Below are 56467 nucleotides of genomic sequence, written 5' to 3'. Positions count from 1 at the left end.
ATCAAGGACTGGCACCTGCGCATGACTTCATGGCCGCGCGCCGACTACGAGAAAGCTTCGGAACTTGGCGCGTTGATCGCCGATGGAGACCGTGCCGGAGTCGCCTCCCTCCTCCACGGATGGGAAGGCGACTTCGTTGCCCGCAACGGCCTCGAAGACATCTACGAACGCACACCCTTCCCGCTCGAACTCCAGCCCTGACGCCTCACTCCGCCGCCATGCGCGGCGGCGCCGGCTTCGACATCGCTTCCGCCGTCGCGATCGCGGGCGCCGCGTGCTCGTCGATCGGCTCCCACTGGCTCTCGTCTTCGGCCTTGCCGAAGAAGCGGCCGAAGAGCCAGCCCGTCCCCCGCGAGAGATCGTCCATCACCATGTAGAAGGACGGCACGAAGACGAGCGAGAGCACGGTCGAGACGATCAGGCCGCCGATCACCGCGATCGCCATCGGCGCGCGGAACTCGCCGCCGTCGCCGACGCCATAGGCCGAAGGCAGCATGCCCGCCGCCATCGCGATCGTGGTCATCAGGATCGGCCTTGCCCGCTTGCGGCCGGCCTCGATCAGCGCCGTGAAGCGGTCCTTGCCGCGCCCGACCTCCTCCACCGCAAAATCGACCAGCATGATCGCGTTCTTGGTGACGATGCCCATCAGCATGAGCAGGCCGATATAGACCGGCATCGAGACGGCGTTGTTGGTGGCCAGGAGCGCGATCACCACGCCGCCGAAGGAGAGCGGCAGCGAAAGCAGGATCGTGATCGGCTGGAAGACCGAGCCGAACAGCAGGATCAACACCGCCAGCACCAGCATCAGGCCGGTCGTCATCGCGGTGATGAAGCCCTGCACGACCTCGCCCTGGATCTCGGCATCACCGGTCGCGGCGATCCAGACGCCATCCGGCAGGCCGACCTCCCTGACGATCTCCTGGAACTTGTCCTGGGCCGTGCCGAGCTCGAAGCCGCGCTTGAGGTCGGCGCCGATCTGCGCGCGGCGGACACGGTCATAGCGGTCGATCGAGCTCGGCCCTTCGCCGAAGCCGATCTCGGCGACGGCCGTCAGCGGGATCGAGACGCCGTTCGTATTGGTCACGCGCAAAGCCGCGATATTGCGCATGTCGGTGCGGGCGGCCTCGTCGAGCTGGACGCGGATCGGCACCAGCCGGTCGCCCGCGTTGAACTTGGCGAGGTTCGGCCCGACATCGCCGATCGTGGCGACGCGCACGGCTTCAGAGATCGCCTCGGGCGTGACGCCGAGATTGGCCGCCTCCTCCAGCTTCGGCGTGACACGCAACTCCGGCCGGCTCAGCGAGCCCGCCGTCGCGACATTGAGATAGCCGTCGACCTGGCGCATCCGCGCCTCGATCTTGGCGACGGCCGCATCGAGCGCCTCGCCATCCTTCGACAGGATCGAGAAGGCCATCTCGCGTTCGCCGCGCTCGTTGACATACCAGGCGCGCACATCCGGCACGCTGGCGAGCTTCGCGGCGATCGTAACCTTGAGTTCCTTCTGGGCGATATCGCGCTCGGCCTTGGGCTTGAGCAGGATGAAGACCGCGGCGCGGCGCACCTCGCGCTGGCCGGTCGGCGACGCCCCGCCGAGCACGAAGACGTCGCGCACCTCGGGAATCGTCTTCAGGACATCGACGAGCTTGTCGGTGGTGACGCGGGTGTCTTCCAGCGTCGAGCCGGGCGGCAACTCCACCGAGGCGACGACGCGCGAGGTATCCTCGTCCGGGATGAAACCAGTCGGCAGCATCTGCGTCGCCTGGATCGAGCCGATCAGGAATAGGAAGCCGATCACCAGCGTCGCATAGGCCGTGTTGAACGGCATGCTGCGCCAGCGCCCGGTGCCGTCGAAGCGCGGGAAGAACGGGATGCGCCGCTTCTTCAGCGTGCCCTTCAGCAGGCCGACATAGCCGCGCATGACCCAGCCGTCCTTGGGATCGGCATGGTCGACCGGCTTCATCAAATAGGCCGCCATCATCGGCGTGATCAGGCGCGCGACCAGGAGCGAGAACAGCACAGCAACCGCAACGGTCAGGCCGAACTGCCGGAAATACTGGCCGGCGACGCCGCCCATGAAGGAGACCGGCGCGAAGATCGCGACGATGGTCAGCGTGATCGCGATGACCGCGAGACCGATCTCGTCGGCCGCTTCCATCGCGGCGCGATAGGGCGATTTGCCCATCTTCATGTGCCGAACGATGTTCTCGATCTCGACGATGGCGTCGTCGACGAGGATGCCCGTCACCAGCGTGATGCCGAGCAGGCTGACGAGGTTGAGCGAGAAACCCATCAGCTCCATCGCCCAGAAGGTGGGGATGGCCGAGAGCGGCAGCGCCACCGCCGTGATCAGCGTCGCCCGCCAGTTGCGCAGGAACAGGAAGACGACGAGGACCGCGAGGCCGGCGCCTTCCAGCAGCGTTTCCATCGCGGCCTTGTAGTTGCCGTAGGTATAGGCGACGGCGTCGTCGATCGGCGTGATCTTGATGTCGGGGAAGCGCTTGTTCAGCTCCGCCACGCGCTGCGCCACGACATCCTTGACCGACAATTCGCTCGAGCCCTTCGAGCGGAACACCGCGAAGGTCACAACCGGGCTCTTGTTCAGGCGACCGAAGGCGCGCGGCTCGGAATTCGAGTCCTCGACGCGACCGAGCTCCTTCAGGCGGACCTCGCGCCCGCCGGAGAGCGTGATCTTGGTCTCGGCCAAGTCCGCAACGGTCCGCGCACCGGCGAGCGTGCGGATCGCCTGCTCCTGCCCGCCGACCTCGCCGCGCCCGCCGGCCAGATCGACATTGGTCGCGCGGATCTGGCGATTGACCTCACCCGCGGTGATGCCGAGCGCGAGCAGGCGATCGGGGTCGAGCGAGATGCGGATCTCGCGATCGACGCCGCCATAGCGCTCGACGCGGCCGACACCCTTCAGCCCCTGCAATTCGCGCGCGACGACATCGTCGACATGCCAGGAGAGCTGTTCCAGCGTCATGCCGGCCGAGGCCGCGCCATAGGTCAGAATCGACTGGCCCTCGACATCGATGCGCTGGATGATCGGCTCGTCGATGGTGCGCGGCAGCTCCGCCCTGATCTTGGCGATGGCGTCCTTGACGTCGTTGACGGCGCGGTCGGTGTTGGTTTCGAGTCGGAACTCGATCAGCGTCAGCGACTGGCCGTCGGTCAGGGTCGAGGTGACATGCTTCACCCCGGTGATGTTGGCGACCGTATCCTCGACGCGCTTGCTGACCTGGCTCTCCAGCTCGGCCGGCGCCGCGCCAGACTGCGTCACGGTGACCGAGACGAGCGGCACGTCGATATTCGGGAAGCGCGTGACCGGCAGCTTCGAGAAGGCAAGCAGCCCGAGCACGCAGAGCACGACGAAGAGCAGGATGGCCGGAACCGGCTTCCGGATCGACCAGGCGGAGAAATTGACGTTCATGCTTTTGCCCGTCAGTTCGTCGCGACCGGCGTGACGATGTCGCCGTCACGCACGAAGGTTCCGGCACGCGCCACGACCGTCTCGCCCTCGGCAATGCCGCTCACGATTTCGGCGCGGCCATGGCCGACGAGCCCGAGCGTCACCGGCTTGGTGGTGACCTTGCCGTCCTTGACGGACTGAACGGTCGCGCCGGCCCGGTTATAGGTGATGGCCGAAAGCGGCAGGGTAACAGCGCGCTTGCGGCCGGTCTCGATGATCCCGCGCGCGAAGGAGCCGATGGCCACCGGCGGATTGCCGTCGAGCGCGACAAGGACACGGCCGAGCCGCGACGCCTTGTCGACCTCCGGCATGATCAGGCGGATCGTACCCGCCAGCGCGTCGTTGGCACCGGCCGGGGTCACCTCGACGCCCTGCCCGAGCTTGAGCTTGGGAAGCTCGACCTCGGCAACCTGCGCTTCGAGCTCGACCGCGCCGTCGGCGATGATCCGAAACAGCGGATCGGTCTGCGGCAGCACGCTCGCCATCGCGCCAAGCCGCGCCGTGCGTCGGCTGACGACGCCGGCACGCGACGCCTTGATCTCGGTGCGCGCCAGTTTCACCGCGATATCCTTGCCCTGTGCCTGGGCCAAGGCGAGGTCCGCACTGGCGATCGCCAGCGCTTGCCGGGCCGAGTTGGCGCGTGCTTGTCCGGAACGGGCAGCGGCGGCCCGCTGGTCAAACGTCTCGACACTGGTGTTGCCGCTCTCGCGCAGGGCCTTGGTCCGGTCGAAGGCATTGTTGGCCTGGACGAGATTGGCGTCGGCCTCTGCGATCTGGGCTCTGGCCTGCGCCATCAGCGCCTCGGCGCGCGCAATCTGCGCGTCGTTCTGCGCCTTCTGGACATCGAGCGTCACACGGCTCAAACGGGCCAGAACCTGCCCCTCCGCCACCTTGTCACCCTCCTGCGCCAGCAGCTCGATGATCGCGAGACCATCGACTTCCGGCGCGACCAGGATCTCATCGCGCGCGACGACCGAGCCGGAGACGACAACGCTCTGGACGATCTCGGTGGTCTGCGCCTGCGTCACCGAGACGGACGGTCCGGCCGCGGCTGGTGCGGCCTGCCCGGCGGTCTGCGCCTGCAACGGCAACGGCATCGTCAGCAGGGCGAGAGCGATCATCGCATTCAGCGGAACGATCGAACGAAGGGACATCGAAGAGAATCCTGTTGCGGCCATACGGTCGGACGGAAGCGGAGAAAGCCCGGCGGAAGCAGAGATCACGACTGCGTCTCCGTTTCGGGCAGGAGCATGGTCTGGGCGAGCTGGCGCATGCCGTCGAAGAGCGTGTCGGCCGCCGCGACGACATCGAAATTCGGGTCCATCGCCCGCCGGCAGAAGAAGCCGTCCGCCATCATCGAGATCGCCATCAGGAAGCGCCCCTCGTCGAGCCGCGGCGGCAATTCGCCATTGGACTTGGCCTCGCTGATCGCGGCGGCGAGACCTTGGATCACGGTGCCCTCGATATCCGCGCACATCCGCGCCATGCCCGGATTGCGCGCGGCCTCGGCCCAGATCTGCACGGCGATCACCGCCTTCTCGCGCGGCTGATCCACCAGATGCTTGCGGCCAAGCGCCTCGAGCTGGTCGAGCAGCGAGCCGTTATTCGGACAGAGCCTGCCGAAATCCTCGGCGATCAGGCTGCGATCGCGTTCGGTCATGCCCTCGATGATCGCGTCCTTCGAGGAGAAATAGCGATAGAGATTGCCTGGGCTCATGCCGGCCTCGGCCGCGACATCCTGCATCGTCGCCGCATGGAAACCGGCGCGCGCAAACACACGCTCGGCCGCGTCGAGGATGCGGATATGCCGTTCCGACAGGACGGACTCGGGCGACGAGGCGGGAACCACGGGTGACATTGGAACTCGAAACAATGAGAATGAATGTTCATTCTCATCTCAGATAAGGCGGCGAACGTCAAGCTGAACGCCCCTCGCGCCCTTGCCGCGGCGATAAGCAGATCGAAGATTGCCGGATGGTTGCCGCATGCCGGCGCAAAAATTGCTTGCTTCGTTCCGTCCGGAACCGCATGCTTGGGAGCGATCTGGCATGGCTTCGCGCGCTGTCGTTCCTAGACGTCACGCGCAAGCGACCTTGAAGTCCGTGATGAACGACCACGCCTTCCCCATGCGCCCGGCCCGCCGCACCCGCCCTACCTTTACCGCCCGCAAGCCAGACCCCGCGCCAAAGCCGGTGCTGGTCGTGCTGCATCAGGAGCATTCGACGCCCGGCCGCGTCGGCCGTCTGCTCCAGGCGCGCGGCCATGCGCTCGACATCCGCAGGCCGCGCTTCGGCGATTCCCTGCCACAGACCATGCGCGAGCACGCCGGCGCGGTGATCTTCGGCGGCCCGATGGGCGCGAACGATCCCGAAGACTTCATCAAGGCCGAGATCGACTGGATCGGCACCTGCCTGAAGGAGGATGCCGCCTTCCTCGGCATCTGCCTGGGCGCACAGATGCTGGCGAAGCATATGGGCGCGCGCGTCTATACCCATGGCGAGGGCCGGGCCGAGGTCGGCTATTATCCGCTCGCCGTCACCGATGCCGGCCATTCCCATGCAACGACGGCAGGCTTCACTTGGCCGAGCACGGTCTATCAATGGCATCGCGACGGCTTCGACTGCCCCAACGGAGCGGAATGCCTCGCGACCGGCGGGGATTTCCCGGTCCAGGCCATCCGCACCGGCAGCAAGGCCTATGGCGTCCAGTTCCACCCGGAGGTGACGCCAGCGATGATGTATCGCTGGTCGGTGCGCGGCTATGAGCGCACGCTGATGCCGGGCGCCCAGCTCGGCCATACCCATTTGCCCGGCTGGTTCCAGCATGACCCGGCGATCCGGCTCTGGCTCGACGCCTTTCTCGACCATTGGCTGAAGGAGCCGGCGGAAGCCGGAACAGCATCGCCTTGACCCGTACAGCTCTCGTCCTCGGCGCCGGCATGGTCGGCGTCTCCTGCGCGCTCGCGCTCCAGAAGCGCGGCATCGCGGTCACGCTGATCGACCGCAAGGCGCCCGGCCGCGAAACCTCTTATGGCAATGCCGGCGTGCTCGCCGCCTCCTCGATCCTGCCGCTCAACAACCCCTCGCTTTACGTCAAGATCACGAGCTATCTCGGCAACCGCCACCCGGCGCTGAACCTGAGCTGGGCTCGCGCTTTCAGCCGGCCGGCTTGGCTGCTGCGCTTCCTCTGGGAGGCACGGCCCTCGCAGGCGAAAGCCCGCATCGCCGCCTTGCAGGCGCTGACGGCGAGCACGGTCGAACGTCACCGCGCCCTGATGGCCGAGGCCGGCGTCTCGCACCGTCTGCGGGAGAATGGCACGCTCAAGCTCTGGCGCAGCGAGGCCGGCCATGACGCCGCCCAGGCTGAACATGATTTCCTGAAGAGCCATGGCATCGAGTCGCAGGTTCTCGACCGGCAGGGCATTTCCGGCATCGAGCCCGGCCTCAACCCGATCTTCCCGGCCGGGCTCCTGATCCCCTGCGTCGGCTCGGTCGATTCCCCCGGCGCCGTCACCGAAGCCTATGCAGCGCTCTTTGCCCAGCGTGGCGGCAGGATCGAGCAGGCCGCGATCACCGGCCTCGCCCGCAACGGCAATGGCTGGCGAGCCAGCAGCACTTCGGGCAGCTTCGACGCCGATATCGTGGTCGTCGCGCTCGGCCCCTGGAGCGGCGATCTGCTGAAGCCGCTCGGGATCGATCCGAAGCTCGATGTCGAGCGCGGCTATCACCGCCATCTCAAGCCGGAAGCCGGCACCGGCCTGTCGCGGCCGATCTACGATGTCGACGGCGCCTATTACATGGCGCCGATGGAGCAGGGCTTTCGCGTCACCAGCGGCGTCGACCTCTCCTTCCGCGATGCCCCCGACGAGCACCGCCAGATCGACGGCGCGACGGCGGCGGCGCGCGAAGCCTTTCCGCTCGGCGAGGTCGTCGGCGAAACCTGGCGCGGCGCCCGGCCGACCCTGCCGGATTCATTGCCGATGATCGGCGAAGCCCCCCGCAATCCCGGCCTCTGGCTCGCCTTCGGCAACCAGCATATCGGCTTCTCGACCGGCCCTATCACCGGCGAAATGATCGCCGCGATGGTCTGCGGGGAAAAGCCGCCGATCGATCCGACGCCGTTCCGGCCAGGGCGCTATATCCGCGGATGAAGCGTGTCATCCCGCACGCGCTGCGGCACGCAGTGCTGCTGCGCAGATGCGGGACCGCCCTCAGGACAACGCGCCTCTTCAACGAAAAGGCGCGCCCTCTGACGAGAACGCGCCCTTATCGGAAACCGGTCCCGTGTCTGCACCGCGGCATTGCATGCCGCAGCGCGCACGGGATGACGCCCTTCGTCAGACCTGACGGGCGACCATCATCTTCTTCACTTCCGCGATCGCCTTGGCCGGGTTCAGGCCCTTCGGGCAGGCATTCGCGCAGTTCATGATGGTGTGGCAGCGATAGAGCCGGAAGGGATCTTCCAGATTGTCGAGCCGGTCGCCGGTCGCCTCGTCGCGGCTATCGATCAGCCAACGATAGGCCTGCAGCAGCGCGGCCGGACCGAGATAGCGGTCGCCGTTCCACCAGTAACTCGGGCAGGAGGTCGAGCAGCAGGCGCAGAGGATGCACTCGTAGAGCCCATCGAGCTTCTCGCGATCGTCCTTGGCCTGGCGCCACTCCTTTTCGGGAGCGGGCGTCGTCGTCTTCAGCCAGGGCTCGATCGAGGCGTGCTGCGCGTAGAAGCGCGTCAGGTCCGGCACGAGGTCCTTGACCACGGGCATATGCGGCAGCGGGTAGATCGCGACCTTGCCCTTGGCCCCACACTCGTCGATGCCGGTGGTGCAGGCCAGACCGTTCTTGCCGTCCATATTCATGGCGCAGGAGCCGCAGATGCCCTCGCGGCAGGAGCGGCGGAAGGTCAGCGTCGGGTCGACCTTGTTCTTGATCCAGATCAGCGCGTCGAGAACCATCGGCCCGCAATCGTCGCGATCGACATAATAGGTGTCGGTGCGCGGATTCTCGGTATCGTCCGGGCTCCAGCGATAAACCTTGAACTCGGTCAGCTTCTTGGCGCCGGCCGGCTTCGGCCAGGCCTTGCCCTCGACGAGGCGGGAGTTCTTCGGGAGATTGAATTCAGCCATCGGAGTCCCTCAGTACACCCGTGCCTTGGGCTTGATGTACTCGATGTCGTTGGACATCGTGTAAGTGTGCACCGGCCGGTCATCGAGCGTGATCGTGCGCTTCTCGTCGTCGATCCAGGCGAGCGTGTGCTTCATCCAGTCCTTGTCGTCGCGGTTCGGATAATCCTCGCGGGCATGCGCCCCGCGGCTTTCCGGACGGTTCAGCGCCGAGTCCATGGTCACGACCGCCTGGGTGATCAGGTTGTCGAATTCCAGGGTCTCGATCAGGTCGGAGTTCCAGATCAGCGAGCGATCCTTCGTGCCGACATCGGTGATGCCGTTCCAGACCTCGTGGATGAGCTTGTGGCCCTCTTCCAGCGTGTCGCCCTCACGATAGACGGCGCAGTTGTTCTGCATCGTCCGCTGCATCCGGTCGCGCAGCACCGCGGTCGGCGTACCGCCCGAGGCGTTGCGGTACTTGTCGAGGCGGGTCAGCGCGAGATCGGACGAACCCTTCGGCAGCTCGGGCTGCTTCTCGCCCGCCGTCACCGTGTCGGCGCAGCGCAGGCCGGCCGCGCGGCCGAACACCACGAGGTCGATCAACGAGTTCGAGCCGAGGCGGTTGGCGCCATGCACGGAAACGCAGGCGGCCTCGCCGATCGCCATCAGGCCAGGCACCACCGTGTCCGGATCGCCGCCGACCTTGGTCAGCACTTCCCCGTGATAGTTCGTGGGGATGCCACCCATGTTGTAGTGCACGGTCGGCAGGACCGGGATCGGCTCGCGGGTCACGTCGACGCCGGCGAAGATCTTGGCGCTCTCCGAGATGCCGGGCAGGCGCTCGTGCAGGATCTTCGGGTCGAGATGGTCCAGATGCAGGTAGATGTGGTCCTTGTCCTTGCCGACACCGCGGCCGGCCCGGATCTCCATCGTCATCGAGCGCGAGACGACGTCGCGCGAGGCGAGGTCCTTCGCTGACGGGGCATAGCGCTCCATGAAGCGCTCGCCCTCGGAATTGGTGAGATAGCCGCCCTCGCCGCGCGCGCCCTCTGTGATCAGGCAGCCCGAACCGTAGATGCCCGTCGGGTGGAACTGCACGAACTCCATGTCCTGCAGCGGCAGGCCGGCGCGCAGCACCATGCCGCCGCCGTCGCCGGTGCAGGTATGGGCCGAGGTCGCCGAGAAATAGGCGCGGCCATAGCCGCCGGTCGCCAGGATGGTCTGCTGCGAACGGAAGCGGTGCAGCGTGCCGTCATCGAGCTTGAGCGCGATCACGCCACGGCAATGACCGTCCTCGTCCATGATCAGGTCGATGGCGAAATACTCGATGAAGAACTCGGTATTATAGCGCAGCGCCTGGCCGTAGAGCGTGTGCAGCATGGCGTGGCCGGTGCGATCGGCCGCGGCGCAGGTGCGCTGGGCCGGCGGGCCCTCGCCGAATTCGGTGGTCATGCCGCCGAAGGGGCGCTGGTAGATCTTGCCGTCCTCGGTGCGCGAGAAGGGCACGCCCCAATGCTCGAGCTCGTAGACGGCGGCCGGCGCATTGCGCACGAGATATTCGATGGCGTCCTGGTCGCCGAGCCAGTCCGATCCCTTCACGGTGTCGTACATGTGCCACTGCCAGGTATCCTTGCCCATGTTGCCGAGCGAGGCGGCAACGCCGCCCTGGGCCGCGACGGTGTGCGAGCGGGTCGGGAACACCTTCGAGATGCAGGCGGTGCGCAGGCCGGCCTGCGAGCAGCCGACGGTAGCACGAAGGCCCGCGCCGCCGGCGCCGACGACGACGACGTCGAAGGTATGATCGGTGATCGGATAGGCGGTGCCGGTATAGGCCGGGACCGGGCGGGACTTGGTGATCGCCATCGGATCAGCCTCCAAAAGACAGCTTCAGCACCGCGTAGACGCTGGCGGCGCCGATCGCGATGGCGAAGAAGGTGTTGCCCATCACGGCGAGGACCTTGGCCCCCTCCGACTGGACGTAGTCTTCGATGATGACCTGCATGCCGAGCCGCATATGGATGCAGGCCGACAGGATGAAGAGCAGCATCAGGATCGCGACGCAGGGGTTCGACAGAAGCGCGACCGCGGCCGGATAGGGCCGGCCGACCAGCGCGATGACGATACCGACGAAGATGATCGTCAGGATCAGGTTCGAGACGGCGGTGACGCGCTGCAGCCAGAAATGACCGGTGCCGGACTTGGCCGAGCCGAGGCCGCGAACGCGGCCGAGCGGGGTGCGCATCGAGGAATTGGACAGCATGGCGGGGCTCCTCAGCGCAGGACCAGGGCGGCGATCCAGATCAGGACCGTCAGGCTCACCGAGGCGACGAGCGTGAACTTCGCCATGTTCATCCGGGTTTCGGGCTCGTAGCCCTTGCCCATGTCCCAGACGAAATGCCGGAGACCGCCGCACATGTGGTGAATCAGCGAGAAGCTGTAGAGGAAGAGCACGAGCCGGCCGAGGAAGGAGCCGGCGATGGCCTGCGCCGTATCGAAGGCAGCCGGACCGGATGCAGCGGCGACAAGCCAGGCGGCCACCAGCACCGTGCCGAGATAAAGCCCCGTGCCGGTGACGCGGTGGGCGACGGACATCGCCATCGTCCAGGACCAGCGGTAGATCTGGAGGTGGGGCGAAAGCGGGCGGGCTTGGGGCTTGACCTCGGCCAATATCGTTCTCCGATCAAGCGGTCCGTCGACAAGGGCGGACCCATTTGGGATCATTCTAGAGTGACTGGTTGTCTAACGAAACCGTTCCGGCGCTGCAATGCGGCATGCGCATAACGAAGTTACAGATTCTGAAAATCGTCATTTTCTTACGAAAAGCTTACCGCGGCAGCAGCGCCCAGTAGTCGAAATCGAGAATCACACTGGAATCATACTGGTCTCCAGCCTTCAGCGGGAAATCCGCGCAAGGCCGGTTCTTCGTCGCGACCAGCCTGAGTCGCAATGCGCCGACATCGCTGCGCCCCGGAATCTCAGCGCTGCCCAGCACCTCGCTCCAGGCATAGACGGTGTCGCCGGCGAAGAGCGGCGCGACATGGCGCCCGCCATTGATCGCGGCGATGTGAAAGGCGTTGCCGAGTCCGTTGAAGGAGAGCGCCCGCGCCAGGCTGATGACATGGCCGCCATAGATCAGCCGCTTGCCGAAGCGGGTCCCTTGCGCCGCATGCGCATCGAAATGCACCCGCGCCGTATTCTGGTAGAGCCGGGTGGCGAGCTGGTGCTCGGCCTCCTCGACGGTCATGCCGTCGACATGGTCGATCCGCTCGCCGACGGCATAGTCGCTCCAGCGGAAGGCCGAGCCGGCGAGTGCATCGTCGTAAGCCGCAAGCTCGATCCGCGGGCAGCCCTCGCCGAGTTGCTCCGGCAGCACGGCCTTGGCCAGCTCCGGCACCTGCTCGGCATGGGCCGGCGTGCCGGGCTCGCGCTTGCGCACCAGAACCCAGCGCGCATAGCTCAGCACGATCTCGTTGCGCTGGTTGCGGCCGATCGAGCGGACATAGACGATGCCGGCATCGCCGGCAGAGGTCTGCTTCAGCCCGATCACGTCCGAGGTCGTCGAAAGCGTGTCGCCCGGATAGATCGGCTTGAGGAAGCGCCCATCGGCATAGCCGAGATTGGCGACGGCATTCAGCGAGACATCCGGCACCGTCTTGCCGAAGACGATGTGGAAGACCAGCAGGTCGTCGATCGGCGCCGTGGGATAGCCGATCGCACCAGCGAAAGCGTCCGAGGACTGCACGGCGAAGCGTGAGCCGTAGAGCGCCGAATAGAGCGCCGCATCCCCGGCCCGCACCGTGCGCGGCGTCGCATGGACGATGGTGTCGCCGAGGTGGAAATCCTCGAAGAAGCGGCCGGAACTGGTCTTCGGGCTAGAGCCGGGCATGCATCCCCTCCTGATCGCAGGCAAGTGTGCGTTGCAACCAAGGGCCACGTCCAGCCCCGACGAACGATCGAGCGCTTTGTCATTCCGGGGCGTCCCACAGGGACGAACCCGGAACCCACGGCTGGGCGCGACCTGTTGCACGAACAAAACGATCAGAGCGCTCGCCCAGTCGTGGGTTCCGGGCCTGCCGCGACGCGGCATCCCGGAATGACAAGCGTTCAGCCGATGATCGCAGCGAGCTTCGTCAGATCGACATTTGCGCCGCAGACGAGCACGCCGAGCCGCTCGCCCTTCGCCGGCTTGTAGGCGCCGCACAGCAATGCGCCGAGCGCCGCCGCTCCACCTGGCTCGACCGCGAGGCGGAAATCGCGCCAGAGCACGCCCTGCGCCTCGGTGATCGCCGCATCCGGCACCAGCGCGACATGATCGACGCTGTCCTTCGTCACATCGTAGACGAGCTGGCCGACATTGCGGGCACCGAGCGAATCCGCCGCCACCGACGCGACCTTGACCTCCACCGGCCCCTTTGCATCGAACGCCGCCTGCAACGCCCGCGAACCTTCCGGCTCCACACCGACGACCTTGACCTTGCTCCCAGTGAACCAGCTCGCGATGCCTGAGATCAGCCCGCCACCGCCAACCGCGACGAGTACCGTATCGAGATCGGGCTCTTGGCTGTCCCATTCGCGGCCGAGCGTGCCCTGGCCGGTGATGGTCTCCGCCGCCGCGAAGGGATGGATCTTGAGCGCGCCGGTCTCCGCGACGAAACGGTCGCAGGCCGCCTGCGCGTCGTCATATTGCGCGCCGCCGACCACGACATCGGCGCCGAAGCGCTTGATCGCCTCGATCTTGGCGGCGGGCGAGATCTCCGGCACGAAGATCGTCGCCTTCACGCCGCGCTTCATCGCGGCATAGGCCACCGCCGCGCCATGGTTGCCGCCGGACGCGGCCGAAACGCCGGCCGCCGGGACCGGCAGCGAGAGCAGATTGTTGAAGGCACCGCGCGTCTTGAACGAACCGGCATGCTGCAGGCATTCGAGCTTGAGCGAGACATCCGCAGCGGAGCCGAAAGCGCCGGTGCCCAGGCGCATCACGGGCGTGACGCGGGCATGGCCGGCGATGCGCGCCGCCGCTTCCTCGATCATCGTACGGGTGACGGGACGTGCGCTCATGACGATATCCTGCTCAGGCTCGGACACTGGACGATAGGTCCAGATCGCAATCGGAAGTCCGTGGCTATCGCGTCCCGGCGGATCGGGAAAGGGGCGTCCACGCCCGGTGGCAATGTGCCGGGCGACGACCAGCGCCGCCAGGGCATCGAGCAGATCATCGGCCGCGGCCCCGCGCGGCGGACGCAGGCCCGCCGTCTCTGCCGGAATACCAGCCGCGATCAGCAGGCTGCGACGCTCGGCCAAGCCCTCGGGATTGACGACACCCTTGATCTTCTTGGGGTGCAGCAGCGGCGCGCCCCGCATGGTGCGGAAGGCAAGCTCCGGATGAATCTCGAAGATGCGCTCGCGCAAACCGGGCTCTGATCGCAGCAGGCTATCGATCTCACGGATCTTCGGGAACAGGTGAAAACCCTGCTTCGAGACCTTTCGCGGCGGATCGGAGGCCGCAAGCGCCAGCGCGCAGGCCTCCCAATAGTCGGTCGCCTCGACCGCTCGGCGCGCCGGAATGGAAAAAACCGAGGACTGCCTGTCGCCGAGGAGCACCCGCACGGCCTGCTCCGGCCCACGCCCGGAACCCTGCACCCGGTCCGGCAGGCCGATCGGCATGTCCACCGCGACAAGATCCGGCACGATCTCGCCTGCGAACAGATCGGCAAAGCGGGGCACCACACGGATCAGCGGCGCTTCCGACCCCTCATCGGACGCAATGGCAACGATCCAGCCGCCCTTGCAACCGTCGACGCCGGCCAGCCACGCCATCCCGTTTCCTCCGCCTTTCGCAGCGCTGGCATTGCATCTGCGTTGGTCTACTGTGCACTGCAATACAAGCTGGCCCGTGTCAGGAGAGACCATGAGCACGATACGCCCCCGCCGCAGCGCCCTCTATATGCCGGGCTCGAACGCCCGCGCGCTCGAGAAGGCCCGCGAGATCGCGGCCGACGTTCTGATCCTCGACATCGAGGACGCCGTCGCGCCCGACGCCAAGGCGACGGCGCGTGAACAGGTCTGCGCTGCCGTGAAGGCCGGCGGCTATGGCCGGCGCGAGCTGGTGATCCGCGTCAACGGCGTCGGCACGCCCTGGTTTGCCGAGGATCTCGCCGCCGCCGCCGAGGCGAAGCCGCAGGCGATCCTGATCCCGAAGGTTTCCGCGCCGGAAACGCTGCACGAGGTCGGCAACCAGCTGAACGGCCTCTGGGCCGATCCCGCCATCGCGGTCTGGGCGATGATCGAAACACCGCTCGCCATCCTCGATGTCGAGCGCATCGCCCGTGCAGCGCGCGATCCCGTGACGCGCCTTGCCTGCTTCGTCATGGGCACCAACGATCTCGCCAAGGAAACGCGCGCCCGCTTCGTGCCGGGCCGCGGCCCGATGCTGCCCTGGCTGACGAGCGCGCTCCTCGCTGCCCGCGCCCATGGCATCGACATCCTCGACGGCGTCTATAACGACATCAAGGACGAGGCCGGCTTCCTGGCCGAATGCGAGCAGGGCCGCGATCTCGGCTTCGACGGCCGCACCCTGATCCACCCCTCGCAGGTCGCGGTCGCAAATGCGGTCTTCGCGCCCGACGATGCCGAGCTGACGCGGGCCCGCGCCGTCATCGCCGCCTTCGACCTGCCGGAGAATGCCGGCAAGGGCGCGATCCAGCTCGACGGCCGCATGGTCGAACTGCTGCATGCCGATATGGCGCGCCGGACGGTCGCGCTGGCGGAAGCGATCGCAGCGTAAGGGCACCTGTCATCCCGTGCGCGCTGCAGCGTGCAACGCTGCTGCGCAGACACGGGACCGTATGACGAGAAGGCGCCTTATTCTGAAGACGATCCCGTGTCTGCGCTGCGGCACTTCGCGCCGCAACGCGCACGGGATGACACTTTCCGTCAACGCAGATGACGGCTGCCGCAGGCGCTCAGCCCTTCTTCGCGGCCTTCGCCCGTTCGATCGCCTCGACGATCAGTTTCTTGGCCATGGCGGCATCGCCCCAGCCCTTGAGCTTCACCCACTTGCCGGGCTCGAGATCCTTGTAGTGCTCGAAGAAGTGCTGGATCTGGTCGAGCGTGATCTGGGGCAGATCGGTGTAGTTATGGACGTTCTCGTAGCGCTTGGTCAGCTTCGGCACGGGCACGGCAATGATCTTCTCGTCGCCGCCGCCCTCGTCCTCCATCAGCATCACGCCGATTGGACGCACCGCGATATAGGAGCCCGGAACCAGCGGGCGCGTATTGGCGACCAGCACATCGCAGGGATCGCCGTCTTCCGAGAGCGTATGCGGGATGAAACCGTAGTTCCCGGGATAGCGCATCGGCGTATAGAGGAAGCGGTCGACGAAGAGCGTGCCGGCCTCCTTGTCCATCTCGTACTTGATCGGCTCGCCCCCGATCGCCACTTCGATCAGGACATTGACTTCTTCGGGCGGGTTCTTGCCGATGGAGATGGCGTCGATGCGCATGCTGGAACCTGTCGCTTGGGAATTTTGCCGGGCCTTATGCAAGTTCGCGGCGAAAAGTCCAACCCCTTCCGTCGCGCCTTGCCACCCGACGATTTGCGTAGGCGCGCCCGCGCTGCTATCGGGCGCCCCATGAACAGCCCCGAGACCAGGCCGTGTTGAGCCGCCTGCGCCCCGACGAAGAGCGCTATGCCCGCCGCATGGCCCGCATTGCCCGCTGGGATCGGCCGATCGAAGGCCGCAGCCAGCGCCTGCGCGCCTGGACCAACATGCTGCTGGTCGACCACGGCATCTTCCGGCTCGCCTATCTCAACGCGCACCGCGTCACGCCGCGACTCTGGCGCTCGGCCCAGCCGGCGCCCGGCCAGATCGCGGCCTTCGCCCGCAAGGGCGTCAAGACCATCGTCAACCTGCGCGGCGGGCGCGAGCACGGCTCCTGGCCACTCCAGAAGGAAGCCTGCGAGCGCCACGGCATCAAGCTCGTCGATTACGTGCTGCGCTCGCGCGGCGCGCCGGATCGCGAGACGATCCTCGGCTCAAAGGCTTTCTTCGAGAGCCTCGACGAACCGGCCCTGGTGCATTGCAAGTCCGGCGCCGACCGGGCCGGCTTCTTCTCGGCGCTCTACCTGCTCGTCCATGAAGGGCGCCCGCTCGACGAAGCCATGCGCCAGCTCTCGCTGCGCTATGGCCATTTCCGCTTCGCCAAGACCGGCATCCTCGACGCCTTCTTCGAGGCCTATCGCCTTGAGGGCGAGACGAAGGGCATCGCCTTCCTGGACTGGGTCGCCACGATCTACGACCCCGAACGGCTGGAGCGCGAGTTCAAGCCGGGGCTGTTCTCGTCGCTGGTCGCCGACAAGCTGATCCGGCGGGAATAGCCCTACCGCACCGCCCCCGAAGCGGCGAGGCCGTCGGAGGGCGCCTCGGCGGCATCGTCGAGATGCAGCCAGATGAAGACGGTATGCGCCAGCGTTCGCAGGATCGAGATGGCGCCAATCGTCAGCAGCAATTCCGGCGACAGGGCACGGAACCACGCCATCGTGGCCACAATCGCAACCAGCGCGACGGCATTGATCGCGACCTGCCAGAAGGGCTGGCGCGACAGCGTCGCCACTTCCTGGAGCGGCCCGAGGACGGCAATGCCGATATAGAACGCCGCCAGCAGCGCGATGACCTCGCCGAGATCCTGCCACTGCGTCCCGATCAGCCAATGGTCGGCCACGAGCGAGACGACGGCGATGACGCTGAACAGCACGGTCGCGCCGACGGTCAGGCCAAGCGCCATGATCCGCGCCCAGAAGCGCCGGCGCGGACCGGCCTGCGTCCGCAGGCGGTTCAGCACCAGCGGGATCGACACCGTTCCGAACATCTGGCTCGGCATGTCCAGCAGGCGCATCGACAGCGCTACCTGCGCCGCAAGCACGGTATTGCTGGCATAGGGCAGCGCCAGGAGCGGCGCGATCGCGAACCCGTAGGCCAGCAATGCCGACGGCAGCAGGGCCCGCGGCGCATCCCGCCAGCGAATCGCGGCCTCGGCGAGGCTGCGCCAGGACCAGAGCACCGGCCGGACCAGCGCGGCGACGGAATCCTGCCGGCGCCGCAGCAGATAGGCCGCCGCCAGGACGTGGCCAAGCGCATCGGCCATGAACAAGGTCAGCGCCTTCGGCCCGAAAACCCAGATCAGAAGCAGCATGATCGCCGGCTGCACCACGGCCTGCACGACATTGCTGTTGCCGATGGCGCGGAAATCGCCCTCGGCCGTCGCCTCCGACCAGAGCAGCCGCAGCACCGAGCGCGCCGCCAGCGAAACCAGAAAGAAGAAGGCGACCGCCGGCGCGACCCAGCCGGTCACGGCGAGCCCGATCAGGACGACGGCGGCGACAGCGAGGAAGGCCACGCCGACGGCGGTCGCGAGCCGGAAGGCCAGGCCGAGCCGGGCGCGGTCGCTGTTCTGGAAGAACACCGCCTCCAGGCGCAGCAGCGAGGCGATCGAGATGAAGTTCGCCGCCGAGGAAAAGACTGCGAAGGCGGCGAAGACGAAGGGCGGGCACAGGGCCGCCGCGATGATCAGGCCCCAGACCGAGATCAGCCGCGCCTGGACGAAGCGCAGGCCGAGCAGGATCGCGGAGCCCAGATTCGAGCGCAGGACAGGCACCCGCCTCGCCACGAACCGGCGCCCGGCCGCGAGCGTCAGCCCCGGGCGTCCATGCGGCAGATGGGCCCGATCCATGGTGACATGTGCGGCCATATCGACCCCCGTCGTCGAAGCGTCGGACAGGCTCTCGCCTGCCATGTCCGCCGCATCGTCCGAGGGGTCTCGGCCGCGGGAGGCAGTCATGCTCGACGGGCCTTCTGCCGCGAAGGCTGCGTCAACATGGTTAATGAATGGTGAATTCCGCTCATCGCCTTCATCGGTGGCCGCATCGCGCGGCTTATGCCACGCGATGCAAGAACTGGACACCGTGTCGTTTTTTGGGCTCAGGCGAATTTTGTCTTGAGCGCCTCGAACCGTGCCAGCTGGTCCGGCAGCAAGGCGCGAGCGGCATCGCGCCGCACGAAGACCTTGAACATCACCTCGCCCGAGCCGTTGAAGAACTGCACCGAGCAGGCGCGCCGGCCCTGCGCCGTCGACCGGTCGACCAGATAGATCGCCCGGCAGTTCTCGGCCTTGATATGCCCGCCGATCGGGCTATCGCCATGGATGTTGTAATAGCCATGGCCGAAGCTGCCGACCGGCAGCGAGCCCTCGCATTCCAGCACGATGTCGGGCGTATGCATCAGGAAGAGCACCGTGCCCCAGGTCGCGAGCTCCTTCCAGACGTCCTCGAAGCGCTCGGGCGCCACGAGCTGACGCTGCGCCTCGGGCAGAAGCTCGAGCACGGCGCGCGTCGAGACCTTGGCCTCGCGTGCGATCGCCTCGATCAGGCCGTCCGGCTTGGCGGTAAACAGGGCACGCGCATGCTCCATCGGGTCCTGCGCGGTGATGTCGGCGGTCGTCATCAGCTTAAGGCCTCACTCGGCCGCCTGGCGCGGCAGATGCGGGTTGCTCTCGCTCAGCACGGTCTCGAAGCCCTCGAACTCGGGATGGCCGAGATAGATCGGCTTCGGGCGCGGCTGGCCGGCATTGCGATGCGATTCGCGGAACTGCTCGGACTTGGTCCAGACCGTGAAATCCTCCTTCGAGACCCAGCTCGTATGGGAGGAATAAAGCGTGTGGTCCTCCTTCTCCGGCCCCTTCAGCAGGTGGAAGGAGAGGAAGCCCGGCATCTCGTCGAGGCGGGTCTTGCGCGAGGACCAGACCGTCTCGAAGGCGGCTTCCTCGCCCTTGACGACCTTGAAGCGATTCATGGCGATGAACATCGGTAAACCCTGCATCTGGCGCGCCGGAAAACGGCGGAAACGAACATACCGGGCAATCGCCGCACCCTGCCCGACCACCTCCCGAAGAAGGTTTCGACCCGGAAATGCGCGTGAGCAGCGACCGACCGCCCGGCGCTATCGCCTGACGAGGCCGGCTGCGCCGTGGCGCTGCCCTTGACCCCTTGTAGTAAAGGCTAATATCAACGTCAATAATACCGCAAAGTTGTTCTTGTTTTGAATAAATACAAACAAGATCTACTTTGAATGGAATAATTTTAAACTGCACACAACCTTCTTGCTTGGGCATCTGCGGCGGTGAAATCCGCACTCGCCCGAATGGAGTTGCGACATGTCTCGCTCGCGCATCACCCAGGCGCATCGCGGCCTCCGGCAGCCGAACCGCCGCGAGATGACGGCGGCCCTCGCCCTGAGCGCGCTCGGCCTCGGCGGCCTCGGGCTCCCCGCCGCCCTGCCGGGCGCCGCGCTGGCGCAGACGCCGGATCGCATCGTCGTCGCCGGCGGCGTCATCACCGAGGTGATCTATGCGCTCGGCCTGCAGGATCGCATCGTCGGCATCGACTCCACCAGCCAGTTCCCGCCCGAGGCGCTGAAGCAAAAGGCCAATGTCGGCTATGTCCGTGCGCTCTCGGCCGAAGGCGTGCTCTCGCTGAGACCATCCTTGATCATGCTGATCGACGGAGCCGGCCCGCCGGACGCGGTGTCGTTGCTGAACGAATCCGGTGTGAAGATCGCGCGCATCAGCGATGGGCTGACTCCGGAGGGCGTGACCGCCAAGATCGCTGCGATCGGCACCGCGATTGGCGCGGCCGCTCCGGCCGAGCGCCTGGCAGCACAGACCAAGGCCCGCTTCGACGAACTCGACACGCTGCGTTCCGGCATTGCGAAGAAGAAGCGCATCCTCTTCCTGCTCTCGCTGCAGAACGGCCGCGCCATGGTAGGCGGTCGTAACAGCTCGGCCGATGGCATCATCAAGCTGGCTGGCGGCATCAACGTCGCCGACGCGATCGAAGGCTACAAGCCGATGACCGACGAGGCGATCGCCGCTGCCGCGCCGGACATGGTGCTGATGATGCGCAACAGCAGCGCCCATAACACCACGCCGGACGAGCTCTTCGCGATGCCCGCCTTCTCCCAGACCCCCGCTGCGAAGGACAAGCGGCTGGTTCATATGGACGGGCTCTACCTGCTCGGCTTCGGCCCGCGCACGCCGATGGCGGCGCGCGACCTGATGGCCGCGATCTACCCGGAAGCCGCGATCCCGCCGCTCAAGACCGCTGCCACCCCGTGACCCTCGCGGCACCGTCCCCGACTATGGCCACGACAAACCTGACGACGCTGATCGCGGGCCGACGCCGCACCGGCCTGCTCGCCGTCGCCGGGCTCACGCTGGCCTGCCTGCTCCTGACCATCGTCGCCATCGGCCAGGGCGCAATCCCGATCGCATCGGGCCGCGTTGCGGAGATCCTGATGGCGCGCCTGACGGGCGAGACCAGCCTGCTCGAAGGCCGCGACGTCCTCGTCGTGCTCAATATCCGCCTGCCGCGCGTGCTCCTCGGCCTGCTCGTCGGCGCCGCCCTCGCCGTGTCCGGCGCGTTGATGCAGGGCCTGTTCCGTAATCCGCTCGCCGATCCCGGCCTTGTCGGCGTCTCCAGCGGCGCCGGCCTTGCGGCGGCGGCCACCATCGTCCTCGGCGACCGCTTCCTCGCCGGCACCATGATGAAGCTGCCCTTCGCCGCCCTTCCGGCCGGCGCCTTCTGCGGCGGCCTGATTACGACGCTCGCGCTCTATCTCATCGCGACACGCGGCGGCCGGACCTCGGTCGCGACCATGCTGCTTGCCGGTGTCGCGCTTGGCGCCATGGCGGGCGCCCTCACCGGCCTGCTCTCCTTCATCTCGGACGACCGGCAGTTGCGCGACCTGACCTTCTGGTCACTGGGCAGCCTCGGCGGAGCAAGCTGGACGAAGCTTTCCGTGGTCGCGCCGATCGTCCTGCCGCTGCTCCTGCTGATGCCGCTGCTGGCCCGCGGCCTGAACGGCCTGATGCTCGGAGAGGCCGAGGCCTATCATCTCGGCATCCCCGTCCAGCGCATCAAGGCGCTGGCGATCCTGCTGGTCGCGCTTGCCGTCGGCGCCAGCGTCGCCTCGGCCGGAATGGTCGGCTTCGTGGGGATCGTCGTGCCGCATCTGATCCGGCTCTCGGTCGGCCCGGATCATCGGCTGCTGCTGCCGCTCTCGGCGCTCGGCGGCGCGATGCTGCTGGTCGGCGCCGATATCGTTGCCCGGCTGATCGTCGTCCCGGCCGAACTGCCGATCGGCATCGTCACCGCCACGATCGGCGCGCCCTTCTTCCTCTGGCTGCTCCTGCGCCGCACGAGCCTGATCGATGTCTGAAGCGAACCCGATCCTCTCCGGTCATGGCGTCAGCTTCCTCGCAGGCGGACGCAAGCTCGTGACCGATGCCAGCCTGCAATTGGTGGGCGGCAAGACCACGATCCTGATCGGCCCGAACGGCGCCGGCAAATCGACCCTGCTCAAACTCCTGACCGGCGAGATCAAGCCGGCCGGCGGCGAGATCCGCATCGCCGGCGACCCGCTCCCGACGGTGCCGGCCTGGCGTCTCGCCTGCCTGCGCGCGGTCATGGCCCAGCACGCCCGCCTCGTCTTCCCCTTCAGCGTCTACGAGGTCGCAAGCCTCGGCGTCGACGGCATCGGCCGGGCCCTGACGCGCCAGCGGCGCGAGGCAATCGTCGCCGAAAGCTTGGCCGCGGCCGGAGTGATCGATCTCGCCGGGCGGCGCTACCAGACGCTCTCCGGCGGCGAGCAGCAGCGCGTGCAGTTCGCCCGCGTGCTCTGCCAGCTCGAGGCCGGCCGCAGCATCGCCGAGCGCCAGGTGCTGTTCCTCGATGAGCCGATCGCCAGCCTCGATCTCTGCCACCAGCTCGCTTTGCTCGACATGGCCCGCGCCATCGCCGCGCGCGGCGTCGCCGTGCTGATCGTGCTGCACGACCTGAACCTCGCCGTGACCTATGCCGACCATCTCGTCGCGATGGATCAGGGCCGCATCATCGCGCAGGGTCCGCCGGCGCAGACGCTGGATGACGCCCTGCTGCGCCAGGTCTTCAAGGTCGACCTGACGCTGAGCCGCGCCCCGGCGCCCGGCCTGCCCTTCCTGCTGCCGCAGCAACATCGCGCCCGGCCTGCGGCGTAGGGCTCGGCTGCCCCCTTGTCATTCCGGGGCTTCGCGATAGCGAAGAACCCGGAACCCACGACCGGGTGAGCGGCCAGCAACCGGGCATCGGATGATCGACCCCGTCGTGGGTTCCGGGTTCGCGCCTATGGCGCGCCCCGGAATGACAAGGCGTTGCCCAAAGCTGCTGCGATCCAGGCGCCAAACAGTCCCCAGAGCGGGATTCACCGGCGATTCATCCTGAATCGCCGCTTCACCATATCGCTCAACCCGCGCTTCACGGCTGCGGCGCCACAACTCCCGCAAGTTTCCAGCGGGAGTTCCGACCATGCTCAGACATGTCGCCCTTGCCACCATCGCCCTGTCGGCAGCCAGCGCGGCCGCGCCGCCCGTGCAAGCGCGCGAGGTCGTCGGGATGCGCGACGGGCGCTTCGACCCCGGCACGATCGTGATCCGCACCGGCGAGCGGAAGCTCTATTACGTCACCGCGCCGGGCGAGGCGATCCGCTATACCGTCGCCGTCGGCAAGGCCGGCAAGCAGTGGCGCGGCGTCAAATATGTCGAGGAACTGCAGGTCGACCCAGCCTGGAGTCCGCCGGCCGAGGTCAGGCGGGACAACCCCCGCCTGCCCGACGTCATCCCCGGCGGCTCGCCGCGCAACCCGATGGGTGCGCGCGTCATCGGGCTCGGGCCGACAGGACAATACGCCATCCACGGCACCAACATGCCGAACACGATCGGCACCGCCGCGTCCTATGGCTGCTTCCGCATGCACAACCAGGACGTGATCGATCTCTATGCCCGCGTCCGGATGGGCACGCCGGTCGTCGTCCTGCCCTGAGGCGTCAGAGCGGCACGCCGGCAGGCATCGGCCGGCCGGCGAAGAACGCCTCGAGATTGCCGAGCAGCGTGCGCAGCTGGGCCTTCTTGGCGTCCTGCGAACTCGCGGCGACATGCGGCGTCAGCACGACGTTGTCGAGCTTGCGCAGCCGCTCCGGCACATGCGGCTCCTCGGCGAAGACATCCAGGGCCGCGCCGCCGACCCGCTTCTGTTCGAGCGCCGCGCAGAGTGCTTCCTCGTCGATGACGAGGCCGCGCGCAATGTTCACGACATAGCCCTCCGGCCCGAGCGCGTTCAGGACGGTATCGTCGACGGCATTGCGCGTCTCGGCGCTGGCCCGGACAGCAATCATGAGCACGTCCGCCCAGGTGGCGAGGCCGAGCAGGCTGTCATGGAATTGATAGGGCAGATCCGGCTTGGGCGAGCGGCTGTGATAGCCGACCTCCATCTCGAAGGCTGCCGCGCGGCTCGCGATTTTGCTGCCGATGGCGCCGAGCCCGTAGATGCCGATCTTGCGGCCGGCGAGATCCGGCGTATTCGACACCGGTTCGATCCCCCGGCCACTCCACAGGCCGTCGCGCACGAAGCGGTCGCCGCGCCCGATGCCACGCATCGCATTGAGCATGAGACCAACAGCGAATTCCGCGACGCTGCGCGCATTGGCATCGGCGGCATTGCAAAGCTGAATGCCGCGCGCCTTGGCCGCCGCGGCATCGACCCCCTCGATTCCCGTGCCATAGCAGGCGATCAGTTCGAGCTTCGGCAAGGCGTCCATCAGATCCGCACCGGTCCGGCGCCCGCCATAGGTCACCAGCGCACGCGCCTCTTTCGCCTCGACCGGAATCCCGGCCGCATCGTCGCCATGGACCGGTCCGATCACCGTGTAACTCTGCTTCAGGCTTGCAATCGCGTCATCGGCAAGGCGCGGCATCATCAGGATCGTCGGCTTCATCACAAGGCTCCGGGGAGATGCTGCATCGCAGCACCGCGCGGCATTTTGCTCAACCCATGCTGGTGTTGGCCCCGTCATCCCCGCCGCGCATTCCAACCTTCGACCAAAGATTGGTCCAAGTGGTTCCAAAATCTGGAAATCGCCTGCGTTGCCCCCTCGCCCCCCGTGAAGAACCGCGTTAACCTCCGCCCCGCGACACGTAACCACCCGTACTCCGGTGCGGGTCAGGAAGGGGCTACCAGATGGATCATCTCGCCGACGTGAAGAAATTTGCCAAGAAGCCGCTCAACGAAGCGGCCTTCGCCGGCATGTCGAAATCCTACGCTCTGGTGATGAGCAAGCCCGACACCCGCTACGTCGCCTGCTCGGATCCGGCCGAACTCGATCGCGTCCGCGAGAATTTCCTGAAGAAGAAGCTCGGCCTGAAATCCGGCGATCTCGACGGCTCCGTCAAGGCGATCTGCGAGCATATGAAGGCCGACAAGACCAAGTCCCGCCTGACCTTCTACTACCTGCTGGCCGAGCATCACGGAAAGCTCGACCTCTTCGTCAAGAAGTAAGGCCTCGGCCCGGCAAACGACCGGGCGACTTCCCCAAGACAGCATGAAATGGAAGGCCGGCGCTAAAGCCGGCCGATATCCCGTTCAGGCCTGATAGAGGTCTGCGCGCGTCAGCGGCAGGCCGGACGGACCCTTGCGCCGCTTCGAGACCAGCGTCTGGTTGACCAGCGCGCCGCCGCGCTCGAAGGCGAGCGAGCAGCCCGCCAGATAAAGCGACCACATCCGCGTCCGCTCGGCGCCGATCTCGGCCTCTGCCTTGGCCTTGTTGGCCTCCAGCCGCTCCCACCACAGCCGCGTGGTGCGCTGGTAGTGCTCCCGCCAGCCCTCGACATCATGGATCTCGAAACCATGGCGCTCGAGATTGGCGATCGACATGCCCAAATGGTCGAGCTCTCCGCCCGGAAAGATGTAGCGCACCAGCGCGCGATACTCCGCCGGCATCTTGTTGAAGGCCTTCTCGGTCTTCTTGGCGCGGCGCGAGATGCAGTGATGCAGATAGAGCCCGCGCGGCCTGAGCAGCCGGTTCACCGCCTGGAAATAGGAGGGATGGTTGCGGATACCGACATGCTCGAACATGCCGATCGAGGAGATCTTGTCGAACTCCCCCTCCATCTGGGTGAAGTCCTTGAGATGGAGGGTGACCTTGTCCTGAAGCCCGAGCCTCTCGACCTTCTCGCGCGCCAGGGCGAGCTGCTCCTCGGCCAGCGTCACGCCATGCGCCTCGACGCCGTAATAGCGGGCGGCATGGCAGGCCAGCGCGCCCCAGCCGCAGCCGATATCGAGGAAGCGATCCCCCGGCTGCAGGCGCAGCTTCCGGCAGATCATGTCGAGCTTGTCGCGCTGGGCGCGGCCCAGATCGCCATGATCCTCGGTGAAATAGGCGCAGGTGTAGACCATCTCCTCGTCGAGGAAGAGCCGGTAGAAATCATTCGAGACGTCGTAGTGATAGGCGATATTGGCCTTGTTGGTGGCCGGTGCGCCGTCCCGCGCGATCTCGTCGCCCTTGCGGTGGCTGACGGCGGCGCCGGCCGTGCCCGGCGCGAACAGGAAGCGTCTGATGACATCGAAGACGGCGCTCTTCGGGATGTTGCGCGCGAGCTTGCCGACCTTGCCCTCCGGGCGCGCCGCGGCGAGATCGAAGAGCGAGCCGTTCAGGATCGCAATGCGGTCGGCGACATGCAGGTTGAGCAGCGTGTCGAGCTTGGGCTTGCGGATCAGGGCCGCCATCACGCCGGTATCGGCAATGCCGATGGCGAGCCCGTCCTGTGGCCAGGAGGCCGGAACCATGCTGCCGTCCCAGAGCCGGAAGCCGAGCTTCAGGCCGAGCTTCTCATGCGCCTCAGCGAGAAGGCGGCGCAGGGCCGCGAGGCGCTTGTCGTTGCTGTCCATGGAGGCCAATCCGCTGCTATCCGGCTGCTGTTTGGACGCTGGGCCGCCAATTGGCAATGTTGCGAGGCCCCAGCATCAGAAGTCGCTGGCGATGCCCTTCACTTCCCAGTCGTCGTAGCGCACCGGCTCCAGCCCGCCACGGCCATTCACCTCGCGCTGCTTCGCGACCTCGGCGGCATGGGCGTCGATCGCGGCGCGGCGCGCGGCGGCTTCCGCCAGGGCGCGCTGCGCGGCGGGGGACAGCACCTTGGGCTCGGCGGCCTCCGCCGGCCTGTCCTGATCGGTGTTCTCGGGCATGTCTGCGCGCTTCCTTGCAGGATTCTCTTGCAGGATCGGGATGGCCCTCACCACATAGGGCACGATGCTCGCAGATGCGAGGGCCTGCGCAAACACGCGCTCGAGAAGGGAATTCGATGAACTACGTTCGCACCGGCATGTTGATGGCGGGCCTGACGGCGCTCTTCGGCGCGGTCGGCTATCTGCTCGGCGGCGGGGGCGGCATGCTGATGGCGCTCGGCTTTGCCGCCGTCACCAATCTCTTCAGCTACTGGAATTCCGACCGGATGGCGCTCGCCGCCCATAACGCCCAGGAGGTCGACGAGCGCACGGCGCCCGAGCTCTACGGGATGGTGCGCGATCTCGCCGCCCGCGCGAACATGCCGATGCCGCGCGTCTACCTGATCCAGGAGGACCAGCCCAACGCCTTCGCGACCGGCCGCAACCCGCAGAACGCGGCCGTCGCCGCGACCACCGGCATCCTGCGCACGCTGACCTATGAGGAACTGGCCGGCGTGATGGCCCACGAGCTCGCCCACATCAAGAATCACGACACGCTGACCATGACGATCACCGCGACCTTCGCCGGTGCGATCTCCTCGCTCGTCACCTTCGGCATGTTCTTCGGCTCGCGCGACAACCGTCCCAATTTCATCGTCCAGATCCTGCTCTCGATCCTCGCGCCGATGGCGGCAGCCCTGATCCAGATGGCGATCTCGCGCTCGCGCGAATACGAAGCCGACAAGCTCGGCGGCCAGATTTGCGGCAATCCTGTCTGGCTCGCCGATGCGCTCGCCAAGATCGCGGCCGGCGTCCAGCACATCCCCAGCGAGACAGCCGAGGCCAAGCCTGCTACGGCGCACATGTTCATCATCAATCCTCTGACCGGCGGCGGCATGGATAACCTGTTCTCGACACATCCCGACACCGGCAATCGCATCGCCGCCCTGATGGAGCAGGCGCGCGCGCTCGGCATCATCAGCAGCAACGCGGGCGCGGGCTTCACTGCCCAGGCCGACAACAATCCGTGGGGCAGCGCCCCGCGCCAGCCCGGTCCGTGGGGCTGAGATGGCCGCCCAATCCTCCTCGCGCGGCCCAGCCCAGCCGGAAACGCCTCCCAAGCTCGACGATGCCCCGGGCCTGCCGGCTCGCCGGCTTGCCGCCGCCGTCATCGACGAAGTCCTGCGCGCCGGCGTCGCGCTCGACGAAACCCTGGAGCGGATGCTGCCGGAATCCGGGCTCGATGCCGCCGATGCGAGCCTTGCCCGCGCCATCGCGGTCACGGCCTTCCGCCGCCTCGGCACGATCCAGCAGGCCATCGACGCGCGGCTCGACCGCGGCAGCCCGCGCAAATCCGGCCCGTTCGAGCCAATCCTGACAGCCGCTGCCGCCCAGATCCTCTTCCTCGACGTGCCCGACCACGCGGCGGTCGATATCGCCATCCGCCAGCTGCATGAGGATCCGCGCTCGGCCCGCTATGCCGCGCTCGGCAATGCCGTGCTGCGCCGCCTCGCCCGCGAGCGCGACGCGGTGCTTGCGGAAGCCCGGGCGGAAGTCTTCGGCGATACCCCCGACTGGCTGGTCGAAAGCTGGTGCACGGCCTATGGCGAGGACACCGCCGCCGCCATCGCGCAGAGCCATCGCGAGGAGCCGCCGCTCGACCTCAGCGTCAAGGCCGATCCTGCCGGCTGGGCCGAAAAGCTCGACGGCATCGCCTTGCCGATCGACTCGGTCCGCTTGCGCGAGCGCCAGGCCATCGCCAGCCTGCCCGGCTTCGACGAAGGCGATTGGTGGGTCCAGGATGCCGCCGCCACCCTGCCGGTGAAGCTGCTGGCTCCGCAGCCCGGCGAACGCATCGCCGATCTCTGCGCCGCGCCCGGCGGCAAGACCGCTCAGATCGCGGCTACGGGCGCCAACGTCACCGCGCTCGACCGCTCCGGTCCGCGCCTGCGTCGCCTCAAGGCCAACCTTGCCCGGCTCGGGCTCTCCGCCGAGGTCGTCACCGCCGATGCCGCGAACTGGAAGGCGGAACCTTTCGATGCCGTGCTGCTCGATGCGCCCTGCAGTGCGACCGGCACCATCCGGCGCCACCCGGACGTCGCCTGGACCAAATCGCCTGAGGATCGCGACCGTCTTGCCACCCTGCAGGCCCGCCTGTTCGACGCTGCCGCAGCGCTGACCAAGCCGGGCGGGCGTCTCGTCTACTGCACCTGCTCGTTGGAGCCGCAGGAAGGTGAGGAGCAGACCGCGGCCTTCCTCGCGCGCAATCCCCAGTTTCGTCGCGAACCCGTCCGACCCGAGGAAATCGGCGGTTTGGCGGAGGCTATCGACGGTAACGGCGATATCCGCACCTTGCCGCATCAATTGCAGGGCGAAACCCCGCGTCTTTCGGGATGGGCAGGATTTTACGCAACCCGCCTGATCAGGCTATGACGAAGCCGGGATTCGCGCGGCGCGCCGCCGCGCCCGGGCACGGAGTCGACGGGGGATTTGAGCGGGTGGGCTGAACGACGGGGGTTGGCCCAAGCCGCGATCGGACGGGCGGCGCGGCGGACCCGTGGCCAGTTCGTCGGCGCGACCCGGAAGCTCTGGCCCTTCGGCCGCAATAGCGCGACGCGCCTGCTCTTCGCCCCGCATGACCTGCGCACCGCCGATCCGACCACGGCCAGCGATTTCTATGCGGGCTACTATGCCTTCGCCGGACGGATGCTGCGCAGCCATGGTGAATCGCCCTTCGACGCCACACCGCCGAGCGAGGCCTGGGCCGAGGCGCTCTATGGCTTCGGCTGGTTGCGCCACATGCGGGCCGCCGACACGGCCATCGCCCGTGCCAATGCCCGCAGCCTCGTCGAGGACTTCATCGCCCGGCGCCGCGACCGCCACGACATCGCCCGCCGCCCGGCTGTGGCGGCGCGCCGGCTGATTTCCTTCCTGTCGCATTCGCCGTTGCTGCTGGAAGGCGCCGATCACGTCTTCTACGAACGCTATCTGCGCCACATCTCGCGCCTCACCGACCGTCTGAGCCTGGCCCTGGCCGGAGCCGTCGAGGGCGCCGACCGCCTGAACGGGCTGATCGCCGTCGCCTTCGCCGCAATCTGCCTCGACGGACAGGATAGCCGTCGGCGCCGGATCGAAACGCTCCTCTCGGAAGAGCTCGAGGAGCAGATCCTGCCCGATGGCGGTCATCTCTCGCGCAATCCGCGCCTGCTGATCGAATTCCTGCTCGACCTGCTGCCGCTGCGCGAGACCTTCGCCGCGCGCGGCGTCGAGCCGCCGCGCGGCGTGCTGACGGCGATCGAGCGAATGATGCCGCATTTGCGCCTGTTCCGGCATGGCGACGGAGCGCTCGCCCTGTTCAACGGCATGGGCACGACCCCGCCCGACCTGATGGCGACGCTTGCGGCCTATGACGATGCGCGCGGCCGCCCGACCGAACACGCCGCTTATTCCGGCTATAGCCGCCTCTCGGCCGAGCGCAGCATCGTGGTGACCGATGCCGGGCCGCCGCCGCGTGGCGCCTATTCGGTCGAGGCTCATGCCGGCTGCCTCGCCTTCGAGTTCTCCAGCGGCGCCCAGCGCATCATCGTCAATTGCGGCGCCAGCCGCTTCGGCCCGCCGGAGCTGAAGCTCGCCGCCCGCAGCACCGCCGCCCATTCGACGCTCGTCCTCAACGATCGCTCCAGCGCGAATTTCGGCATGGTGCTCGGCGAGATGCGCGTCGTCTCCGGCCCCCGCGATGTCCGCGTCGCCCGCCAGGATGGCGCGGACGGCGCCGAATGGGTCGCGAGCCATGACGGCTATCGCCGCAGCCTCGGCGCGACCCACACCCGCCGTCTCCTGCTGGCGCGGGACGGCGCGTCCCTGGCCGGCGAGGACGAGGTCGCCCTGACTGGCACGCGCACGGAGCTCGCAGCCGCCCTGCGCTTCCACCTGCACCCGAATGTCCGCGCCAGCCTCGTGCGCGACGGCAGCGGCGCGCTGCTCGCGCTCGCCTCGGGTGAGGTCTGGAGCTTCGAGGCGGGCGGACTGACCATCGCCATAGAAGAGAGCCTTTTCCTGGCCTCGTCCGACGGGCGCCGGCGCACCGAGCAGCTCGTCATCGCCTTCGATGCGGTCGCGACCCCGCGCGTCAACTGGCGTCTCAGCCGGATCAGCGCCGCCAATCCCCGCGCCGGCAAGACGGTCGCCGCCGCGATCGCCGAGCGTGAGGCCGGGGAACACGCACCCGACGCGTGACGGTTCTGCGACGGCGGCTTTTGCCTTTTGCAGCGCAGCATGATAGCCCGCGCGCGTCTGCCGAAACTGCCTTCCTGCAATCAAAGCCGGACCTGATCCCGATGCCGAATGAGCTTCGCCGCGTCGAACGCGCGCTCCTTTCCGTTTCCGACAAGACGGGTCTGATCGACTTCGCGCGTGCCCTCCACAAGCTTGGCATCGCGCTGGTCTCGACCGGCGGCACCGCCAAGGCGATCGCCGAGGCCGGCCTGCCGGTCAGCGATGTCTCCGACCTCACCGGCTTCCCCGAGATGATGGACGGCCGGGTCAAGACCTTGCACCCGAAGGTCCATGGCGGCCTGCTCGCCATCCGCTCGCATCCCGAGCACCAGGCCTCGATGCTCGGCCACGGCATCCAGCCGATCGACCTGCTGGTCGTGAACCTCTACCCGTTCGAGGCGACGGTCGCGGCCGGCAAGGCCTATGACGACTGCATCGAGAACATCGATATCGGCGGCCCCGCGATGATCCGCGCCGCTGCCAAGAACCATCACGACGTCGCCGTCGTGGTCGAGCCGGCCGACTACCCCTCCGTCCTCGCCGATCTCGAGGCCCAGAAGGGCGCGACCACGCTGACGCTGCGCCGCAAGCTCGCCCAGAAGGCCTATGCCCGCACGGCGGCCTATGACGCGGCGATCTCGAACTGGTTCGCCAATGAACTGGGCGATACCGCCCCGGCCTTCCGCGCTCTTGGTGGCGCACTCGCCGAAACGATGCGCTATGGCGAGAACCCGCATCAATGGGCAGCCTTCTACCGCACCCCGGAAAACCGCCCGGGCGTCTCGACCGCACGCCAGGTCCAGGGCAAGCAGCTCTCCTACAACAACATCAACGACACCGACGCCGCCTTCGAATGCGTCGCCGAGTTCGCGCCGGAAGCCTCGGCCGCCTGCGTCATCGTCAAGCACGCCAATCCTTGTGGCGTCGCCGCGGGCGGCTCGCTGCTCGAGGCCTATGAGCGCGCGCTCGCCTGCGACCCCGTCTCGGCTTTCGGCGGCATCGTGGCGCTGAACCGCAAGCTCGATGCGGCTGCCGCGAAGAAGATCGTCGAGGTCTTCACCGAGGTCATCATCGCACCCGACGCCGACGAGGAGGCGATCGCGATGATCGCCGCCAAGAAAAACCTGCGCCTGCTGCTGACCGGCGGCCTGCCGGATGTCCGCGCGCCCGGCCTGTCGCTGCGCACCGTCTCCGGCGGCTTCCTCGCCCAATCGCGCGACAATGCCGTCGTCGACGACATGGCGCTCAAGGTCGTGACCAAGCGCCAGCCGAGCGAGCGCGAGCTGGCCGACCTGCGCTTCGCCTTCCGCGTCGCCAAGCACGTCAAGTCGAACGCCATCGTCTACGCCAAGAACCTCGCCACGGTCGGCATCGGCGCCGGCCAGATGAGCCGCGTCGATTCCTCGCGCATCGCTGCCTGGAAGGCCGCCGAAGCCGCGAAGGCGGCAGGCGTCGCGGAGAGCCTGGCCAAGGGCTCGGTCGTCGCCTCCGACGCCTTCTTCCCCTTCGCAGACGGCCTGCTCGCCGCGGCCGAGGCCGGCGCTACCGCGGTGATCCAGCCCGGCGGTTCGATGCGCGACGACGAGGTCATCAAGGCCGCCGACGAGGCCGGCCTCGCCATGGTCTTCACCGGGCACCGCCACTTCCGCCATTGACGGCGGCGCAGGCTGCGGGACACCCTCGCTGACGGGCCGCGCGCGAAAGCGCGCGGCAGGGGACAGGGGTCTGCATGGCCAAAGCTCACAAACCCGGCGCGCTGCTCAGGGAGCGCGTCGAACACCAGCATGCGAGAGTCAGCTATGTGGAGCTGTTCTTCGATCTGGTCTTCGTCTTCGCGATCACCCAGATCTCCCACACGCTGCTCGAGCATTTCAGCCCGCTCGGCGTCGCGCAGGCCGCCTTCCTGCTCGGCGCCGTCTGGTGGATCTGGATCTACACGAGCTGGGTGACGAACTGGCTCGATCCCGAGCGCCCCCCGGTCCGGATCCTGCTCTTCGTCCTGATGTTGCTTGGTCTGGTGATGTCCTGCGCGTTGCCGGAGGCCTTCGGTGCGAACGGCCTCATCTTCGCCGGCGCCTATGTCACGGCCCAGCTCGTCCGCTCGCTCTTCACGATGGTGAGCCTGAAGGACGCCTCGCCTGCGAACCACCGCAACTTCCAGCGCATCACGATCTGGCTGTGCTGCTCGGGCGTCTTCTGGATCGCCGGCGGGCTGAACGAAGGCCCCATGCGCTTCGGGCTCTGGCTGATCGCACTCGGCATCGAATATGTCGGCCCTACCGTTGGCTTCCGTGTCCCGCGCCTGGGCCGCTCGCTCACCAGCGACTGGAGTGTCGAGGGCGGCCATCTCTCCGAGCGCTGTGCGCTCTTCATCATCATCGCGCTCGGCGAGTCGATCCTGATCACCGGCGCCACCGCGGCGAAGCTGCCGGTCACGGCCGCCAATCTGACCGCCTTCCTGAATTCCTTCCTGAGCTCAATCGCGATGTGGTGGATCTATTTCCACATCGGCGCCGAGCGGGCGAGCCACCATATCGCCCGATCCGACGATCCCGGCCGGATCGCGCGGATCGCTTACACCTACCTGCATGTCCTGCTGGTGGCCGGCATCATCCTTGTCGCCGTCGGTGACGAGCTGGTGATCGCCCATCCCGGCGGCCACACCGATGCGAAGACGGCGATCGCCGTGCTTGCCGGCCCGGCCTTCTACCTGCTCGGCAATCTCCTGTTCAAACGGGTCACGGCCGGCTGGTATCCCCTCTCCCATCTCGTCGGGCTCGGCCTGCTCGCCGTACTGACACCGGCCTGGACGGTACTGCCGCCCCTCGGCTTCAGCCTCGCGGCAACCGCGATCCTGATCCTGGTCGCGGCCTGGGAAGCGATCTCGCTGCGGCCGAAGGAGACCTGAACCATGCACACCATCAATTTCATTGGATAATCGGAAGGAGCCCTCTGGAGCATCTAAACGCGCCGAGCCTGCATGATATCTCTGCGTTAGCCCGCAATGGCCCTTGCGATTTCGCCACAGCCTTGCAGCTCTTCTGTAGCTGCTGGAGATTGTCATGGCGAAGCGGAGCTCGATACGAATCACGAAGAGCGTGCTGGACTCCCTTGGTCCAGGCGAAGAGGTCTGGGACTCCGAGATCAAAGGCTTCGGTATTCGATGCCAAACCAAGGGCAGGTCGTATGTCCTGAAGACGACGATCAACCGCCGGCAGAAATGGATTACGATTGGGCCTCACGGCTCCCCTTGGACGCCCGCGACAGCCCGAGCCAGAGCTTTAGAACTCCTGGGTCGAACTGTTAAAGGAGAAGACCCTACAAAGACGGCCGAGCAAGAGACCGTCACAATCAAATAATTTCGCAACGCAGGCGGGGCCTTTGATAACTGAGCGCCTTTCCGTTGCATAAATCTGTTGCATAATGATCGCATGATTTACGGCTACGCACGCGTCTCGACCGACAATCAGACCCTAGAATCCCAGATCGAGGCTTTGAAGGCAGCAGGCGCCGACCGCATCTTTCAGGAGAAGGTGAGCGGCGCCAAAACGGACCGTCAGGAACTCAAGCGAGCACTCGCCAAGCTTGGCAACGGCGATATGCTGATGGTCACGAGGCTGGATCGCCTAGCACGCTCGACCCGCGATCTTCTCGACATCCTGGATCGAACCGCGAAAGCCGGCGCTGGCTTCCGCTCTCTAACGGAAGCGTGGGCTGACACGACAACGCCGCACGGCCGTCTCGTCACGACGATCATGGCTGGGTTCGCCGAATTTGAACGTTCATTAATTCTGGCCAGAACGAGCGAAGGGATCAGCAGAGCCAAGGCACGCGGCGTAAAGCTCGGCCGACCATTCGGAATGACCCACCATCAGCGGCAGGAGGCCCTGGCCAGGAAAGCTGCCGGCGAACCTGTTCGAGAGATCGCCCGGAGCTACAATGTGAGTCCGAGCACGATATCGCGGCTCCTCTAACGCCGCACGACGTGGGATCGCAATCGACAGGCGGCATGGGAGACTGCGCTGGGTGATCTAATCGATGTAGGCGACACCGATAGGAACTCTTCGACAATCAGGAAGGGGCCGCAGGATCGAAGGCGCAAGAGATCGCCTAGCCACGCTGCGATTACTCGATTTTGACGATGACATTCCCAATCGTTCCGCCCTCAACCGCTTCATGCGCGGCGGCGGTTTCACTGAGCGGAAATGTCGGTCCGATACGGGCAACCGCTTCACCCTGAGCAAGAGCGCGCGTGACGCCCGCCACTGCGCGTTCTCGCTGCTGCGCGTCCAGTTGATAGATCAGAAAGAAGTTCAGCTGGATCGAATTGGCGAGGAAGGCGAAGGCGGGAATCGTCGCCTCGGCCCCCGTGCCGTAAACGATGACCTTTCCGTTCGGCCGGAGCACCGCCGGGATCAGGCCGGCATTGGCCGTTAGGTCCATCTCGGTGATGGCGTCGACGCCGCGTCTCCCCGTGATATCAGCAATACGGTCACCCACATTTTCACGCTTGTAGTCGATGCAATGGTCGGCGCCGGCTTCGCGTGCTGCCATCGCCTTGTCCGGCGATGAGATCGTGCTGATCACGGTCGCGCCCCGAGCCTTGGCGAATTGAATGGCGAACTGGCTCACCGACCCCGCGCCGCCGGATACGAGCAAGGTTGTGCCCTGACCGACCCCGGCCAGCTCGATAGCATGGTAGGCGGTCAGCGCAGGGATGCCGAGAGCGGCTCCCTCCTCGAAGCTGAGTGCATCTGGCAAGGGAACGGCCTGCGCGGCCGGCAGTGCAATGAACTCTGCGGCTGTTCCAAATGGACGCTGCCACTGCCCGTTCCAGATCCAGACCCGCTCGCCAAGGCGTGACTTCGCAACGCCAGGACCAACAGCCTCGATTTCTCCAGCACCGTCGCTATGTGGGATGACCAGAGGGAACGGCGACTTTCGGTGTCCGCGGCTTTTGACGTCGGATGGATTGACCCCTGACGCGTACAAGCGCACGCGAACCTCCCCGACTCCCGGGCTTGGAGTTTCAACGTCTCCGATGCGCAGCACATCGCGCGCTGGCCCGTTGGCTTCATAGAATACTGCACGCATCGATCAGTATCCCTCAGCAATGTGAGAGCCTGGAAGAACGATAGCTCTGTGCGGCCCGATCAAGCGCTGGTGACAACCGGACGGATCATAGCGCAATGGTGCTCGCTGTGCCGCGCCGGCTACCACAGAGCAGCTCTTTGCTCGGCCTCAACCAGTGCCCACAACGGGTCGAGGGCGACACGCACGATCACTCCCGTGTCGAAGACCTCGTTGAATTCAAGCCGCCGGTCGCCTGTCATCACGACCTCGCGCTCGCTGTTTGGACCACTGTAGCGAAAGGAATCGCCGAGGACGCGGGCCTTAAAATGGGTCGCGCCAGCCGGCTTGACGACAAGGCTCAGGGCCCGAGGAGGCCCCCGAACTGTAAAGCCCGTCACGATGCCGGAGGGTTCGGCTCCGGTAATGACCAGCATGAATTGGCGGTTCGAATTAACGAACCCGGTGCTGCTGACCCAGATGCCGACGAAGCGGCGATGTTCAGGGAGAACACCACGCCCGATCCGGCTGATCTGGAATGGCGGAAGCGGAAGCTCCTTCTCTGCAGCAATTGCCGCAATCCGCCGCGCGTCGTCTTCTGTGAAGAGAGCGTTGGCTGACGATGGCAACCACAGGTGGGCTGTAAGATATCCAGCTGCGGCCAGGCAGCAGATGATGATGGCGGCCGTCGCCAGAATCGCCCGTTTGCGCTGTACAGGCGACCATAAAACGAGGCGACGGCCAACTGACCCGGCAAACGGGATCTGAGATCGCTTGGGTGGCGGCAGCGAGTCGTGCTCTTTGACCGCGTGGGGGTGGCCGGCGTTCAACAGGTATCCGCGACGGGGTACGGTTTCGATCAGGAGATGATCGGTGTCACCCAGCTTGTCTCGTAGCTCGCGAATGCACTGAACGAGTGAGTCATCCGTGACAGCGACATTTGGCCATACGACCTCAAACAGTTCCCGCTTCGACACCAGCCGTCCAGCATTCTCGGCAAGGTGACGGAGAACCTCGAACGCCTTGGGCCGCAGTGCAATCTCCTGATCGCCCGCTCTTAGGCGTTCGCGCGTCAAATCGAGCGCAAATCGGTCGAACTGTAGAAGTTTCGGAAGCGCCGGGTCCATGGTGCTTAGCTCCCACCCTAGCCCGCTCTATGAACTGCGTCCGCCGACTATAGGCGAAATACCGGCATTCCGTCACCCATTGACCGTGACCAAACGGAGCGCTCTTCGCTATGAACGGCTTCGGAAGCTGCCTTCGCCTGCCCACCGCGGATTTTGCGCATTGCCAGGCATCGGGATGGAACGCCGACCGTTTCCTGTGCGATCTGAGGTCTGTTCGGCACTTTGTTCAAGGCCGGGCCTTGGACGAGGAGTTCCCTGCGGCTCGCCATGATGAACTTGCCGTGATCGGCATGACGATGCCCTTGTCGCAGCGCGCAGGACCGATCTGGTTAACGAACTCACCGCGGCGGGAGTTCTGCGGAGCAGTGCGAGAAGACAGATCGACGCATTTCGCAGAAGTAGTATGCGTCAAGACGGGGCGGGAAATCTCTCCGAGAGCGGGAAAGAAGCCGCCGACGATCACGATAAACTCTAGCATTACAGCTACTCCAGTTACATTATCCTTTTTCATTCTCTAGGTTTGATTTTGATAATCCTGAGGCGGATCTGTAGCGCAGGAGGCGCTGACGCAGCGTCGCCAATATGTGCTAGGTTTGCTGCGGTGGGGAACGACGCTTTCAACTGCGCTCCAAATGTGCCGCCGAATTTGTCGGTCCGCTGCTGAATTTGTCTAAAATTGCTTGCGTCACGGCAAGGAAGCTGGACGGGGACTCCTATGGTTGCGACCACGAGCACCCCTGTGCTGACAATGTTCGACGTCGTCCGGTCCGAAGCTCTGGAGGATTCGAGCGGCAAGATTCGCGTGATTGAACGGGCCGCACAGTCAAACCGCACCTACACCTACCAATTGCAGGATCGCGCTCTTTGGCGCCCGCGCTTCGAACAGCCGATCTTGACCCTTGCGATACGTGGCGCCGGCTCGCTTCTTGCGAGTTTTGTCGAGAGCAGCTTCAGCACCGAGGTCACCGTCGACGGCGATGAAGGGAGCCTGTATTGTTTCACGACGATGCTCGCAGGCCACATTACCTTGGAGCAAAAGGGAAGATCCACGACAGCCACGCAACAATCTGGTCTCGCCTGGAGGCCCGGTCCCGGCGGCCGCCTTTTAATCAGCGACGATAACGCGCGCACCAATGTTTTCTTGAAAGCGACGGATATCGAGAGCATGCTTGAACACATGCTGGATGAGCGGCTGCGTCGGCCGCTCATTTTCGAGCCCAGCCTCGATTGGGGCACCGGGCTTACAGCCAGCCTGAAAAGCCAACTCGATTTCGTCACACAGGAATTTCAACGACGGGACGGTGTTGCCAATAACCCAGTCGCACTTGCGTCGCTAACGGACCTACTTGTCTCGCTGATTTTGCGTGGCACCACTCATAACTACTCTGATCGACTCGCAAATTCAGCCGGAAATCCAATTCCAGCCTACGTTCGACGCGCGGAAGACTTCATGCGCGCCCACGGCGCGGAGCCTATCCGTATGTCACATATCGCTGCGGCCGCAGGCTGCAGCTTGCGAACCTTGACGACTGTGTTCAGGCATTTTCGCGGCAGCACCCCTTTGGCTGCATTGCATGCTGTCCGGCTTGATCTAGCGCATGCCGATCTTGCCCGGGGTATGCGTGACGCCTCAGTCGCTGCCGTCGCCCGCCGATACGGTTTCACTAACACGACACGCTTTAGGGCCGCCTTTCGTCGCCGGTTCGGTGAAACTCCAATTGAAATCGCCCGATATGCGTCTATTCAGACGGCGCCGGCCTCCGCCGATCTTGCAAAAGACGAATGACCTGTTGTGGCTTGATCGATCTTGGCAGCGCGTAAGGGCTGGGCCAGCATTCACCGGCCGACAAGCTCTCAGAGAAGTAATTGAGAGAAGCGTCTCCTTGAGGATCCAGCTTGCTGTTCGGCTGATTCCTCAGAATCTCTGTCCACATCTCCCACGTCCCTCGCGCGAACGATATCCTAATATCCTTAGCGGGGAACATCTCCGCTTCGGTTCCGGCTGCAAGATTTCGCGCGGCATGGACAAATTCGGCAGTGGGCCGACAAATTCGGCGACGAACCTTCGTTCACTACCAAAAGAACTTCTCCCCTGTCGTCCAGCATGACACGACTTTCGGCGAAATATCGGCATCCTTTCGCTTCTCCATCATGACCTGACGAAAGTTTCGTTGCTACGAAGGCTAACGGCAACGGAAGAGACAAACCCAGCCCCAGCTCAATCCAAACGCTTGCACTCAAAGAGGCGCAAATGGGACGATCTTCAGTGTTCGCTATATGCGCCTGCATCCTATGGGGCGGCCTCGCGGAGGGGGCGCAATCGACGACGCGTCAGGCTCGGGCCTGTGTTGCCTGGGACAGGGAACTCGCGCGGATGCTTGAGCGGAGCGAGTTATTCGGCCTCAACACCGCAGAGCTACGTGAAGGCATTCGCGTTGAAGCATTCAAGCTGCGAGAACGATGCCTCCGCGACATCAGTATGGCTTCCCTCAATCGCTATGTCATGCTCACGAAGTTTCTCTACGATGATGAAGCTGATGAGGTCGAATCTTTCAGTAAAGATCAATTATACGTAGATTAATTTATCTAAATTTGATACAATTTAGAAGTTTGATCCAATTTTGCCGCTATCTGCATCTTCTGCAGGTGAGTGCCATGGGAACGGCGAGACGGAATCTATTCTTTGGCGCAGCATTACTCGCAGCATCCATGAATGTTGAAGCGCAGGCGCGTGACGAGACAACGGAGCGCCTGCGTCTCGGTTCCGGCTTCGAAATCGTCATCGGGGAAAGGCATCTTGATCCGGGAGGGCGGTTACTGGAGGCCCTAGCGACGTGGGTCGGTGCAGAGCTGGGACAGCCGATACCCACGCTTTTGCCCAAACTCGTATTCAAGCCGGTTGGCCAAGTTGCTGCTTTACGGCTCAAGCAATACGCATCCGAAATCATACAGCAACACGGTCGGCCAGATATCCTGTCAATCTACGATTCCCGCGAGAAGATCATTTATCTGGCGGACACATGGAACGGCGCAACGGCAGCCGACTTGTCGGTTCTTGTGCACGAACTGGTGCACCATTTCCAGGAGGCGCATCAATCCAAATTTGAATGTGACGCGGCGCACGAGGCCAAGGCTTTCGAGTTGCAGGAAAAGTGGCTGAGATTATTCGGAAGGTCGCTTGAGGAAGATTTCCAGATCGACCCATTCACGCTTCTGGTAAGAACATCCTGCGGAATGTAATAGCTTTCGGCTCGTTACGCCTCCCGGGAATTAGGGGGCTGCGGTGCAAGTCACATACGACTTCTCACAACAGACCGTCATTGTGACGGGCGGCGCCCGTGGGATCGGCGAAGCCATCGCGGCCAGCTTCGTGGCAAGTGGAGCCGACGTCTGGATTTGGGACGGCGAGCCCGTCGAACTTGCCGGAGCGCAGTCCGTTGAGCCTTGGCCTTGGCCGCTCGAACGTCGTTTCCTAACGCCGCCGCTGATTTTTCAATGCGAGCGACGCGATCTCTGCTGACCGAAAGTGGCGCACCGCCCACGTACTGGTCCGAATAGCGTTCCAGCAGCAGGAGGGTGCTATAGGCTACTCTCAGGGCAGACGCGTTCTCGTCCGCGTCCGACGCCTTTCCTTCAGAGTTCCCCGACTTTACTGAGGGAGTTGTGGCTGCTCGGCGAGGGGCAACCTCGAACGTCGCAGTGAAGAGGATGTTCTTGCGATTGTCGTAGGCGACGAAGGCATACTGGTTCTCGGTGTCCTCCGGCTTATCGAACCGTAAACCAAAGATATCGGTTGCGCCGGATGGCTGACGAGCACGCGGCGCCGACAGCTGCTGCAGCCACAGCCAATCGCAATCTCATCTCGGTCATCCCCAGGCCAGCCGTAATACCAACTATAATTGGTAATCGAAGTCATCGGAAATTGCCAGCTCTGAGCGCATGGATATGCGCAAGCTGGTCGGAGAGAATTTTGCGCGGTTACGGAAAGAGCGCGGCCTGACTCAGGAGCAGGTCGAGGAGCGCTCGGGCTTCAGCCAATGGTACATCAGCAGCCTTGAACGCGGTCGCCGAAATCCGACAATCATCTCGCTCTACGAGCTGGCCAATGCCATCGGAGTTCGGGTGTCTGATTTGATCGCCGACCATCCGGAAATCACTGCACCAACGGATCCGGCAGATAGGGAACCACGAACAGGAGCAGACGGCGACGAGTAGCCGCCGCTCATCAACGTTGCCGAGGTCGCTGTAGCTCCTCTGTAGATTGAGCGCAATGATTAACACCGCGACTTGAATTAAATAATTGAAACTTAACATCTTTTACTCAAGATAAGGCCAATCCATGCACACCATTAAGGTCATCGGCATCGGCTTCGCCCTGCTCGGCATCCTGCTCGTCCTGGCCCCGCGCCTCTCCGTCTCGGCGGGACGGCCGATTCCCTTCGCCGTGAAGCTGTTCCTGCCGCTCTGGTTCACTGGGGCCCTGATCAATCTCTGGATCGGCGTCGCCCGGGCAGGCTATACCGTGATGGAGGAAGCACCGATCTTCCTCGTCGTCTTCGGCGTGCCGGCCATCGCCAGCCTGCTGATCCTGTGGCTGACCTCCCGAATTGCCCGATGAGCCTCGAATCCGTCCGCGCCTTCTTCGCCGAGCACGCCCCCGACATCGCGGTCATCGTGACGCCTGAGAGTAGCGCAACCGTGCCGCTCGCAGCGGCAGCCCATGGCGTCGAGCCCGGGCAGATCGCCAAGACGCTCTCCTTGCGCATCGGCGACGAGGTCGTGCTCGTCGTCACCCGCGGCGATGCCCGGCTCGACAACAGGAAGGCCAAGGCGGCGCTCGGCGGCAAGCCGCGCATGCTGGGCCAGGAAGAGGTCGAAGCCCTGACCGGCCATCCCGTCGGTGGCGTCTGCCCGTTCGGTCTGGCCACCCCGCTCAAGGTCTATTGCGACATCTCGCTGAAGGCCTTCGACATCGTCGTGCCGGCCGCAGGCTCGACGCATAGCGCGCTGCGCATCGCGCCTGAGCGCATGGCCGAGCTGACCCGGGCCGAATGGGTCGATACCTGCCAGGAAGCCACACAGGACGCAGCCGCGGCCGAGTAGATCTCAGCCCTTCGTCCGCGCGATCAATTCCATCGCGGCAGCAGGATTGCGCACCTTGTCGCCGCTGATGACATAGAGGAAGACGTCGCGCTTCTCGGTCTTTGCCGCGGGCCCGACCGTCTCCAGGCCATCAGGCACGCCGCCCTCGGCCCAGACCTGCGCAGCCCTGGTCCAGCGATCGAGACCTGCCTCGGAATAGCCCTTCGGCTCGGCCTCCTTGGTCCCCATGATCCGCGCATAGACGAAGGGCGCGGTCACATCGGCGATCTGCGTGTAATCCGCGTCCGCCGAGGTGATCGCGGCAACGCCATACTGACGCAGCAGCGTGATGAAATCCGGCGAGCGGAAGCTGTCATGCCGGACTTCGACCGCATGGCGCAGCGTGATCCCGTCCAGCTCTTTCGGCAGCAACTTGAGGAAGGCCTCGAAATCGACGGGATCGAACTGCTTCGTCGGCATGAACTGCCAATTGATCGGCCCCAGCTTGTGCCTGAGCTCGGTGAGCCCGCTGGTCAGGAACTTCTCGACCGAAGGCCCGGCCTCCGCCAGCACGCGTCGGTTCGTGCAGAACCGCGAGCCCTTCAGCGCGAAGACGAAATCGTCCGGTGTCTCCTCACGCCATTTGGCGAAGCTCTCCGGCTTCTGCGAGCCGTAATAAGTGCCGTTGACTTCGATCGAGGTGAGCTTGCTCGCAGCATATTCGAGCTCCCGCTTCTGCGGCAGCCCGTCCGGATAGAACACCCCGCGCCAGGGCTCGAATACCCAGCCGCCGATACCGATATGGATCTTTCCAGCCGCGGCCATCGTTGAGTTCCTCGATCTTCTACTCGTCCGGTTGGGCTATGCGCGGAACCAAACCGTAGGTGAGCCAGCGCCAAACCAAGCCAGTTGGTACCGACGAACCCTGTCAGCAGTGTTCGCTCACGACAAGGTTTGCTACGCCAGTATCGCCCGCCAACCCATTCTGTGCCCGGCAGCCGCGCAGGTCGCCCTCGCCGAACCCGTCCGTCTGTAGATTGACATAGGCCTCGCCCGCGAGGAGTTCGAGCGCGATCCGCGTCCGGGCGAAGCAGTAGCCGGCCTCACCGCAGGCCTGCGCGGTGCCGGCGTTGTGGTCGCCGGTCAATCTATCGCCGAAGCCGGCGAAGGCGACGGTACGCCGCGTCGAGACATCGTGCCAAGTATAGCTCGCGCGGCGCGCGCCCAAGCCGATGATGCTCCAATGCCCGATGGTATTGCCGCCCGATACGATGAGGCGCAGGTCAAACCGGTTGTTGGCGCAGCCAATCGAGCAGCAGAACATAGCTGACGGCCAACAGCACCGGCCCCACGAATATGCCCAGCAGCCCGTCTACGATCATGCCGCCGAGAACGCCGATCAGAATGATCGGCATCGGGACTTCGAGCCCTCTGCCAAGCATCAGCGGCCTGAGAATATTGTCGCTCAGCCCGACGACGATGTTCCAGATGAGGAAGATAACGGCCGGCTGCGTCGCTTCGGAATAGAAGACATAAGCGACGACAGGCAGCGTCAGCAAAATCAACGGTACCTGCATGATACCCAGCAACAGGGCAACGAGTGTCAAGGGACCCGCTGTTTGAAGTCCGATGGCAAAGAAGCCGAAACTCAGGAGCAATGACTGGACGACCGCGACGCCAACCACGCCTAGCCCCACGCCGCGGATCGTAGCTGCCGTCAGCGCGACCAACTGCGTTGCACGCGCTTCGCTTCCCGTGACCCGTTCGAGCGCACGATGGGCGAATACGGTGGCATTCTGGCCATAAACGACGAGCACCGCTGCAATCGCGAACGAGACGACGAATGACAGCTCCCCAATCGCGAGGCCACCGGCGAACGCAGCGATCCACGCCAGCGGCCCGCTGACCAAGTGGCCATATTTCGCCAGTGCAGCAGGTATGTTGGAAGCGACGAGAGACCAGATCTCGGTCAGCTTCTTGCCAATCAAAGGGGTGCCATCGAGCCAAAGCGGGGGCTGTGGCATCGTGATGCCCTGGCTCTGAACGTTTGAGATGAGCGAATACAGGGACGTCGCCAGCGAGGTCACCAGGATCACCATCGGCCCCAGCATCAGCGCGACACCGATCAGCCCGATCAGAAGCGCCGATCCGCGATGCCCTAGCCTCGGCACCAGCCGCAGATGCAGCGGATTGAGCATCACTGCCAGGATCGCCGACCAGGTCAGAAGGAAAGCGAAGGGAAGTATGATCCGGGCGCAGGCGAATACCAGCACACCGACCAGCCCGACTCGAATCGCGGCGTCGATCATCGTTGACGACGAATCCGCGTCGCGGGGCTTCGGCGCATTCCTGTCCATCGGTCAGGTCCATGCTCAACGCGTTGCGCAAGCCTTCGGCCATCATCGGCTTGACTCACCTCGGGCCGGCTTTGCCGAGGCAAGGAAGGTATTCGTAGGTCCACACCTGCCGAACGACGAGAAGTACCCTGCGCAAAGCGCCCGGCTGCTCACAGGTCAAGGTGCCTGTTTCGCGGGTGCTGCCGGACGGAGGCGCGGCAAGGTACTTAGCGCCTGCCCGCCCGATTGACCGGACCTCCGCGGTTCATCGGTGTGCCAGGCCGGACCCCTACGCCCGGTGCTCCGACACCAGGGGTGACAGCGGCCCGCGCGACCGGCCGGGGCCGCAGCACGACCCCGGGTCTTACGATGCAGCCGACGGGGTAATTGACGTACTGGCAGTAGACTGCCGCACGGGCGTCTCCGCTGTCCGTCGCGACGAATGCGGCGACGAGAGCCGCGAATGCGATCGGGAGCTTCATGTTGTCCTCCATCAGCCATTCCTTGGGGCCTATGAAAACGGCGCGACCTGGGGTGCATCAGGGTGTCGAGGCCAACCGTTGACTGCACGGCGTGAGCCGCATACCCGATCAAATGGTCATCAGCGCGATCAGGACGGGCCCCCAGGCGGTCAGCAGAATGTTCCCGATCGCATAGGGGACCGTGTATCCGAGAGCCGGAATGCTGCTCTGCGCTTCATCCTGAACCGCTCTCAAAGCCGCCGTGATCGTGCCGGCTCCGGCGCAGGCTCCCAGTACGATCAGAGGGTCCATCTTCAGGACGTAACGGCCGAAGAGAATGCCGACCATGTGCGGCAGCAGCGCCGACACCAGGCCCACGGCGGCGAGGCTGATTCCTGTCGCTTTCAAGCCCGCGACGAAACTTGGTCCAGCGCTGAGACCCACAATGCCGATGAACATGCACAGTCCGACCGTGTCGAAGATCCAGATCGCGGGCTCGGGGATTCGGCCGAAGAAGGGATATGCCGAGCGAAGCCATCCGAAGAGAAGCCCCATGAACAGGGCGCCGCCGCTGGCGGTCAGCGTCAGCGGTATCCCCCAGACGGTCAGCGAGAGCAGGCCGAAGAGCCCGCCGAGGAAGATGCCCAATCCGACGAAGACCATATCAGTCGCCGATGTGCGCCTGTCGGGATAGCCGATTGCCGTCGAGACGCGTTCCACCTCCGCCATGGGCCCCATCAGGGACATGACATCTCCCCGGTTGAGGCGTGTCGTGGGGATCACCGGCATGGCGATGCCCGAACGGGTCAGCTTGGCGAGAAAGACCCCGCGCGCGAATTGGTCTTCGGCGAGCTCCGCCAGGGATTTGCCGTCGATCTCGCGGCTCACCACAACCACGTCGAGCGCTTCGAGCGGGATGTCCAACAGTTCCGGGTCGCTCACTTCGGGGCCAATGACGTCGCCGCGTGCGGCGTGAACTTCGAAGCGCGCCATCACGGCGATGATGTCGCCGGCCTGGATGCGATGATCCGAGGCCTGGTCGAACAGGCCATCGGCGCTGCGGCCACGCAGGACGAAGACACGCGTCCTCTTCGGCAAAGCCTCCAGCTCCGCAATCGTCTTGCCGAAGAGTTGTTCGTTCTTGACCCGATAGGCGCGGACATCGAACAAGCGAGCGGCCGATATAACGCCATCGGCTTCGCTGGCCGATCCGCCCCTGTCTGAATGCAGAGCTGCCGTCGCTTCGCGAGCGGCCTCGCGCAGGTCAATTCCCATCAGCTTGGGGCCGACTTTTGGCAAGAACCAGACGAGCGCGGTCGTTCCCACCAAATAGGTGACGGCGTAGGCCACCGGAATATTGTTCACGAGCGCCCGACGTTCGGCCTCCGGCAAGTCAAGCCGCTGAATGGCTTCTCCTGCCGTTCCGATGACTGTGGATTCAGAAAATGCGCCGGCAAGCAGGCCGGCCGCGGTGCCCATGTCGTAGCCAAGCAGCTTCGCGAAGACCAGCGCCACCAACAGGCATGTCACGCACAGGACGACCGTGAGCGCCATTTGCGGAAGCGCGTCGCGTTTCAAGGCACGGAAGAATTGCGGCCCGACCTTGTAGCCGGTGGTGAACAGGAAAAGGTCGAAGAAGACCGATTTGACGATCGCGGGAACCTTGATGTCGAGCTGGCCGACCAGCACTCCCGCCAGCAGGCAGCCGACGACGACGCCGAGGCTGAAGCCGCCGAATGTCAGCCTGCCGATCAGAAACCCGAGCGCAATCGTCAGGAAGATGGCGAGCTCGGGGTTGTTCTGCAGGGCTTCGACCACGAAACGCATGCCGGACCTCTCTGGAAGGACCCGACATTCGACCGCGCGAATGGCCGATCGAATGTCTGGCTACGTTGCCGCTGAAGACACAGCTTCAGCTCACGTTTCTTTGGCCACCACCATGCCGCCCGCTATTTCGATTTGGAGAGGGCGAGCTTGTAGGCGTCGAAGGCTTGGCGGTAGCCGCGGGCGACCGCTCGCGTGGCACGCCCGATCTGGCTGTAGACCTCGTCGTCGAGATTGGCGAACGATACCCGGACCGACCAGTCGGGTGCATGGAAGCCGCCACCGTTCAGCAGCACGATGCCGTGGTCTTCGGCGAGACGGAACACGATGTCGAGCGGATGAACGTGTTCCTTCATGTAGGCCACGACCTCCGGGCCGACATATTTGTTGGCCCAGAACTCGAAGTCGACGAGACCGTAATAGCGATCGTGCAGCACGTTCTCGGGCACCTCGATGCCGAGCCCCTCGATCATCCGCTCGGCTCGTGCCCTGACGATCCCCATGCAGGTTTTCTGGTAGAGCTTGGCCTCGTCCATCAACTCGGACAGCGAGAACATCGACATCATCACCTGCTGCGGTAACGACAGTCCGGCGGTGTGATTGAGCGCGATGTCGCGGCTGTCGGCGACGATGCGGTCGATCAGCTTCATCTCGCGCGGCTTCAGGGTCAGCGGACCGTAGCGCTTGTCGAGCAGCGCAAGAGTCTTCTCCGGGTGGTTGGCGATCGCCTTGTCGAAGATGTTCTCGCGATGAATGGCGATGACGCCGAGCCGCCAGCCGGTACAGCCGAAATACTTCGAATAGGAATAGACGCCGATAGTATTGCGAGGTAGGGCGCCAAGAAGGCCGCGGAACCCTTTGACGAAGGTTCCATAGACGTCGTCGGTCAGGAGCATGAGATCGGGGCGCTTCGTTTCGACCAGCTTGACGATCTTGGCGATGGTCTCCTCGCTCAGGGCGACCGCATAGGGATTGCCCGGATTCACAACGAAGAAGGCTTTGATCTTCGGATCCTCGAGCTTCTTCAGTTCGTCGTCGGTGAACTGGAAGCGGTTCTCCTGTGGAGCCGCAATCGAGACCACGTTGAGGCCGTAATCCTCGAGATGGGGCATTTCGAGATAGGGCGTGAAGATCGGCGTCGCGAGCGCGATCGTGTCGCCGGGGTTCAGCAGGCGGTTGGCCTTCAGCGACTTGAAGATGTAGCACATCGCCGCCGTCCCGCCCTCGACGGCGTAGAGGTCGAACTGGCCGGACGGGCGCGGCTCGCCGCACATCGCCCACATCAGGTACTCGTGCACGATGCGCTCGTTATGGACGAGCATGCGGTCCGGCACCGGATAGTTGTCGCCGATGATCGAGTCGACGAGTTCATGGACGAAGGCATCGGGCTTGAAGTCGAACCTCTTGACCGCGAAGGCGACCATGTCCTTGAGGAAGCCGGCGCCGGGGGCGTCCTTATGCGCGGCCAGCCAATCCTCCAGCCGCGCTGCGATGCCGTCGGCCTTGGGCATGCCGCCGATCCCCGCCGGCTTGTTCATCACGCGCCGGCTTTCCGTGATCGCGAACTGGCCGAGCAGGAAGAAGCCTTCGCGCGGCGTCATCGCCACCCAGTTCGGATTGCCGCGCCCCGCGTTGAGCATCGATATCGAGGACGTCTGCGCCGTCAGCTTGGCGAGGCGGATGAGTTCGTCCTTGATCTCGAAGGGGCTGAGCTTTTCGAAGGTTCGCAGAGTAACAGGATCCATGACGCTCTCCCAACCAGAGTGAAAACGAAGGAACTCGCTGTCGCGCGCTAGGTCAGCAGGATGATGATCACCATGCCCCAGATGGTGAGGAGCGTGTTCCCGACCGCGTAGGTCACGGTGTAGCCAAGCGCCGGAACCTGGCTACCTGCGGTTTCGCAGATCATGCCCAGCGCAGCCGTCGTGGTACGGGCGCCCGCGCAGGCGCCGAGCAGGATGGCCGGGTCGAAGCGGAAAATGTACTTGCCGGCGAACATGGCCAGGATCAGCGGAAGCGTTGTCGCCAGAGCGCCCCAAAGGAACAGTCCGACGCCCTGGGTCTGCAGTCCCTTGACGAAGCCCGGGCCTGCCGAGATTCCGACCACGGCGATGAAGATATTCAGGCCGACCGAGTTCATGAACCAGACGGTCGAGCTCGGAATGCGCCCGAAAACGGGGCGCACGGAACGAAGCCAGCCGAAAACCAGGCCGGAAATCAGGGCGCCGCCTGCAGTGGAGAGCGTCAGTGGAACGCCCCCGACCTTGAAGACCAGCGCGCCGATCAACGCTCCGAGCGTGATGGCCGCACCAATGAAGGCGACATCGGCGACGTCGCTCGGGCGGTCGGCGTGGCCGACGACCTTGGCGACCGCGGCAATGTCCTGTGTCCGGCCGACGATGGTCAGGATGTCGCCGCGATGGATCACCGTGTCGCGCAGGATGGGAACGCTGACGGCGGTGGCACCGCGAACGATCTTCCGAAGGAAAACGCCGCGTGCCGCGGGCATCTGGGAGAGCTCGGCGAGCGTTTTGCCGTCGGCGTTCTTGCTGGTGACGTAGACATCGACGCCTTCGGCCTTCACGTCGAGAAGTTCCGGGTCCTCGACCTCGTCGGCGTTCTGGCCGATCAGGTTGACGAGCACCTCGCGCGGCCCCGCGATGGCGACAATGTCGCCTTCCTGCAGGATCGTGTCGGTGGTAGCGTCCTCGATGATGCCATTGCGCCGCACGCGCTCGACGAAGACGCGCGCATCCGGAACGAGCGCTTCGGCCTCCGCTGCGCGCATACCAACGACCTTGGCGCCGCTTCGCACCCGAAAGGCACGCAACTCGAAGCGCCGCCACACGGAGCCGGGGCCGCCGATCTCCTTGCCGCCGCCAAGCCTTGCTTCGTAGTCCTTGCAGGCCTGGACGAGATCGATGCCAAGGAGCTTCGGTCCCAACAGCGCCAGGACAATGGCGGAGCCGACGGTGCCGAAGATATAGGTCACCGCATAGGCGACCGGCATCGCGTCGAGATATTCCTTGGTCTGGTCGGGAGGGAGCCCCAGGCGGTTGATCGCGTCGGTCGCCAGCCCCATCGAGGCCGAGATCGTCTGCGTGCCGGCATAGAGGCCGGCGGCATAGCCGGGATGGTATCCGGCAAATTTCGCGATGATGACGGGGACAGCGAGGCAGAACACCGTCACGAGGACCGCAAAGATTGCCTGAGGCGCGCCGTCCTTGGCGATGCCGCGGACGAACTGGGGCCCGACTCCGTAGCCGACCGCGAACAGGAACATCAGAAAAAACGTCGACTTCACATTGGGCGAGACCGTGATGCCGAGCTGCCCGATCACGACCGCAGCGATGAGCGTCGAGGTCACCGCGCCGAGGCTGAAGCCCTTATAGGCGAAGCCGCCCACATAATAGCCGATCGCCAACGAAAGAAAGAGCGCAATCTCGGGGTAACTGCGAAGCGTACTAGCGAACCAGTCAAACATTCCGACCCCCTATTTCTGGAGTTCGAGGCCTGCCGGATATCCGGACAGACCATTAGAATTTGTGGTTACCTGGAGTTTTCATCTCTTCTTCCGAGCAATGGCGTCAGGCTTCAGTAATTTGAGGCCCCTCGCCTTCTCGTAACCGTGGATTTCCTTCACATCGAGCTTGCGCATGAAGGTGATCGTCTCATGCGTGACGACCTGTCCGGGGACCAGGATGGGGAAGCCGGGCGGGTAAGGGATCACGAAGTTGGCTGAGATCAGTGCCGGGCCCTTGTCGAGACGGCGGTCGCATTCAGGGCCGTTGATCGGCAGGTACTCGCATTTCTCCGCGGCATAGGCTGTGAAGAAGGCCGTGCGCATGTCGCCCTCCGGCGTTGTCTTGCCGGCGTCGGCGCGGAATGCGTCGTCGAACCGGCTGAAATCCGGAAGATCAGGCACGTCGTTCATCAGACTGTGCACGCGTGCATCGAAGGCCTTGCGTTCGCTCTCGCCGCCCTGGCGCAGACGCGTCTCGATCTCGTTGCTGATCTTGAGCAGGACACTGATCAGCAGGGCGACATCGCTGCGGGTATTGTTGATGTTGGACTGCAACAGCACCGAGTTACGCGAGGTCTTGTTGACCTGAATGTTATATTCCGCGGCGAGCAGACCTTTGAATGATGTGCCGTCGAACCCTGCCGTGCCACAGACCAGCGTCATCCGGGTGGGATCGAGGCAGAACTCGTCCTCGCGCATGCTGCGGAGCTGATCGTCCCAGCGGGTCTCGGGTGCGAGAAAGTCGACGAAGCCGCTGCTTCGGTATTTCTGCGGCACCATCCCGTCAGCGCCGACGATCTTGAAGTATTTCGAGATGACAGGATGCGTCGCAACCTCGCGCCTGATGTCGAGCGCGACCTCGACGGCGTTCATCACCAGCCCATAGCCCTCGAGTTCCATCTGCCGGCGAGCGACGTCGAGGCTGGCGATGAGCTGCTGGTTCGGGCTGGTCGAGGCATGGGTGAACACCGCCTCGTGGAATTGCGCCTCGACCTTGTGGAAGTCGACATCCCTGACGAGCACCATCGAGCCCTGCCGGATCGCCGACATCGACTTATGCGTCGAGTTCGTCTGGTAGACGCGTAGCCGGACGGCGCGCGGATCGGGCAGGAGGCGCGTGCTCAGCAGCTTCTCTGCGGATGGTGCGGCGCCGAGTTCCTTCTGCTGCTTTTCGTATTGCACAAGCGCGTCCGCGCTTGCGATCCAAGCCTCGATATCGGCGGCTGCGCCCATGCCTGTGCGAGGCCGCAGGAAGGGCGACCAGCGCGCGAACCCGAACCAAGCCTCGTCCCAGAGGAAGATCAGGTCCGGCTTGATCGCGAGACATTCCTCCATCACGCGCCGGGTATTGTAGATGTGGCCGTCGAAGGTGCAGTTGGTCAGGTCGACCATCTTGACGCGGTCGAGGCGGCCTTCGGCCTTGAGGTCGAGCAAAGCCTTCTTGATGGTCCGCAGCGGCACCGCGCCGTACATCGAGAATTCGACCATCGGAAAGGCTTCGACATAGAAGGGCTGCGCACCGCTCAGAACCAGCCCGTAATGGTGTGATTTGTGGCAGTTGCGGTCGAGGATCACGATATCGCCCGGCGCGATCAGCGCCTGCAGCACCATCTTGTTCGAGGTGCTTGTGCCATTGGTCACGAAGAAGACGTGGTCGGCGCCGAAGGCGCGCGCGGCCATCTCCTGTGCTCGCTTGATGTTGCCGGTGGGCTCCAGGAGACTGTCGAGGCCGCCGGTCGTGGCGCTGCTTTCCGCCAGGAAGAGGTTGATTCCGTAGAACTGCCCCATGTCGCGGATCCAGGGCGAGCGGAAAACGGACTTGCCGCGCGCGATCGGGAGCGCGTGAAAGGTACCCACGGGTCGCTGCGCGTAACGCTTGAGATTGTCGAAGAACGGTGTCTCGAAGCGCGCCTTGATGCCTTCCAGCACCGAGAGGTGCAGCTCGAGCGGCTCCTCGATTTGGTACATCACGCGCCGGATCATCGCCGCCCGAGGGTCGCCCGCGAGCTTCTCGACGCGCCGGTCCGACAACAGATAGATGTCGAGTTCGGGCCGGATCGCCTTCAGCCCGGCCGCAAGGCGCAATGCCAGATCGGCCTCGTCATCCGTATCGAGAAGCGGCTGCTGTGCGGCCAGAACGCTGCGCAGGATCGGCGCATCGTGTCGCGACTTCAGCACAAAGCCTTCGTAAATGATGACAGCGGCAATATCCGGGTTGAGCACGGCCGCACAGACCGCATCCTCCAGACTGCCGACCATGACCGTCTCGTAGACGAAGGCGTCCTCGGGCCGCCTTAGCCGGCGGAACTCGGCGACCATGTGGGGCCAGCGTCCCGCCGGTGCCGGCGTCACGGCCAACATCTCGAAATAGGGGCGATAGGCCGACGTGTCCCCCAGCCCGGATGGCAGCACGTCCACCGGCTCGGCCAGCGACAGATCGGCCGACTGCCATTCCTTCGCGTCGTGCTTGTAGTTGCCTGTGATGATGGCGACCGAAATCCGCTTGGCGAGCGCAAGGAAGCCGTTGGCATCGTCATTCTGCAGCCGCTCGCGCAGCGCGCCGATCAGCTCCTGGCCGGGGAATGCGTGAAACTCCTCGCTCGCGCCGAGTTCGTCGAGCGCCGTCTCGACTTTGCCGCGGGCCTCACCGCCCTTGGCCCAGGAGCGAGCAACCGCGTGAAGTTCCCGCCAGCGATCTGTCCGGCCGGAAGGTGCTGAGAAGAAATGGTCGATGGAGCGCGATTCCTGAACCGTCGTGGCCATCTTGTATCCTTCCCTGCAGGCTGTGAGCTGTGGGCTTGACCCCACTGCGCCCCGGTTCGGCGACACGGCTTAATTGCAGGGGAGTTCAGCACAGGCCGGGCCGGCAACGTATTGTCCTTGAGGACAGGTTCCCGCGCAGCGCTTTCGTCTAAAATCAGGTGGCAAGCGCGTGTCGAGACGGACCGACAGCGCTCCGAGGCTACCCGTGCCGATCCAAGGTCCGCCGCGGCAGGTCGGAGATCAAGCCATGATCAGGAAAATTGTCTTGGGGGGAATATTAGTAACCGCCGTTCTTTTGGGCTCCGGCCACCAGTACAACGCCTTCGCATGCAATAAAACGGACGGCTGCATCTTTGATGTCATTCGTGAAGATAACGACATGAGGCGTGACGGCCGCGCGGAGAAGGCAATGGAGGCCGGCCGCGAGAACGTTGAGGCCTTTCGCGCGCTTCAAGCTGCGCAGCAGAAGGGCACGACGCGCCAGGGCTCAGCCAAGAGGTGAGCCGCCTTTCCACCGGAATTCGACGTTTTGTGCCAGCTTGGGCGCAAGACTGGCTCGTTGCCGTCAGGACTGCCCGCTCGCCAGGGCCCATCACTTCGGAGAAAGCCATGCATCTGCGGATCGTGCTGGCCTGCGTCGTCGCCGGTGGATTGACCTCCCAGCCGCTCGCACAGGCGCCACCACCTCAACCCCAGCCCCCAGCCGGATCAACGGCGGCACAGGGCGAGCAGGTGCTGAGCAGCGCACAGCTTGACGCTCTCGTCGCTCCGATCGCGCTCTATCCCGACACGCTGCTGGCGCAAGTCCTGATGGCCTCGACCTATCCGCTCGAAGTGGTCCAGGCGGATCGCTGGGTCAGCGCCAACAAGACGCTGAAGGGCGACGCACTCAAGGCCGCAGCCGAGCAGCAACCCTGGGACGTCAGTGTGAAATCACTCGTCGCCACGCCCTCCGTGCTCGAGATGATGAGCAAGAACCTCGACTGGACGCAGAAGCTTGGCGATGCGGTTCTGGCTCAGCAGCCCGATCTGATGGACGGCGTCCAGCGGATGAGGACGCGGGCCTATGATGCCAAGAAGCTCTCCTCCGGTTCCCAGCAGAAGGTCACCGTGCGGCCGGAGGGCGGCAAGCAGACGATCCTGATCGAGCCGACAACCGCCGATACCGTCTATGTGCCCTATTACGATCCGGGAGTGGTCTACGGATCCTGGCCTTATCCCGCCGATCCGCCCTATTACTTCCCGGCGCCCGGCTACATTGCCGCCGGCGTCATCGCGACGGGCCTCGCCTTTGGGGCAGGCTATGCCCTGGGCCGCTGGAATACGGGCAATTACTGGGGCGGCAACGTCAACTGGAACAACAACAACATCAATATCGACCGCAATCGCGTGACGCATTGGGAGCACAATCCCCAGCATCGCCAAGGCGTCCAGTACCGCAACACGGCCGTCCAGCAGAAATTCTCAAACAACAATCTGCGCGCCGGAAGCGAAGGCAGGATGGACTTCCGGGGGCGCAACGGCGAGCAGGTGCTTAAGCCTCGCGGTGACCTGGGCAATGCAGGTGCAGGTGCGCGCCCCGAACAACGAGCGGGGGACCGCGCAAATGCGGCCAATCGGCCTGATCGCGGGCAGGGTGATCGGGCTGGCGCCGGAAACCGGCCGGATCGCCCCGGTGGCGATCGCGTGCGGCCCGGCGGCAATGCCGGGCGCGGCGGCGCGTCACGGGCTGCGACACAACCGAAGCGTCCCAATGCAGGCGCCTCGCGCCCCGGTCCGGCGCGCGACAGCGCGTTCGGCAACATGCAGCCGGGTCGTGCCGCTAACCTGCAATCCCAGCGCGGGCGGGCGAGCATGGGCGGCATGCCTGGCGGTGGCGCACGGGCAATGCATGCTGGCGGGCCTGCAATGCGCGGGGGCGGCGGCGCCGCGATGAGCCGCGGTGGCTTCGGCGGAGGCGGCGGGCGCGGAGGCGGAGGTGGCGGGCGCGGCGGTGGTGGGCGTCGCTCCGATATCCAGCTCAAGCACGACGTCGTGCTGCTGGGACGCCTGGATAATGGGCTCGGCTTCTATCGGTTCGCCTATAACGGCTCACAACGGATTTATGTGGGCGTGATCGCGCAGGAGGTTCAGGAAGTCGCGCCCTGGACCGTGCGCCACGGCCCGGACGGCTATCTGCGCGTCGACTACCGTCAGCTTGGCGTGCCGTTCCAGACCCTCGAGCAGTGGAAGGCCTCCGGATCGCTGTTGCCTCGGCGAGGCCGAGGTCACGGAGATCAATCGCCGGCTGCAGCCCAGTTCCGACATGTCGGGGATGTAATTCCATGATCAGAACATGGCCAACGGCGTGTCTTCTCGTGCAGCTTCTCTGCGGGAGCGCAGTCGCAATTCTCGCCAACCTGACGGTTGCGAACGCCCAGGAAGCCTTCAAGTCGCCGGCAGAGGCCGCCACGGCCCTCGCGGAGGCAGCGCGCAGCAGCGACCTGAAACGACTATACGCGGTTCTCGGAACGGGCGGTCGGGACATTCTGTCGTCCGGTGACCCGATCGCCGACGCCGGCGATCGCCTGCGCTTCGTCACAGCCTATGACAATCGACATTCGATCAGCGAAAAGGGTGACGCGGCCACCCTCCTGATCGGGCAGGATGAATTTTCGTTTCCGATTCCGATCGTTCGCGCCGGCGGTCGGTGGAAATTCGATGTGGAGGCAGGTCGCAAGGAGATCGTCGCCCGGCGGATTGGCCGCAACGAACTCGACGCCATTCAGGTGAGTCTCGCCATCTTCGATGCGCAGCAGGAATACGCCGCCAAGGACCGCTCAGGCGCGGGAGCAGGGGTCTATGCGCAGAGGATCGTCAGCCGCGCCGGCGCCAAGGACGGCCTCTATTGGGACAGCGCGGCCGGCGACGAACCCAGCCCCCTGGGGCAGCTCGCCGCGGACGCTGCGGCCGAGGGGCACAGCCCCGGTGAACCGCGAAGGCCGTTTCACGGCTACTTCTACAAGATTCTCAAGCGGCAAGGGCCTTCGGCGACTGGCGGAGCTTTCGACTATATCGCCAACGGCAAGATGATCGGAGGCTTCGGCCTTCTCGCTTATCCCGCCGAATATGGCCGCTCGGGGGTCATGAGCTTCATGCTCAATCATGATGGGCTCGTTTACGAGAAGGATCTGGGGCCCGGCACGTCCTCTACGGCAGCCAGCATGCAAAGCTTCAACCCGGACAAGGGTTGGAAGCAGGTGACGCCAGAGAAGCCATAATGCGGCAAAGGGGCAGACTTTGGCAGCGATGGACAGTCCGGCGTCACCTCTTCCAGTGCAGGTCCGATCCGTTCGCCCAGGGGTGAAGGTGCTG

52 protein-coding genes (1 of these 52 only partly in view) are annotated in these 56467 nt (G+C 65.0%); 26 read left to right on the top strand and 26 right to left on the bottom strand.

What is annotated here, in order from left to right; translation table 11 throughout:
• Positions 1–201, top strand: the final stretch of a protein-coding gene (locus AC6RIC_RS02630; protein ID WP_499734986.1) for a hypothetical protein. Its footprint begins 489 nt before the window's first position; 201 of the gene's 690 nt are visible here — the last part of the coding sequence; the start codon falls outside the window, past its left edge; its stop codon occupies positions 199–201.
• A gap of 4 nt (positions 202–205) precedes the next feature.
• Here the strand turns inward: AC6RIC_RS02630 and AC6RIC_RS02625 are convergent, their stop codons facing one another.
• From AC6RIC_RS02625 to AC6RIC_RS02615, 3 genes are all read right to left on the bottom strand, one after another.
• On the bottom strand, positions 206–3427 hold the full coding sequence (locus AC6RIC_RS02625) for an efflux RND transporter permease subunit (protein WP_499734985.1): 3222 nt from the start codon (positions 3425–3427) through the stop codon (positions 206–208).
• Between the two features lie 11 nt (positions 3428–3438).
• On the bottom strand, positions 3439–4620 hold the full coding sequence (locus tag AC6RIC_RS02620; RefSeq protein WP_499734984.1) for an efflux RND transporter periplasmic adaptor subunit: 1182 nt from the start codon (positions 4618–4620) through the stop codon (positions 3439–3441).
• A 65-nt stretch (positions 4621–4685) separates the two neighbouring features.
• Entirely contained in the window at positions 4686–5324 is a 639-nt protein-coding gene (locus AC6RIC_RS02615; protein WP_454654534.1) for a TetR/AcrR family transcriptional regulator, read from the bottom strand.
• Between the two features lie 268 nt (positions 5325–5592).
• On the opposite strand from AC6RIC_RS02615, the gene AC6RIC_RS02610 reads away from it, so the two are divergent.
• Together AC6RIC_RS02610 and AC6RIC_RS02605 are read left to right on the top strand one after the other, a co-directional pair.
• Positions 5593–6375: a glutamine amidotransferase gene (locus AC6RIC_RS02610; RefSeq protein WP_499736540.1), complete on the top strand. Its 783-nt coding sequence runs from the start codon at positions 5593–5595 to the stop codon at positions 6373–6375.
• Entirely contained in the window at positions 6372–7616 is a 1245-nt protein-coding gene (locus tag AC6RIC_RS02605; RefSeq protein ID WP_499734983.1) for an NAD(P)/FAD-dependent oxidoreductase, read from the top strand. Before AC6RIC_RS02610 ends, AC6RIC_RS02605 begins: the two co-directional genes overlap by 4 nt.
• 186 nt (positions 7617–7802) lie before the next feature.
• Here the strand turns inward: AC6RIC_RS02605 and AC6RIC_RS02600 are convergent, their stop codons facing one another.
• The 6 genes from AC6RIC_RS02600 to AC6RIC_RS02575 form a co-directional block, all read right to left on the bottom strand.
• Positions 7803–8588: a succinate dehydrogenase iron-sulfur subunit gene (locus tag AC6RIC_RS02600; RefSeq protein WP_499734982.1), complete on the bottom strand. Its 786-nt coding sequence runs from the start codon at positions 8586–8588 to the stop codon at positions 7803–7805.
• A gap of 9 nt (positions 8589–8597) precedes the next feature.
• On the bottom strand, positions 8598–10430 hold the full coding sequence (sdhA, locus tag AC6RIC_RS02595) for a succinate dehydrogenase flavoprotein subunit (RefSeq protein ID WP_499734981.1): 1833 nt from the start codon (positions 10428–10430) through the stop codon (positions 8598–8600).
• Positions 10431–10434: 4 nt separating this feature from the next.
• Positions 10435–10827 carry a succinate dehydrogenase, hydrophobic membrane anchor protein gene (gene sdhD, locus AC6RIC_RS02590; protein WP_454654529.1) on the bottom strand — a complete coding sequence of 131 codons (393 nt, stop codon included), beginning with the start codon at positions 10825–10827 and terminating at the stop codon, positions 10435–10437.
• A gap of 11 nt (positions 10828–10838) precedes the next feature.
• Positions 10839–11237, bottom strand: a complete 399-nt coding sequence (sdhC, locus tag AC6RIC_RS02585) for a succinate dehydrogenase, cytochrome b556 subunit (RefSeq protein ID WP_454658917.1) — start codon at positions 11235–11237, stop codon at positions 10839–10841.
• A 154-nt stretch (positions 11238–11391) separates the two neighbouring features.
• The gene (locus AC6RIC_RS02580; protein ID WP_499734980.1) at positions 11392–12453 is read right to left on the bottom strand and encodes a MaoC family dehydratase; all 1062 of its coding nucleotides are present in this window, start codon (positions 12451–12453) and stop codon (positions 11392–11394) included.
• Positions 12454–12671: 218 nt separating this feature from the next.
• Entirely contained in the window at positions 12672–14384 is a 1713-nt protein-coding gene (locus AC6RIC_RS02575; protein ID WP_499734979.1) for a serine/threonine dehydratase, read from the bottom strand.
• Positions 14385–14475: 91 nt separating this feature from the next.
• Here AC6RIC_RS02575 and AC6RIC_RS02570 point away from each other — a divergent pair, with 91 nt between their 5' ends.
• Positions 14476–15351 carry an HpcH/HpaI aldolase/citrate lyase family protein gene (locus AC6RIC_RS02570; protein WP_499734978.1) on the top strand — a complete coding sequence of 292 codons (876 nt, stop codon included), beginning with the start codon at positions 14476–14478 and terminating at the stop codon, positions 15349–15351.
• Positions 15352–15529: 178 nt separating this feature from the next.
• Here the strand turns inward: AC6RIC_RS02570 and ppa are convergent, their stop codons facing one another.
• Positions 15530–16069, bottom strand: a complete 540-nt coding sequence (gene ppa, locus AC6RIC_RS02565; protein ID WP_454654524.1) for an inorganic diphosphatase — start codon at positions 16067–16069, stop codon at positions 15530–15532.
• Between the two features lie 152 nt (positions 16070–16221).
• Here ppa and AC6RIC_RS02560 point away from each other — a divergent pair, with 152 nt between their 5' ends.
• On the top strand, positions 16222–16944 hold the full coding sequence (locus AC6RIC_RS02560) for a fused DSP-PTPase phosphatase/NAD kinase-like protein (RefSeq protein ID WP_499734977.1): 723 nt from the start codon (positions 16222–16224) through the stop codon (positions 16942–16944).
• Between the two features lie 2 nt (positions 16945–16946).
• Here the strand turns inward: AC6RIC_RS02560 and AC6RIC_RS02555 are convergent, their stop codons facing one another.
• The 3 genes from AC6RIC_RS02555 to hmuQ all read right to left on the bottom strand — a co-directional run bounded on the left by AC6RIC_RS02555 (position 16947) and on the right by hmuQ (position 19426).
• Positions 16947–18404 carry a hypothetical protein gene (locus AC6RIC_RS02555; RefSeq protein ID WP_499734976.1) on the bottom strand — a complete coding sequence of 486 codons (1458 nt, stop codon included), beginning with the start codon at positions 18402–18404 and terminating at the stop codon, positions 16947–16949.
• Between the two features lie 140 nt (positions 18405–18544).
• Positions 18545–19066, bottom strand: a complete 522-nt coding sequence (gene hutX, locus AC6RIC_RS02550) for a heme utilization cystosolic carrier protein HutX (protein ID WP_499734975.1) — start codon at positions 19064–19066, stop codon at positions 18545–18547.
• Positions 19067–19078: 12 nt separating this feature from the next.
• Positions 19079–19426 (bottom strand): heme-degrading protein HmuQ, encoded by a 348-nt coding sequence (gene hmuQ / locus AC6RIC_RS02545; protein WP_499734974.1) that lies wholly within the window; start codon positions 19424–19426, stop codon positions 19079–19081.
• A gap of 349 nt (positions 19427–19775) precedes the next feature.
• Between hmuQ and AC6RIC_RS02540 the strand changes: the two genes are divergently transcribed.
• From AC6RIC_RS02540 to AC6RIC_RS02525, 4 genes are all read left to right on the top strand, one after another.
• Complete coding sequence (locus tag AC6RIC_RS02540; RefSeq protein ID WP_499734973.1) at positions 19776–20735, top strand: heme/hemin ABC transporter substrate-binding protein; 960 nt, start codon at positions 19776–19778, stop codon at positions 20733–20735.
• Positions 20736–20758: 23 nt separating this feature from the next.
• The gene (locus tag AC6RIC_RS02535) at positions 20759–21838 is read left to right on the top strand and encodes a FecCD family ABC transporter permease (RefSeq protein ID WP_499734972.1); all 1080 of its coding nucleotides are present in this window, start codon (positions 20759–20761) and stop codon (positions 21836–21838) included.
• A complete protein-coding gene (locus AC6RIC_RS02530; RefSeq protein WP_499734971.1) occupies positions 21831–22655 on the top strand; it encodes a heme ABC transporter ATP-binding protein in 825 nt (274 codons plus the stop codon). Before AC6RIC_RS02535 ends, AC6RIC_RS02530 begins: the two co-directional genes overlap by 8 nt.
• 307 nt (positions 22656–22962) lie before the next feature.
• Positions 22963–23475 (top strand): L,D-transpeptidase family protein, encoded by a 513-nt coding sequence (locus AC6RIC_RS02525; RefSeq protein WP_494580836.1) that lies wholly within the window; start codon positions 22963–22965, stop codon positions 23473–23475.
• A 4-nt stretch (positions 23476–23479) separates the two neighbouring features.
• On the opposite strand, the gene AC6RIC_RS02520 is transcribed toward AC6RIC_RS02525, so the two are convergent.
• Complete coding sequence (locus tag AC6RIC_RS02520; protein ID WP_499734970.1) at positions 23480–24427, bottom strand: 2-hydroxyacid dehydrogenase; 948 nt, start codon at positions 24425–24427, stop codon at positions 23480–23482.
• A gap of 242 nt (positions 24428–24669) precedes the next feature.
• Here AC6RIC_RS02520 and AC6RIC_RS02515 point away from each other — a divergent pair, with 242 nt between their 5' ends.
• On the top strand, positions 24670–24987 hold the full coding sequence (locus AC6RIC_RS02515) for a DUF2853 family protein (RefSeq protein ID WP_047574507.1): 318 nt from the start codon (positions 24670–24672) through the stop codon (positions 24985–24987).
• A gap of 84 nt (positions 24988–25071) precedes the next feature.
• Here the strand turns inward: AC6RIC_RS02515 and AC6RIC_RS02510 are convergent, their stop codons facing one another.
• Positions 25072–26376 carry a class I SAM-dependent methyltransferase gene (locus AC6RIC_RS02510; protein WP_499734969.1) on the bottom strand — a complete coding sequence of 435 codons (1305 nt, stop codon included), beginning with the start codon at positions 26374–26376 and terminating at the stop codon, positions 25072–25074.
• Between the two features lie 75 nt (positions 26377–26451).
• Positions 26452–26673 carry a DUF1674 domain-containing protein gene (locus AC6RIC_RS02505; protein WP_499734968.1) on the bottom strand — a complete coding sequence of 74 codons (222 nt, stop codon included), beginning with the start codon at positions 26671–26673 and terminating at the stop codon, positions 26452–26454.
• A gap of 116 nt (positions 26674–26789) precedes the next feature.
• Here AC6RIC_RS02505 and htpX point away from each other — a divergent pair, with 116 nt between their 5' ends.
• From htpX to AC6RIC_RS02470, 7 genes are all read left to right on the top strand, one after another.
• Positions 26790–27719, top strand: a complete 930-nt coding sequence (gene htpX / locus AC6RIC_RS02500; protein ID WP_454654512.1) for a zinc metalloprotease HtpX — start codon at positions 26790–26792, stop codon at positions 27717–27719.
• Between the two features lies 1 nt (position 27720).
• A complete protein-coding gene (locus AC6RIC_RS02495; protein WP_499734967.1) occupies positions 27721–29085 on the top strand; it encodes an RsmB/NOP family class I SAM-dependent RNA methyltransferase in 1365 nt (454 codons plus the stop codon).
• A gap of 84 nt (positions 29086–29169) precedes the next feature.
• Positions 29170–30888: a heparinase II/III family protein gene (locus tag AC6RIC_RS02490; protein WP_499734966.1), complete on the top strand. Its 1719-nt coding sequence runs from the start codon at positions 29170–29172 to the stop codon at positions 30886–30888.
• Positions 30889–30989: 101 nt separating this feature from the next.
• Positions 30990–32582: a bifunctional phosphoribosylaminoimidazolecarboxamide formyltransferase/IMP cyclohydrolase gene (gene purH, locus AC6RIC_RS02485; protein ID WP_499734965.1), complete on the top strand. Its 1593-nt coding sequence runs from the start codon at positions 30990–30992 to the stop codon at positions 32580–32582.
• Positions 32583–32656: 74 nt separating this feature from the next.
• A complete protein-coding gene (locus AC6RIC_RS02480) occupies positions 32657–33835 on the top strand; it encodes a low temperature requirement protein A (RefSeq protein WP_499734964.1) in 1179 nt (392 codons plus the stop codon).
• A gap of 154 nt (positions 33836–33989) precedes the next feature.
• Positions 33990–34286, top strand: a complete 297-nt coding sequence (locus AC6RIC_RS02475) for an Arm DNA-binding domain-containing protein (protein ID WP_499734963.1) — start codon at positions 33990–33992, stop codon at positions 34284–34286.
• Between the two features lie 72 nt (positions 34287–34358).
• Positions 34359–34901, top strand: a complete 543-nt coding sequence (locus AC6RIC_RS02470; protein WP_454654505.1) for a recombinase family protein — start codon at positions 34359–34361, stop codon at positions 34899–34901.
• A gap of 151 nt (positions 34902–35052) precedes the next feature.
• Here AC6RIC_RS02470 and AC6RIC_RS02465 read toward each other — a convergent pair whose 3' ends face one another.
• Positions 35053–36021 (bottom strand): NADPH:quinone reductase, encoded by a 969-nt coding sequence (locus tag AC6RIC_RS02465; protein WP_499734962.1) that lies wholly within the window; start codon positions 36019–36021, stop codon positions 35053–35055.
• Positions 36022–36140: 119 nt separating this feature from the next.
• The gene (locus AC6RIC_RS02460; protein WP_454654502.1) at positions 36141–37124 is read right to left on the bottom strand and encodes a winged helix-turn-helix domain-containing protein; all 984 of its coding nucleotides are present in this window, start codon (positions 37122–37124) and stop codon (positions 36141–36143) included.
• A gap of 715 nt (positions 37125–37839) precedes the next feature.
• On the opposite strand from AC6RIC_RS02460, the gene AC6RIC_RS02455 reads away from it, so the two are divergent.
• The 6 genes from AC6RIC_RS02455 to AC6RIC_RS02430 all read left to right on the top strand — a co-directional run bounded on the left by AC6RIC_RS02455 (position 37840) and on the right by AC6RIC_RS02430 (position 42227).
• Positions 37840–38910 carry a helix-turn-helix domain-containing protein gene (locus AC6RIC_RS02455; protein WP_499734961.1) on the top strand — a complete coding sequence of 357 codons (1071 nt, stop codon included), beginning with the start codon at positions 37840–37842 and terminating at the stop codon, positions 38908–38910.
• Between the two features lie 923 nt (positions 38911–39833).
• The gene (locus AC6RIC_RS02450) at positions 39834–40364 is read left to right on the top strand and encodes a DUF6647 family protein (protein ID WP_499734960.1); all 531 of its coding nucleotides are present in this window, start codon (positions 39834–39836) and stop codon (positions 40362–40364) included.
• A gap of 43 nt (positions 40365–40407) precedes the next feature.
• Positions 40408–40644 (top strand): SDR family NAD(P)-dependent oxidoreductase, encoded by a 237-nt coding sequence (locus tag AC6RIC_RS02445; protein ID WP_454654499.1) that lies wholly within the window; start codon positions 40408–40410, stop codon positions 40642–40644.
• A 419-nt stretch (positions 40645–41063) separates the two neighbouring features.
• A complete protein-coding gene (locus AC6RIC_RS02440) occupies positions 41064–41339 on the top strand; it encodes a helix-turn-helix domain-containing protein (RefSeq protein ID WP_454654498.1) in 276 nt (91 codons plus the stop codon).
• A gap of 124 nt (positions 41340–41463) precedes the next feature.
• Positions 41464–41742: a hypothetical protein gene (locus tag AC6RIC_RS02435; RefSeq protein WP_454654497.1), complete on the top strand. Its 279-nt coding sequence runs from the start codon at positions 41464–41466 to the stop codon at positions 41740–41742.
• Complete coding sequence (locus tag AC6RIC_RS02430; protein ID WP_499734959.1) at positions 41739–42227, top strand: YbaK/EbsC family protein; 489 nt, start codon at positions 41739–41741, stop codon at positions 42225–42227. Before AC6RIC_RS02435 ends, AC6RIC_RS02430 begins: the two co-directional genes overlap by 4 nt.
• Before the next feature lie 3 nt (positions 42228–42230).
• Here AC6RIC_RS02430 and AC6RIC_RS02425 read toward each other — a convergent pair whose 3' ends face one another.
• From AC6RIC_RS02425 to AC6RIC_RS02390, 8 genes are all read right to left on the bottom strand, one after another.
• A complete protein-coding gene (locus tag AC6RIC_RS02425) occupies positions 42231–43031 on the bottom strand; it encodes a DUF72 domain-containing protein (protein WP_454654495.1) in 801 nt (266 codons plus the stop codon).
• 103 nt (positions 43032–43134) lie between these two features.
• Positions 43135–43530, bottom strand: a complete 396-nt coding sequence (locus AC6RIC_RS02420; RefSeq protein WP_499734958.1) for an autotransporter domain-containing protein — start codon at positions 43528–43530, stop codon at positions 43135–43137.
• Positions 43490–44515 (bottom strand): AI-2E family transporter, encoded by a 1026-nt coding sequence (locus tag AC6RIC_RS02415; protein WP_499734957.1) that lies wholly within the window; start codon positions 44513–44515, stop codon positions 43490–43492. Before AC6RIC_RS02415 ends, AC6RIC_RS02420 begins: the two co-directional genes overlap by 41 nt.
• Positions 44516–44769: 254 nt before the next feature.
• Positions 44770–45024, bottom strand: coding sequence for a hypothetical protein (locus AC6RIC_RS02410; protein ID WP_454658916.1), 255 nt, complete (start codon positions 45022–45024; stop codon positions 44770–44772).
• A gap of 108 nt (positions 45025–45132) precedes the next feature.
• Entirely contained in the window at positions 45133–46830 is a 1698-nt protein-coding gene (gene aspT / locus AC6RIC_RS02405) for an aspartate-alanine antiporter (protein ID WP_499734956.1), read from the bottom strand.
• A gap of 122 nt (positions 46831–46952) precedes the next feature.
• Positions 46953–48572 carry a bifunctional aspartate transaminase/aspartate 4-decarboxylase gene (locus AC6RIC_RS02400; protein ID WP_499734955.1) on the bottom strand — a complete coding sequence of 540 codons (1620 nt, stop codon included), beginning with the start codon at positions 48570–48572 and terminating at the stop codon, positions 46953–46955.
• A gap of 47 nt (positions 48573–48619) precedes the next feature.
• Positions 48620–50311 (bottom strand): aspartate-alanine antiporter, encoded by a 1692-nt coding sequence (gene aspT / locus AC6RIC_RS02395; protein ID WP_454654490.1) that lies wholly within the window; start codon positions 50309–50311, stop codon positions 48620–48622.
• Between the two features lie 78 nt (positions 50312–50389).
• A complete protein-coding gene (locus AC6RIC_RS02390; protein WP_499734954.1) occupies positions 50390–53113 on the bottom strand; it encodes a decarboxylase in 2724 nt (907 codons plus the stop codon).
• Between the two features lie 247 nt (positions 53114–53360).
• Here AC6RIC_RS02390 and AC6RIC_RS02385 point away from each other — a divergent pair, with 247 nt between their 5' ends.
• From AC6RIC_RS02385 to AC6RIC_RS02375, 3 genes are read left to right on the top strand one after another with little or no spacing between them, the layout of a single operon-like run.
• Positions 53361–53615 (top strand): hypothetical protein, encoded by a 255-nt coding sequence (locus AC6RIC_RS02385; protein ID WP_499734953.1) that lies wholly within the window; start codon positions 53361–53363, stop codon positions 53613–53615.
• Positions 53612–55441 carry a DUF3300 domain-containing protein gene (locus tag AC6RIC_RS02380; RefSeq protein WP_499734952.1) on the top strand — a complete coding sequence of 610 codons (1830 nt, stop codon included), beginning with the start codon at positions 53612–53614 and terminating at the stop codon, positions 55439–55441. Before AC6RIC_RS02385 ends, AC6RIC_RS02380 begins: the two co-directional genes overlap by 4 nt.
• The gene (locus AC6RIC_RS02375; protein ID WP_499734951.1) at positions 55438–56373 is read left to right on the top strand and encodes a DUF2950 domain-containing protein; all 936 of its coding nucleotides are present in this window, start codon (positions 55438–55440) and stop codon (positions 56371–56373) included. The genes AC6RIC_RS02380 and AC6RIC_RS02375 overlap by 4 nt, the downstream gene beginning before the upstream one ends.
• The last annotated feature ends 94 nt before the right edge of the window (positions 56374–56467 follow it).

The sequence above is a fragment of the Allobosea sp. TBD101 genome, from assembly GCF_059817965.1.
The sequence above is the reverse complement of the archived record's forward strand: the minus strand, read 5'-3'. Positions and strand labels throughout refer to the sequence as shown.

Excerpts from the sequence above, each read along its gene's own strand:
- AC6RIC_RS02610 (WP_499736540.1), top strand. The coding sequence starts at position 5,593 with ATGCGCCCGGCCCGCCGCACCCGCCCTACCTTTACCGCCCGCAAGCCA.
- ppa (WP_454654524.1), bottom strand. The coding sequence starts at position 16,069 with ATGCGCATCGACGCCATCTCCATCGGCAAGAACCCGCCCGAAGAAGTC.
- purH (WP_499734965.1), top strand. The coding sequence starts at position 30,990 with ATGCCGAATGAGCTTCGCCGCGTCGAACGCGCGCTCCTTTCCGTTTCC.
- AC6RIC_RS02570 (WP_499734978.1), top strand. The coding sequence starts at position 14,476 with ATGAGCACGATACGCCCCCGCCGCAGCGCCCTCTATATGCCGGGCTCG.
- AC6RIC_RS02430 (WP_499734959.1), top strand. The coding sequence starts at position 41,739 with ATGAGCCTCGAATCCGTCCGCGCCTTCTTCGCCGAGCACGCCCCCGAC.
- htpX (WP_454654512.1), top strand. The coding sequence starts at position 26,790 with ATGAACTACGTTCGCACCGGCATGTTGATGGCGGGCCTGACGGCGCTC.
- AC6RIC_RS02620 (WP_499734984.1), bottom strand. The coding sequence starts at position 4,620 with ATGTCCCTTCGTTCGATCGTTCCGCTGAATGCGATGATCGCTCTCGCC.
- AC6RIC_RS02465 (WP_499734962.1), bottom strand. The coding sequence starts at position 36,021 with ATGCGTGCAGTATTCTATGAAGCCAACGGGCCAGCGCGCGATGTGCTG.
- AC6RIC_RS02425 (WP_454654495.1), bottom strand. The coding sequence starts at position 43,031 with ATGGCCGCGGCTGGAAAGATCCATATCGGTATCGGCGGCTGGGTATTC.
- AC6RIC_RS02415 (WP_499734957.1), bottom strand. The coding sequence starts at position 44,515 with ATGATCGACGCCGCGATTCGAGTCGGGCTGGTCGGTGTGCTGGTATTC.
- AC6RIC_RS02555 (WP_499734976.1), bottom strand. The coding sequence starts at position 18,404 with ATGACTGCCTCCCGCGGCCGAGACCCCTCGGACGATGCGGCGGACATG.
- AC6RIC_RS02535 (WP_499734972.1), top strand. The coding sequence starts at position 20,759 with ATGGCCACGACAAACCTGACGACGCTGATCGCGGGCCGACGCCGCACC.
- AC6RIC_RS02480 (WP_499734964.1), top strand. The coding sequence starts at position 32,657 with ATGGCCAAAGCTCACAAACCCGGCGCGCTGCTCAGGGAGCGCGTCGAA.
- hutX (WP_499734975.1), bottom strand. The coding sequence starts at position 19,066 with ATGACGACCGCCGACATCACCGCGCAGGACCCGATGGAGCATGCGCGT.
- hmuQ (WP_499734974.1), bottom strand. The coding sequence starts at position 19,426 with ATGTTCATCGCCATGAATCGCTTCAAGGTCGTCAAGGGCGAGGAAGCC.
- AC6RIC_RS02440 (WP_454654498.1), top strand. The coding sequence starts at position 41,064 with ATGGATATGCGCAAGCTGGTCGGAGAGAATTTTGCGCGGTTACGGAAA.
- AC6RIC_RS02455 (WP_499734961.1), top strand. The coding sequence starts at position 37,840 with ATGGTTGCGACCACGAGCACCCCTGTGCTGACAATGTTCGACGTCGTC.
- AC6RIC_RS02510 (WP_499734969.1), bottom strand. The coding sequence starts at position 26,376 with ATGGACAGCAACGACAAGCGCCTCGCGGCCCTGCGCCGCCTTCTCGCT.
- AC6RIC_RS02530 (WP_499734971.1), top strand. The coding sequence starts at position 21,831 with ATGTCTGAAGCGAACCCGATCCTCTCCGGTCATGGCGTCAGCTTCCTC.
- AC6RIC_RS02575 (WP_499734979.1), bottom strand. The coding sequence starts at position 14,384 with ATGGCGTGGCTGGCCGGCGTCGACGGTTGCAAGGGCGGCTGGATCGTT.
- AC6RIC_RS02390 (WP_499734954.1), bottom strand. The coding sequence starts at position 53,113 with ATGGCCACGACGGTTCAGGAATCGCGCTCCATCGACCATTTCTTCTCA.
- AC6RIC_RS02375 (WP_499734951.1), top strand. The coding sequence starts at position 55,438 with ATGATCAGAACATGGCCAACGGCGTGTCTTCTCGTGCAGCTTCTCTGC.
- AC6RIC_RS02600 (WP_499734982.1), bottom strand. The coding sequence starts at position 8,588 with ATGGCTGAATTCAATCTCCCGAAGAACTCCCGCCTCGTCGAGGGCAAG.
- AC6RIC_RS02515 (WP_047574507.1), top strand. The coding sequence starts at position 24,670 with ATGGATCATCTCGCCGACGTGAAGAAATTTGCCAAGAAGCCGCTCAAC.
- AC6RIC_RS02520 (WP_499734970.1), bottom strand. The coding sequence starts at position 24,427 with ATGAAGCCGACGATCCTGATGATGCCGCGCCTTGCCGATGACGCGATT.
- AC6RIC_RS02525 (WP_494580836.1), top strand. The coding sequence starts at position 22,963 with ATGCTCAGACATGTCGCCCTTGCCACCATCGCCCTGTCGGCAGCCAGC.
- sdhD (WP_454654529.1), bottom strand. The coding sequence starts at position 10,827 with ATGCTGTCCAATTCCTCGATGCGCACCCCGCTCGGCCGCGTTCGCGGC.
- AC6RIC_RS02420 (WP_499734958.1), bottom strand. The coding sequence starts at position 43,530 with ATGTTCTGCTGCTCGATTGGCTGCGCCAACAACCGGTTTGACCTGCGC.
- AC6RIC_RS02505 (WP_499734968.1), bottom strand. The coding sequence starts at position 26,673 with ATGCCCGAGAACACCGATCAGGACAGGCCGGCGGAGGCCGCCGAGCCC.
- AC6RIC_RS02410 (WP_454658916.1), bottom strand. The coding sequence starts at position 45,024 with ATGAAGCTCCCGATCGCATTCGCGGCTCTCGTCGCCGCATTCGTCGCG.
- AC6RIC_RS02540 (WP_499734973.1), top strand. The coding sequence starts at position 19,776 with ATGTCTCGCTCGCGCATCACCCAGGCGCATCGCGGCCTCCGGCAGCCG.
- AC6RIC_RS02625 (WP_499734985.1), bottom strand. The coding sequence starts at position 3,427 with ATGAACGTCAATTTCTCCGCCTGGTCGATCCGGAAGCCGGTTCCGGCC.
- AC6RIC_RS02400 (WP_499734955.1), bottom strand. The coding sequence starts at position 48,572 with ATGGATCCTGTTACTCTGCGAACCTTCGAAAAGCTCAGCCCCTTCGAG.
- AC6RIC_RS02435 (WP_454654497.1), top strand. The coding sequence starts at position 41,464 with ATGCACACCATTAAGGTCATCGGCATCGGCTTCGCCCTGCTCGGCATC.
- sdhA (WP_499734981.1), bottom strand. The coding sequence starts at position 10,430 with ATGGCGATCACCAAGTCCCGCCCGGTCCCGGCCTATACCGGCACCGCC.
- AC6RIC_RS02450 (WP_499734960.1), top strand. The coding sequence starts at position 39,834 with ATGAATGTTGAAGCGCAGGCGCGTGACGAGACAACGGAGCGCCTGCGT.
- aspT (WP_499734956.1), bottom strand. The coding sequence starts at position 46,830 with ATGCGTTTCGTGGTCGAAGCCCTGCAGAACAACCCCGAGCTCGCCATC.
- aspT (WP_454654490.1), bottom strand. The coding sequence starts at position 50,311 with ATGTTTGACTGGTTCGCTAGTACGCTTCGCAGTTACCCCGAGATTGCG.
- AC6RIC_RS02475 (WP_499734963.1), top strand. The coding sequence starts at position 33,990 with ATGGCGAAGCGGAGCTCGATACGAATCACGAAGAGCGTGCTGGACTCC.
- AC6RIC_RS02470 (WP_454654505.1), top strand. The coding sequence starts at position 34,359 with ATGATTTACGGCTACGCACGCGTCTCGACCGACAATCAGACCCTAGAA.
- AC6RIC_RS02495 (WP_499734967.1), top strand. The coding sequence starts at position 27,721 with ATGGCCGCCCAATCCTCCTCGCGCGGCCCAGCCCAGCCGGAAACGCCT.
- AC6RIC_RS02615 (WP_454654534.1), bottom strand. The coding sequence starts at position 5,324 with ATGTCACCCGTGGTTCCCGCCTCGTCGCCCGAGTCCGTCCTGTCGGAA.
- AC6RIC_RS02580 (WP_499734980.1), bottom strand. The coding sequence starts at position 12,453 with ATGCCCGGCTCTAGCCCGAAGACCAGTTCCGGCCGCTTCTTCGAGGAT.
- AC6RIC_RS02460 (WP_454654502.1), bottom strand. The coding sequence starts at position 37,124 with ATGGACCCGGCGCTTCCGAAACTTCTACAGTTCGACCGATTTGCGCTC.
- AC6RIC_RS02385 (WP_499734953.1), top strand. The coding sequence starts at position 53,361 with ATGATCAGGAAAATTGTCTTGGGGGGAATATTAGTAACCGCCGTTCTT.